The 51,069-nt window shown below is 55.7% G+C and carries 50 protein-coding genes, 1 tRNA gene, 2 pseudogenes and 1 riboswitch; of the genes and pseudogenes, 9 read left to right on the top strand and 44 right to left on the bottom strand.

Annotated features, from left to right (window positions below):
• The 9 genes and pseudogenes from ETC02_RS10565 to ETC02_RS10525 all read right to left on the bottom strand — a co-directional run.
• Positions 1–301: pseudogene (locus ETC02_RS10565) on the bottom strand (RNA-guided endonuclease TnpB family protein); the annotation flags it as partial.
• A gap of 157 nt (positions 302–458) precedes the next feature.
• Complete coding sequence (locus ETC02_RS10560; RefSeq protein ID WP_050367281.1) at positions 459–1,163, bottom strand: anthrax toxin lethal factor-related metalloendopeptidase; 705 nt, start codon at positions 1,161–1,163, stop codon at positions 459–461.
• A 91-nt stretch (positions 1,164–1,254) separates the two neighbouring features.
• Positions 1,255–1,839 (bottom strand): YpjP family protein, encoded by a 585-nt coding sequence (locus ETC02_RS10555; RefSeq protein ID WP_171698259.1) that lies wholly within the window; start codon positions 1,837–1,839, stop codon positions 1,255–1,257.
• Between the two features lie 21 nt (positions 1,840–1,860).
• Positions 1,861–3,045, bottom strand: a complete 1,185-nt coding sequence (locus tag ETC02_RS10550) for an LL-diaminopimelate aminotransferase (RefSeq protein WP_033010011.1) — start codon at positions 3,043–3,045, stop codon at positions 1,861–1,863.
• Positions 3,046–3,296: 251 nt separating this feature from the next.
• Positions 3,297–3,428 (bottom strand): YuzL family protein, encoded by a 132-nt coding sequence (locus tag ETC02_RS10545; protein WP_080729592.1) that lies wholly within the window; start codon positions 3,426–3,428, stop codon positions 3,297–3,299.
• 71 nt (positions 3,429–3,499) lie between these two features.
• Positions 3,500–3,937: a BrxA/BrxB family bacilliredoxin gene (locus ETC02_RS10540; protein WP_033010047.1), complete on the bottom strand. Its 438-nt coding sequence runs from the start codon at positions 3,935–3,937 to the stop codon at positions 3,500–3,502.
• A 298-nt stretch (positions 3,938–4,235) separates the two neighbouring features.
• Positions 4,236–5,381 (bottom strand): conserved virulence factor C family protein, encoded by a 1,146-nt coding sequence (locus ETC02_RS10535; RefSeq protein WP_033010012.1) that lies wholly within the window; start codon positions 5,379–5,381, stop codon positions 4,236–4,238.
• A 32-nt stretch (positions 5,382–5,413) separates the two neighbouring features.
• Positions 5,414–5,890 (bottom strand): glutathione peroxidase, encoded by a 477-nt coding sequence (locus ETC02_RS10530; protein ID WP_011231277.1) that lies wholly within the window; start codon positions 5,888–5,890, stop codon positions 5,414–5,416.
• Positions 5,891–5,949: 59 nt separating this feature from the next.
• Positions 5,950–6,465, bottom strand: a complete 516-nt coding sequence (locus ETC02_RS10525) for a hypothetical protein (protein ID WP_011231278.1) — start codon at positions 6,463–6,465, stop codon at positions 5,950–5,952.
• 125 nt (positions 6,466–6,590) lie between these two features.
• On the opposite strand from ETC02_RS10525, the gene metA reads away from it, so the two are divergent.
• From metA to ETC02_RS10510, 3 genes are all read left to right on the top strand, one after another.
• On the top strand, positions 6,591–7,499 hold the full coding sequence (gene metA / locus ETC02_RS10520; protein WP_033010013.1) for a homoserine O-acetyltransferase MetA: 909 nt from the start codon (positions 6,591–6,593) through the stop codon (positions 7,497–7,499).
• A gap of 172 nt (positions 7,500–7,671) precedes the next feature.
• Complete coding sequence (locus ETC02_RS10515; RefSeq protein ID WP_011231280.1) at positions 7,672–7,770, top strand: YjcZ family sporulation protein; 99 nt, start codon at positions 7,672–7,674, stop codon at positions 7,768–7,770.
• A 154-nt stretch (positions 7,771–7,924) separates the two neighbouring features.
• Positions 7,925–8,074: a hypothetical protein gene (locus ETC02_RS10510; protein ID WP_011231282.1), complete on the top strand. Its 150-nt coding sequence runs from the start codon at positions 7,925–7,927 to the stop codon at positions 8,072–8,074.
• Between the two features lie 40 nt (positions 8,075–8,114).
• Here ETC02_RS10510 and cobO read toward each other — a convergent pair whose 3' ends face one another.
• The 24 genes and pseudogenes from cobO to ETC02_RS10390 all read right to left on the bottom strand — a co-directional run bounded on the left by cobO (position 8,115) and on the right by ETC02_RS10390 (position 27,899).
• On the bottom strand, positions 8,115–8,660 hold the full coding sequence (cobO, locus tag ETC02_RS10505) for a cob(I)yrinic acid a,c-diamide adenosyltransferase (RefSeq protein WP_033010014.1): 546 nt from the start codon (positions 8,658–8,660) through the stop codon (positions 8,115–8,117).
• Positions 8,641–9,411, bottom strand: a complete 771-nt coding sequence (gene cobA / locus ETC02_RS10500) for a uroporphyrinogen-III C-methyltransferase (protein WP_044742862.1) — start codon at positions 9,409–9,411, stop codon at positions 8,641–8,643. The genes cobO and cobA overlap by 20 nt, the downstream gene beginning before the upstream one ends.
• A complete protein-coding gene (gene cobT, locus ETC02_RS10495) occupies positions 9,408–10,463 on the bottom strand; it encodes a nicotinate-nucleotide--dimethylbenzimidazole phosphoribosyltransferase (protein WP_033010016.1) in 1,056 nt (351 codons plus the stop codon). The genes cobA and cobT overlap by 4 nt, the downstream gene beginning before the upstream one ends.
• 219 nt (positions 10,464–10,682) lie before the next feature.
• The gene (locus tag ETC02_RS10490) at positions 10,683–12,185 is read right to left on the bottom strand and encodes a cobyric acid synthase (RefSeq protein ID WP_033010017.1); all 1,503 of its coding nucleotides are present in this window, start codon (positions 12,183–12,185) and stop codon (positions 10,683–10,685) included.
• The gene (locus ETC02_RS10485; RefSeq protein WP_033010019.1) at positions 12,178–13,545 is read right to left on the bottom strand and encodes a cobyrinic acid a,c-diamide synthase CobB; all 1,368 of its coding nucleotides are present in this window, start codon (positions 13,543–13,545) and stop codon (positions 12,178–12,180) included. The genes ETC02_RS10490 and ETC02_RS10485 overlap by 8 nt, the downstream gene beginning before the upstream one ends.
• A complete protein-coding gene (locus ETC02_RS10480) occupies positions 13,491–14,675 on the bottom strand; it encodes a cobalt-precorrin 5A hydrolase (protein ID WP_033010020.1) in 1,185 nt (394 codons plus the stop codon). The genes ETC02_RS10485 and ETC02_RS10480 overlap by 55 nt, the downstream gene beginning before the upstream one ends.
• A gap of 1 nt (position 14,676) precedes the next feature.
• The gene (gene cobM / locus ETC02_RS10475; protein WP_063210301.1) at positions 14,677–15,450 is read right to left on the bottom strand and encodes a precorrin-4 C(11)-methyltransferase; all 774 of its coding nucleotides are present in this window, start codon (positions 15,448–15,450) and stop codon (positions 14,677–14,679) included.
• Complete coding sequence (cobI, locus tag ETC02_RS10470; protein WP_011887473.1) at positions 15,447–16,148, bottom strand: precorrin-2 C(20)-methyltransferase; 702 nt, start codon at positions 16,146–16,148, stop codon at positions 15,447–15,449. The genes cobM and cobI overlap by 4 nt, the downstream gene beginning before the upstream one ends.
• Positions 16,145–17,350: a bifunctional cobalt-precorrin-7 (C(5))-methyltransferase/cobalt-precorrin-6B (C(15))-methyltransferase gene (locus ETC02_RS10465; protein ID WP_011231290.1), complete on the bottom strand. Its 1,206-nt coding sequence runs from the start codon at positions 17,348–17,350 to the stop codon at positions 16,145–16,147. Before ETC02_RS10465 ends, cobI begins: the two co-directional genes overlap by 4 nt.
• Positions 17,316–18,434, bottom strand: a complete 1,119-nt coding sequence (locus ETC02_RS10460) for a cobalt-precorrin-5B (C(1))-methyltransferase (RefSeq protein WP_011231291.1) — start codon at positions 18,432–18,434, stop codon at positions 17,316–17,318. Before ETC02_RS10460 ends, ETC02_RS10465 begins: the two co-directional genes overlap by 35 nt.
• 6 nt (positions 18,435–18,440) lie before the next feature.
• The gene (locus ETC02_RS10455; protein ID WP_011231292.1) at positions 18,441–19,088 is read right to left on the bottom strand and encodes a precorrin-8X methylmutase; all 648 of its coding nucleotides are present in this window, start codon (positions 19,086–19,088) and stop codon (positions 18,441–18,443) included.
• 114 nt (positions 19,089–19,202) lie between these two features.
• Positions 19,203–19,979 (bottom strand): precorrin-6A reductase, encoded by a 777-nt coding sequence (cobK, locus tag ETC02_RS10450; RefSeq protein WP_171698258.1) that lies wholly within the window; start codon positions 19,977–19,979, stop codon positions 19,203–19,205.
• A 22-nt stretch (positions 19,980–20,001) separates the two neighbouring features.
• Positions 20,002–20,826, bottom strand: a complete 825-nt coding sequence (locus ETC02_RS10445; protein ID WP_011231294.1) for a sirohydrochlorin chelatase — start codon at positions 20,824–20,826, stop codon at positions 20,002–20,004.
• A gap of 212 nt (positions 20,827–21,038) precedes the next feature.
• A complete protein-coding gene (cobJ, locus tag ETC02_RS10440) occupies positions 21,039–22,826 on the bottom strand; it encodes a precorrin-3B C(17)-methyltransferase (RefSeq protein WP_171698257.1) in 1,788 nt (595 codons plus the stop codon).
• 64 nt (positions 22,827–22,890) lie between these two features.
• Positions 22,891–23,679, bottom strand: coding sequence for an energy-coupling factor ABC transporter ATP-binding protein (locus tag ETC02_RS10435; protein WP_253264122.1), 789 nt, complete (start codon positions 23,677–23,679; stop codon positions 22,891–22,893).
• 5 nt (positions 23,680–23,684) lie between these two features.
• Positions 23,685–24,410 carry an energy-coupling factor transporter transmembrane component T family protein gene (locus tag ETC02_RS10430; RefSeq protein ID WP_044742817.1) on the bottom strand — a complete coding sequence of 242 codons (726 nt, stop codon included), beginning with the start codon at positions 24,408–24,410 and terminating at the stop codon, positions 23,685–23,687.
• Complete coding sequence (locus tag ETC02_RS10425; protein WP_011231298.1) at positions 24,394–24,687, bottom strand: energy-coupling factor ABC transporter substrate-binding protein; 294 nt, start codon at positions 24,685–24,687, stop codon at positions 24,394–24,396. Before ETC02_RS10425 ends, ETC02_RS10430 begins: the two co-directional genes overlap by 17 nt.
• 4 nt (positions 24,688–24,691) lie before the next feature.
• Complete coding sequence (locus ETC02_RS10420; RefSeq protein WP_044742818.1) at positions 24,692–25,435, bottom strand: energy-coupling factor ABC transporter permease; 744 nt, start codon at positions 25,433–25,435, stop codon at positions 24,692–24,694.
• On the bottom strand, positions 25,436–25,834 hold the full coding sequence (locus ETC02_RS10415) for a (2Fe-2S) ferredoxin domain-containing protein (RefSeq protein WP_011231300.1): 399 nt from the start codon (positions 25,832–25,834) through the stop codon (positions 25,436–25,438).
• Between the two features lie 185 nt (positions 25,835–26,019).
• Positions 26,020–26,213, bottom strand: a riboswitch (cobalamin riboswitch).
• 58 nt (positions 26,214–26,271) lie between these two features.
• Positions 26,272–26,412, bottom strand: a pseudogene (locus ETC02_RS18380) (RraA family protein); the annotation flags it as partial.
• 17 nt (positions 26,413–26,429) lie between these two features.
• Positions 26,430–26,810: a retropepsin-like aspartic protease gene (locus tag ETC02_RS10405; RefSeq protein WP_008880146.1), complete on the bottom strand. Its 381-nt coding sequence runs from the start codon at positions 26,808–26,810 to the stop codon at positions 26,430–26,432.
• On the bottom strand, positions 26,800–27,054 hold the full coding sequence (locus ETC02_RS10400) for a hypothetical protein (protein WP_008880145.1): 255 nt from the start codon (positions 27,052–27,054) through the stop codon (positions 26,800–26,802). Before ETC02_RS10400 ends, ETC02_RS10405 begins: the two co-directional genes overlap by 11 nt.
• 51 nt (positions 27,055–27,105) lie before the next feature.
• Positions 27,106–27,591 (bottom strand): ribonuclease E activity regulator RraA, encoded by a 486-nt coding sequence (gene rraA / locus ETC02_RS10395; protein ID WP_011231303.1) that lies wholly within the window; start codon positions 27,589–27,591, stop codon positions 27,106–27,108.
• Positions 27,592–27,827: 236 nt separating this feature from the next.
• Positions 27,828–27,899, bottom strand: a tRNA-Gln gene (locus ETC02_RS10390).
• A 177-nt stretch (positions 27,900–28,076) separates the two neighbouring features.
• Between ETC02_RS10390 and ETC02_RS10385 the strand changes: the two genes are divergently transcribed.
• A complete protein-coding gene (locus tag ETC02_RS10385; RefSeq protein ID WP_171698256.1) occupies positions 28,077–28,958 on the top strand; it encodes a glycerophosphodiester phosphodiesterase family protein in 882 nt (293 codons plus the stop codon).
• 183 nt (positions 28,959–29,141) lie between these two features.
• On the opposite strand, the gene ETC02_RS10380 is transcribed toward ETC02_RS10385, so the two are convergent.
• Positions 29,142–31,298, bottom strand: a complete 2,157-nt coding sequence (locus ETC02_RS10380; protein WP_171698255.1) for a DNA topoisomerase III — start codon at positions 31,296–31,298, stop codon at positions 29,142–29,144.
• Between the two features lie 12 nt (positions 31,299–31,310).
• Complete coding sequence (locus ETC02_RS10375; protein WP_050367293.1) at positions 31,311–32,201, bottom strand: aldo/keto reductase; 891 nt, start codon at positions 32,199–32,201, stop codon at positions 31,311–31,313.
• 89 nt (positions 32,202–32,290) lie between these two features.
• On the opposite strand from ETC02_RS10375, the gene pepF reads away from it, so the two are divergent.
• Positions 32,291–34,147, top strand: coding sequence for an oligoendopeptidase F (gene pepF, locus ETC02_RS10370; RefSeq protein WP_171698254.1), 1,857 nt, complete (start codon positions 32,291–32,293; stop codon positions 34,145–34,147).
• Between the two features lie 140 nt (positions 34,148–34,287).
• Here the strand turns inward: pepF and ETC02_RS10365 are convergent, their stop codons facing one another.
• From ETC02_RS10365 to ETC02_RS10335, 7 genes are all read right to left on the bottom strand, one after another.
• Positions 34,288–35,757, bottom strand: coding sequence for a nicotinate phosphoribosyltransferase (locus tag ETC02_RS10365; RefSeq protein WP_063210315.1), 1,470 nt, complete (start codon positions 35,755–35,757; stop codon positions 34,288–34,290).
• A gap of 80 nt (positions 35,758–35,837) precedes the next feature.
• Positions 35,838–36,389 carry a cysteine hydrolase family protein gene (locus tag ETC02_RS10360; protein WP_049625995.1) on the bottom strand — a complete coding sequence of 184 codons (552 nt, stop codon included), beginning with the start codon at positions 36,387–36,389 and terminating at the stop codon, positions 35,838–35,840.
• A gap of 166 nt (positions 36,390–36,555) precedes the next feature.
• The gene (gene yidC, locus ETC02_RS10355) at positions 36,556–37,305 is read right to left on the bottom strand and encodes a membrane protein insertase YidC (protein WP_015374913.1); all 750 of its coding nucleotides are present in this window, start codon (positions 37,303–37,305) and stop codon (positions 36,556–36,558) included.
• Between the two features lie 42 nt (positions 37,306–37,347).
• A complete protein-coding gene (locus ETC02_RS10350) occupies positions 37,348–37,617 on the bottom strand; it encodes a hypothetical protein (RefSeq protein WP_015374914.1) in 270 nt (89 codons plus the stop codon).
• Positions 37,618–37,698: 81 nt separating this feature from the next.
• The gene (locus ETC02_RS10345) at positions 37,699–41,859 is read right to left on the bottom strand and encodes a bacteriocin-processing peptidase family protein (protein WP_171698253.1); all 4,161 of its coding nucleotides are present in this window, start codon (positions 41,857–41,859) and stop codon (positions 37,699–37,701) included.
• Positions 41,860–42,004: 145 nt separating this feature from the next.
• The gene (locus ETC02_RS10340) at positions 42,005–42,757 is read right to left on the bottom strand and encodes an alpha/beta hydrolase (protein ID WP_014195917.1); all 753 of its coding nucleotides are present in this window, start codon (positions 42,755–42,757) and stop codon (positions 42,005–42,007) included.
• Between the two features lie 87 nt (positions 42,758–42,844).
• Positions 42,845–43,348 carry a metal-dependent hydrolase gene (locus tag ETC02_RS10335; RefSeq protein WP_020756115.1) on the bottom strand — a complete coding sequence of 168 codons (504 nt, stop codon included), beginning with the start codon at positions 43,346–43,348 and terminating at the stop codon, positions 42,845–42,847.
• Between the two features lie 171 nt (positions 43,349–43,519).
• Here ETC02_RS10335 and ETC02_RS10330 point away from each other — a divergent pair, with 171 nt between their 5' ends.
• The 4 genes from ETC02_RS10330 to narI are packed head-to-tail and all read left to right on the top strand — an operon-like array spanning position 43,520 to position 49,975.
• On the top strand, positions 43,520–47,206 hold the full coding sequence (locus tag ETC02_RS10330) for a nitrate reductase subunit alpha (RefSeq protein ID WP_063210319.1): 3,687 nt from the start codon (positions 43,520–43,522) through the stop codon (positions 47,204–47,206).
• On the top strand, positions 47,196–48,665 hold the full coding sequence (gene narH, locus ETC02_RS10325) for a nitrate reductase subunit beta (RefSeq protein WP_063210321.1): 1,470 nt from the start codon (positions 47,196–47,198) through the stop codon (positions 48,663–48,665). The genes ETC02_RS10330 and narH overlap by 11 nt, the downstream gene beginning before the upstream one ends.
• A 54-nt stretch (positions 48,666–48,719) precedes the next feature.
• On the top strand, positions 48,720–49,295 hold the full coding sequence (gene narJ, locus ETC02_RS10320; RefSeq protein ID WP_050367301.1) for a nitrate reductase molybdenum cofactor assembly chaperone: 576 nt from the start codon (positions 48,720–48,722) through the stop codon (positions 49,293–49,295).
• Positions 49,271–49,975 carry a respiratory nitrate reductase subunit gamma gene (gene narI / locus ETC02_RS10315; RefSeq protein WP_050367302.1) on the top strand — a complete coding sequence of 235 codons (705 nt, stop codon included), beginning with the start codon at positions 49,271–49,273 and terminating at the stop codon, positions 49,973–49,975. The genes narJ and narI overlap by 25 nt, the downstream gene beginning before the upstream one ends.
• A 176-nt stretch (positions 49,976–50,151) precedes the next feature.
• Here the strand turns inward: narI and ETC02_RS10310 are convergent, their stop codons facing one another.
• Both ETC02_RS10310 and ETC02_RS10305 read right to left on the bottom strand, forming a co-directional pair.
• Positions 50,152–50,682 (bottom strand): hemerythrin domain-containing protein, encoded by a 531-nt coding sequence (locus ETC02_RS10310; protein WP_063210324.1) that lies wholly within the window; start codon positions 50,680–50,682, stop codon positions 50,152–50,154.
• A 92-nt stretch (positions 50,683–50,774) separates the two neighbouring features.
• On the bottom strand, positions 50,775–51,069 hold a 295-nt coding region (locus ETC02_RS10305), incomplete at its 5' end, for a transposase (protein WP_171698252.1).

Here is a 51,069-nt window from a genome sequence, read left to right as displayed (position 1 = left end):
TGTGGTCATATTTTCCTTGTTTGGCAAGACTGATCAAACCAAAGAAAGATTTAAAGGCTTCATTGACCTTTTTTAAAATTTGCTGTGCCATGTTGCTGTTTAACAGCTTATAGTTTTCGTTAGTTTTGGCAAGATGATAGTTTTTCTCATAATTAAGAAATTCCTTGTGTTCAAAATAGTATTGTCTGACATTGTACAATCCGACGTTGTACATGTTCTTGGCAATATGGCACAGTTCTCGAAGAGTCAAGTATTCTTCTTTGGTCAAACCATTTAGCTGTTGTTTGATACAAAAATACATTTTTTCACCTCCCATTTAACTATATTATACTATATTTTACTGAATCTATCCTATTTTCAGCAAAATATAGTTAAGGCGATTCATCTCCCACTTACTCCGCTTCGCTTCGTTGAAGTGGGAGTCTTCTCGCCTAATTAAGATAAAAAAAACGAGCCTTTTACGAGGCCCGCTCCGCCAATCTACGGATGAATGCGTATGTGTTCGGCGCTGCCGCCCGCAGCGTGTGCCGCGTCTCTTCACTTGCGTAATAATAGGCAAACGACTCGGCAAAATACTCTTCTGGATAGGTCAAAAAATAAGATTCGCCAGGAAAAAGCCGCGGCGCCTCCTCCCGCCAAATCGCTTGAAATTCGTCCGTTTCATGAATGCGGTCAAATACGATGTAATCGAGCGAATGAGCAAACTCATGCAGCTCCAAATTGACCGAGCCGTGTCCTTTCCCTTTTTCGCTATGGCCGAGACGGACGAGCACCAAATGCGACCCGCCGATGCCCGGCACGTCATCCCATGTTTTGGATCCCGGCGCATAGCCGCGCGGGGTTTTCCCACGCAAGTGGCGAGCTGTCGGTTCATTCGTAATAGGGCCTGTCAACAGCTGAATGTAAATATGATGAGCAGCCGCCTGCTCTAAAATGCTGCGATCCATGCGGGCAAGCGTCTGAATGGTCTTGTTCGCCTCCGCAGCGGGAAACGCTGTCTCGGGCACGATCACAATGCGGCCGAGCACGTCACGGGACGGAATGTCCCGAAGATCAAGGCCGCTTTCTTGAAGCAGCACGCCGTGGGCGGCCGGGTACGGCGAAAGCGATAGAAGCGGAATCGCGAACAGCGCTGCCAACAAACTAGTCCACAATCGTTTCATGGTGTTCCCCCGCTTCTTTTATTCTATGAAAATGATATCATAGAACGAAGCAGGGAAAAACGCGCAAAATCAGGAAAGAACCGCAAGCGGTTTATGTGCGCCAATTCGGCGGCGTATTTTTGGACCAGTAGATTTTCCCGAGTTCATAGTGAGCTTGAAAGCCATCATCGCAAGTATGATAGTGAAATTGAAACCAGTACCCGTCCTGCGGCGGGTGTTCGCGGCGGACGTGAAAGCGGACGAGATCTTCTCCTGTGTCCATGCGATACAAATGGAAAATGCGTTCCCCTTGCCCGCCGGACGGATTTTCCGATACGGCCAAATAACGGAGCTCTTCTTCCGGACAGCGTTCAGCCAGCCCGGCAATCACCTCTTCGATGCGCGGCAAGATGACGGTGCGAAATTCATCTTCAATAACCGGGGCGATTTTGCGGCCGAACTTTTCGTACGACTGCGCCACTGCCTTTTCCATCGTCTCTTCGATAAACTGTTCACGAGTTAACGAAACAGAAACAGCTTCCGCCGCATGGTCTGCTTGGGAATGCTTCCAATCGGGAGACGGGGCGTCATCTGACGGCGGCTCTTTGGCCGCGAGCAGCGAAGCGGGCGGTGTGACGAGTCCAAACGTGCAGACGGTAATGGCGGCAACAAGCGTTTTTCGAAGCCAAGACGGCAGCTTCATCGCCTTCACCTCCCACTACCGCCGATCAGCGGCTAAAGACGCAAACAAGCCGGTCGCTTTTAATTTGGCGACCGCCCTGCGCAACACCGCCTCCGGCTGGACGAGGGCGATGCGCACATAGCCCTCGCCGCTTGGCCCAAACGCGTGCCCGGGCGTGACGACGACGCCCGCTTGGTCGATGAGCGCCTTCGCAAACGAAAGCGATGTAAAGACGTCCGGAATTTTCGCCCACACGAACATACCGGCTTGCGGACGGTCAACCGCCCAGCCGATGTCGGCCAACCCGTCAACGAGCGCATCGCGGCGCGATTGATATATCGCGCGGCTTTCGGCGCAAAAGTCGGCCCCATGACGCAGCACTTCGGCCGCCGCTTTTTGAATCGGCCAAAAGACGCCATAATCCAAATTCGACTTAAACTCGGCGAACGTGCGAATCACCTCGGCATTTCCGCACAAATAGCCGACCCGGCAGCCGGCCATGTTGTAGCTTTTGGACAACGAATTGATCTCCACGCCAACGTCCTTTGCGCCTGGAACAGAAAGAAAACTCACCGGTTTGTTTCCGTCATAATACAGCTCGCCGTAAGCAAAATCGGACACAACGAGAATATCGTACCGCTTCGCAAACTCGACCACTTCGCGATAAAACGATTCTGTCGCTATAGCTGGAACTGGATTTCCAGGGAAGTTGATAAACATGATTGTCGCCCGTTTGGCAATGTCCTCCGGGATCGCACGCAAATCCGGCAAAAAGCGGTTTTCCTCCCTCAGCGGCAGAAAATACGGCTCCGCTTCCGCCATTGCCACCCCCGCCGCATACGCCGGATACCCGGGATCCGGCAATAAAATGACATCCCCCGGGTCAGCGAACACCATCGGCAAATGCACGAGCCCGTCCTGTGATCCGATGACGTACGTTACTTCCGTCTCCGGATCGAGCACGACGCCATGCGCCGTGCGATAATAGTCGGCGACCGCTTCATGAAACTCGCGAATGCCCCTTAATGTGTAGCCGTACGCATTCGGCTCGTTGGCGTAGCGGGCGATCGCCTCACGCACAAACGGCGCCGGGGGCAAATCCGGGCTGCCGACGCTTAAATCGATCCACTCGTCATGAAGATGGCGCCGCTGTTGGCGATACGCCGCCAATTCAGCAAAAATCGATGCAGAAAATGCGTTCATTCGTTTCGCCCTTTTCATCGTCTTTCCTCTCCCTTGCCAAAACAAAAACCGCTTTTCCTTTTCACTTTTGTTGGTATATACTATGATTACATGAATAGTGTATCATATGTTCAAGGGGAAAACATAGACAGAAAGGCGGGAAAACAGCGATGACAACCATCTTTTTTGCGGCCAGCCTCATTACGTTGTTGTATTTCATTTACAGCTGCATCGCCAATGCCTGACGGCGGCAGCGAAAACGGAGCTCCGCACAGGAGCTCCGTTTTCTTTCAGTCGATTTTCGTTTTTTTGCGCGCAGAATCAAGCTCGTAGGCGCCTGTTTCCGTTTGCGTCGTGCCTTGTCCCCTCACCTCCGGGGCGCTGACGCCCGTTTTCGAACGGTCTTTTTTCCGCTTCGGCACGCCGATCACCTCCGCCCTTATCGTTCCCCGGCGCCGGCAGCGGTATGCAAGGCCTGGGAAGGCATAAGGCATCAGTTACAATATTTGTCAAACGCAGCCAAAATGTTTTCCATCACGTCCTCCATCGAGTGAAACTCGATGTCTTCGCGCGGGATAAAATGAACAACTTCCTTTCCTTTTAAGAGCGCCATCGACGGCGAGGACGGCGCATAGCCGACAAAGTACTCGCGCATTTTCGCCGTCGCCTCTTTGTCTTGGCCGGCGAATACCGTCACAAGATGATCCGGCTTTTTCTCGCTCCTAAGCACCGCCTGCGTCGCCGCGGGGCGCGCCAGTCCGGCGGCGCAGCCGCACACTGAGTTGACAAAGACAAACGTCGTTCCTTCCACTTGTTCCATAAACTGCTCGACTTCCTCACTCGTGCGCAATTCGCGGAAACCGGCGCGGACGAGCTCATCGCGCATCGGCTGCACGAGCTGACGCATATATTCTTCATATGCCATCGACATGGCCATCATCCCTCCATATGATCATCGTTGTGCTATCAGCATACTATACTTCGCACGAAAAAATCAATGAAGACGGCTGCCAGCGGCAAGTGAAAAGCCGATGGCCGGGGGAAGACGCCCCTCCAAATCAGCGCCGGCTGGGAAACATCCGCAAACCCGAAAATGAAGTGGCTGCCGTCAGTGACTGCAGCGTGGAACATTCAAATAGAATGAACGTATCTTGAGCACAACCGTGACGACTTAACAAGAATCGCTTGTTTGGCCAAAGAAAGAGACGCGCCGGCCGGCGCGCCTTTTTTTATTTCTCCGTCTTGTTCTCTTTTTTTCGACTTTCCGTCATTTGCTTCCAGACGGAGCCTTTCGCCTCTTCGCCGCCTTCAATCCGTTCGATCGCCATTTTCACTTGCAAGCTGACCTCAAATTCCGGATCGTTTTCCGCCGCTTTTAACGCCGGCAAGGCCGATTCATCGCCGACTTCGTACAAAAACATAGCCGCGCGCCAACGAACGAGCTTGCTTTCGTCCTTGAGCGCCTCGATCATCGCCGGAATGGCGTCCGGGTCGCCGATGTCGGACAAACAGTCGCCGGCAGTGCGGCGGACAGCGACAGCCGGATCTTTTAGCGCTTCGTACAAATACGGAAGCACCTTTTTCCCGCCGATCATGCCAAGGTATGCCGTCGCCAGGCGGCGAATCGCCATTTTTTCATCTTTTAACGCTTTGGCCAGCACCGGAATATCGTCTTCGGTCGGCTCAGCCATTTGTTCGAGCGCGGCATACCGTTTGCGCCAGTCCGGGTCATCGAGCATCTCGCTTGTCACTTTGATGCCCGGCCGTTTTTGCGCCGTTTTTTCCAGCTCGCCGCGACGGAACATGTTGACGATCCGCTCCAGCCGCTCGGGCGGATAGGCGGCTGACAGCTCATCGACTATTTCGCGGCCGATTTCTTCGAACGTGCCGTAACGCACCCCTTTTTCGACCCATTTGCGCTCAAGCACAACATTTCCCGCGTATTTTTGCGCCTCAATGACTGCGTCCATAAACGGTTTCGGCAGCCCGACGCGGTGTTCGCGCTCCCCATCGACAAGCTTCACTTGCATCGGCAGACCGTACAGCATTTGCACGAACACTTTCACTTCGCCAAAATGTTCGTTCACCGTCGGCTTTTCCTCTTCCGCTTCCCCCACATCTTCACCGAACACTTCGCGCACTTTCGTCAAAATGTCGCGCCAATCGTACTTCGGATGACGCTCGACGGCCAGAAAATCGGCGACATGGTAAATGCCTTTCACCCCTTCAATGCGCATGAGCGCCTGGATGATCGGCGGCGCGGCGGCGACGTTGTCCGGCTTGTAGTTATGGCTCGTGCCAAACGGCAGCTCTTCATCAAGCAGTACTTTCATCGTATTCGGGCTTGGTGTCGGTTCAATCGCTTTAATGCGCAAGCGCAACCCCCTCCTTTGACTGTCCCACTGTCTTACAGCAGTTTTTCGATGTCTTCTTTCAGCTCGCTCGGCTTTGTTTGCGGAGCGAAGCGGGCGACGACGCGTCCATGGCGGTCAACCAAAAACTTTGTGAAATTCCATTTGATCGCCTTTGTCCCCAACGCCCCCGGCGCCTCTTCTTTTAAATATTGAAACAATGGATGGGCGTGATCGCCATTCACATCCACTTTCGCAAACAGCGGGAACGTCACGCCGTAATTCAACTGACAAAACTGCTCGATCTCCGCTTCCGTCCCCGGCTCTTGGCCGCCGAACTGGTTGCACGGAAAGCCGAGCACCACAAACCCGCGATCACGATATTCGTCATACAGCTCCTGCAGTTCTTTATACTGCGGGGTAAAGCCGCAACGGCTCGCCGTGTTGACGATCAACAACACTTTTCCTCGATAGGCAGACAACGGCTGTTCTTCTCCGCGAATCGTTTTGACGCTGAATTCATACACACTCATCGTTCTCACCTCACCCCCATCATAGCCGATTTCTCCGTTTGTTTCCACTTTTTGCACCGTTACTGGCCGGCAAATGGCTGCAGCTGTTCGAGCGAGGAAATCATATACGGCACCATTTCCGGTAAATCGGCCGCGTTTTCTTCGTAAATAAGGCGGGCAAATTCGACCACGGCTTCATTTTCATACGAGCCGCGTTCATGCGGAAACGGAAAGCGGAGCGTTTGCCGAATGATTCGCTCCTTGCCCCAAATCGTCCGCAGCGTTCCTTCGATAAGCGCACAAACGGACAGGCGGCGCACCGGCAAGGCGAACGAGACCGCAAGCCGGCAGCCGGCCTGGCCGTGATGGAGCCGTTCATTCACCAGTTCGGCAAAATCGATCGCAAGCCGCACCGTGCAGACGACCGGCGGTTCAGGCGCACCGGCCTGTTGAAAGGAAATGGCGTACTCGCGCGACAGGCGGGCCAAATCGGCGAGATCGCGGCGGTCGGTGACGGCAATGCGCCCTTGCAAGTCGGCATCATAGACGGCTCCTTCCAACACCGTTTTCAAATTGTCAAACGCCGTCGGATCCATTCGTTTCCCCCCTTATTTTCTTTCGCTGTTGAATGTCCACGAACGAAAAAATGAATTGAAGAAAGTCAATAAACTTTTTATAATGGAATTATTTAAAAAACGAGAACGAAACGGAGGGGACATCGTTGCCAATCAACATTCCAAAAGATTTGCCAGCAAAAGAAATCCTCGAACAAGAAAACATTTTCGTCATGGACGAAGAACGGGCGTATTCGCAAGATATCCGCCCGCTCAATATCGTTATTTTAAACTTAATGCCGGAAAAAGAAAAAGCGGAAACGCAGCTATTGCGCCTGCTTGGCAACTCGCCGCTGCAAGTGAACATCACCTTTTTGCGCCCGGCGACCCATGAGCCGAAAACGACAAGCAAACATCATTTAGAACAATTTTACACGATTTTCCCGCACATCCGCCATCGCAAGTTCGACGGGATGATCATCACCGGAGCGCCGGTCGAGCAATTGCCGTTCGAAGAAGTTACGTATTGGGATGAGCTGACCGATATCATGGAATGGACGAAAACGAACGTCACCTCGACGTTGCACATTTGCTGGGGAGCACAGGCCGGCTTGTATTACCATTACGGCATCCCGAAACATCCGCTGCCAAAAAAATGCTTTGGCGTGTTCAACCATACGCTCGAAGTGAAAAATGCCAAACTGCTGCGCGGGTTTGATGATGTGTTCCGCATGCCGCACTCCCGCCATACGGATGTCAAACGCGAGGACATTGAAAAAGTGCCGGAGCTGACGATTTTGTCGACCGCCGACAAAGCCGGTGTTTCTCTCGTCGCTTCGAACGACGGGCGGCAAATTTTCTTGACTGGCCATCCGGAATATGACGCGACGACGTTAAAGGACGAGTATGAACGCGATTTGGCGAAAGGGCTGCCGATTCACATTCCGGAATCATACTTTCCGAACAACGACCCAAGCCAGCCGCCGCTCAATACATGGCGCTCGCATGCGAACTTGTTGTTTGTCAACTGGCTGAACTATTACGTGTATCAGGAAACGCCTTATGAATGGGAATGAAATCAATATATGCAATCATTTCACTTGAACCATCCCGAAAAAACGCCTTGCTGAAACATATGCAAGGCGTTTTTCTCATTTTGGACGATTGTTTTCGTGTTTCGACAATCGCCCTGTTCTTTTAGTTTTTTTTGACATACAATACGATAGATTCCACCAGGAGGTGAACATGATGGGCGCTTGGCATGGAAACAGCTTTGCGTTGATTGTCGTTCTGTTTATTTTGTTGATTATTGTTGGATGTGCCTGCTTGGGCGGATATGCCTACTAACCGAAATCACTGATTGCCTTCATCCGGCCGGCTTGCAGCGGGAACACGAACGCTTCCCGCTTTTTTTATGCTGGGCTGTAGACAACCATGCATAGGAATGAAGGCATCGTCCATGCTAAACGTATGACAACGGCAGCCAAAGGAGGTGGAGCTCATGACGAAACGCCCAAACAACGGCAGCCGCAATCAAAACGCGCCAACGCAAGATCCGATGGCCTTGCTTCGCGGCCCGGTTTCCGGCGATAACAGCAAAGGACGTCGGCAAAACAAAATCCAAAATGACAAAACCGATGAAAATGCCTAACCTGCAAAAAAGCGGCTAAAAAACGGCCGCTTTTTTGCTTCTAAAATTCAATCCCTTTCATCGCGGTCCTTCCTTGTTCATAATCATGCTTGACCAACTTCATTTCCGTAACGATATCGGCAGCCGCCATCAGCTCCGGGCGCGCCGCGCGCCCGGTGATGACAAGATGAAGCGCCGGCGGGCGCGTGCGGATCAGCTCGAGCACCTCGCTGACTGATACGATATCTTCAACGGGAAAGCGGTCAATGGCCAACACATTGTTCAGTTCATCGAGCACAATCATATCATACCGTCCGGAATACACATATTCTTTGGCCACCGCCCAGGCACGCTTCAATGCTTCCCGGTGGATGTCCGGCGTTTTCGTCCAAGTGAAGCCAGCGCCGAGTTGGCGCACCTCGACGCCGAGGCGGCGAAGGGCGAGCTGCTCGCCGTACGTGCGCTCTGGAGACTTGACAAATTGCAAAATGGCGACGTTCATTCCCCGCCCAACCGCGCGCAGGGCAAGCCCCAATGCGGCCGTCGTTTTTCCTTTCCCATCGCCCGTATACACGATGACACGCCCTCTACGACGAGGCGTCGGCATTGCCCACGCCTCCTTGCCCCTCTGGAAACCATTGAATCGTCTCACGCAGGCGAACGACATCGCCGATGATGATGATGGCCGGATGGGAAATGCCGGCCTTTCGCGCCTCGTCCGGCAACGTCGCCAGCGGCGCCGCCACGGTGCGCTGCCGCTCAGTCGTCCCCCATTCAATGACGGCCGCCGGTGCATCCGACGGCTTGCCCGCCGCCATCAGCCGGCCGCAAATATCCGGTAAATTGGCCGCTCCCATGTAGACAAGGATCGTATCGCATCCGCGGGAGAGCGCCTCCCAATCGACTTGCTCGCTCCGATGCCCGCTGACGATCGCCACCGAGTCAGCGTAATCCCGGTGGGTGACCGGAATGCCGGCATACGCGGGCGCAGCGATGCCGGATGTCACCCCGGGAACGATTTCAAACGGAATGCCGGCTTTCGCCAACACTTCCGCTTCTTCGCCAACGCGGCCAAACACACACGGATCGCCGCCTTTTAAGCGGACGACCGTTTTGCCTTGTTGCGCATGCCAAACGAGCAGCTCGTGAATTTGTTCTTGAACGGTGTCATGTTTTCCCGGCTCTTTGCCGCAGTAAAGAACCTCAGCGCCCGGCTTTGCGTAGCGCAGCAGCTTCCGGTTGATGAGCCGGTCGTAAATAATGACATCCGCCCGCTCTAGGCATTCGCGGCCGTAAACCGTGATGAGCTTTTCATCGCCCGGCCCGGCGCCGACTAAATACACTTTGCCGATGGTCATTTCCCGTTCTCTCCTTTCGCATCAGCGGTGGAAACGCCCGCCGAAGCGAATGTCGCCATTTCGTTCACCATCGCCGTCGCGGACACCAAGAGCGGAAACGCCACAGCAGCTCCGCTTCCTTCGCCAAGGCGCAGGCCAAGATCCAAAAGCGGCTCTTTCCCAAGCAAACGAAGGGCTATGCTGTGCCCCGGCTCTTCGGAACGATGGCCGGCAATCATATAGTCGGCGACGTTCCCGGCAAACTGGCGGGCCACAAGGGCAGCCACCGTGCAAATAAAGCCGTCAAGCAAAATCGGAATGCGCCGTTCAGCGGCTGCCAACATCGCCCCGGACATAGCCGCAATCTCCAACCCGCCGATTTTCGAAAGCCATTCAACAGGCTTTGACGGATTGGGGCGATGAAGCAAGAGCGCCCGGCGGATGACGTCCCGTTTATGGGCAAGCATCTCCTCTTGAATGCCGCTTCCTTTGCCAACGATGCGCTCAAGCGGCTCCTCGGAGAGCGTGGCCAATAAAGCGCTCGCAGCGGTTGTATTGCCGATGCCCATTTCGCCGACAATAAGCGTGCGGGCGCCTTGTTCAATGATGGATGCCGCCTGCTCGTAACCGACATAAAGCGCCTGTTCGGCCTCGGACGGCGTCATCGCTTCCGTTTTGGCGAAATTGTTCGTTCCCGGGCGCACCTTCTTCTGAATGACACGCTCATCAGCAATTGGCACGGCGACACCGACATCAATGACTTGAAGCAACGCGCCGATTTGCCGGCTGAAGGCGTTGATCGCCGCTCCGCCGTTGGCAAAGTTGTACACCATTTGCGCCGTCACTTCGGCTGGATAGGCGGACACCCCTTCTTCCGCGACGCCATGGTCGGCCGCAAACACGAGCACTCCGGGCGGAGTGACGCGTGGGAGCAGCTCTCCAGTCATACCGGCAAGCGCGGCCGCCACTTCTTCCAGACGGCCGAGGCTGCCGGGCGGTTTCGTCAGCTGATTGATGTAATCACGTGCTTGTTCCACCATTTCACGGCGGATCGGTGGGATGGAAGCATTCATCACGGTCGCACCATATCCCCATCAAGCGGGAATAGGCGCTTCCTCCTTTCTCGTCTATGATTGAGGGGCGAAAAAGCAGCTTTCCCCCGTCACGCTTTAGCGCAGTGGAAGGCCGGCCCCCCCGCTTTACAGAGGAATTCGCACCCCCAAACCGAGCCAATCGCTCGGCAAAAGCGGGCCATATCGGCCGTTCCTCCGCACCACCATTTTCCATATCGATCACAGCCGCTGAAATTGACGCATCATCTGTTCGATCCGTCCGACGTCGACATGCTCGCGGACATGGGCGGCAAGCCGGTCAAACATCGCTTCCTTACGGGTGTGAAACGATACAGCGCCGTGCAACGGAGCTCCCTTTTCGCGGCGAATAGCATTCAAAAAAGCGGTGCGGAACGCATCGTTATGAAACAAATCGTGCATGTACGTGCCCAGCACCCGCTCATCACTGTGCTTCGCCCCTTCATGACGGCCGTCCGCCTCAATAAGCGGCGCATAGCCAGAAAGCGGCGCCGAGCGGCCCATATGAATTTCGTATCCTTGCACGGCAAATCGCTCTCCGCCCCATGTAAGCACTCCTTCGGAACGGATCGTGATTTTCGTCCGCTCAAGCGTTGTTTCCATTGGCAGCAACCCAAGCCCTTTGACTTCCAAAAGCGGCGTCTCGACTCCATACGGATCGCGGATGACGGCGCCAAGCATTTGGTAGCCGCCGCATAAGCCGACGACCCTCGCTTTTCCTTCATTGACAAGCGACACAATGCGGGAAGCGAGTCCTCTTTTCTTCATATAAATCAAGTCTTCGATCGTGTTTTTGCTTCCCGGCAGCACGATCACATCCGGCTCGCCGAGTTCACCCACGTGCGTCACCAACCGGACGCGGCAGTCCGGTTCGGCCAAAAGCGGGTCGATATCGGTGAAATTGGCGATTTTCGGATAGCGGATGACGGCGATGTCAATCGCTTCCTCTCCCCCGACAGATGAAGCAAACCGCTCAAGCGACAGCGAATCTTCCGCATCGATCGTCAAATCCGGCAAATAGGGGACAACGCCGAGCACCGGCACGCCGGTGTGCTGCTCAAACCAATCAAGCCCCGGTTTAAGCAGTGACACATCGCCGCGAAACTTGTTAATGATGACGCCGATGACCCGCTTTCGGTCCTCAGGCTCAAGCAGCGACAGCGTTCCGACGAGGCTCGCGAACACCCCGCCCCGCTCAATATCGCCGATCAACACGACCGGAGCGTTGGCGAGGCGGGCGATGCGCATGTTGACGAGCTCACGGTCGTTTAAATTTACTTCGGCCGGGCTTCCCGCTCCTTCGATGACAAGCCGATCGTATTCGTTCATCAGCGTTTCAAGCGACTGGCGAATGACGGCCAGTCCTTGGTCGAAAAACTCGTTTCGGTAGGCGAACGCCTGCATATTGGCATACGGTTTGCCAAGCACGACGATTTGCGACTCGTGATCGCGGCTTGGCTTAATCAAAATCGGATTCATCTCGACGCGCGCCGCCACTCCGGCCGCTTCCGCCTGAATGCCTTGCGCCCGGCCGATTTCTTTCCCGTCCGGCGTTACATATGAGTTTAACGACATGTTTTGCGACTTAAACGGCGCCGTCTTCCAGCCGTCTTGGGCAAACATGCGGCAAAAGGCGGTTGCGATGACGCTTTTGCCGGCATCGGAATGGGTGCCTTGAAACATGACTGGCAGCGCTCTAGCCATCGCGTTTCACCCGCTCGCATGCGGCGAGCCATCGTTCAGCCATCGCCGGGGCGGACGCGAAATGGAAATGGACGTAGCCGGCGACAAGCCGGTGCATTAGACAACCGTCCGGCTTTGTTCCTTTCCGGCCGCTCGTGTCATAAGCAAACGGCATCTCGCTCCGCGGTTCGTACACCGAATAATGGAATTCATGTCCGCGCGCTGTTTCTCCTTCCGGCAATAGAAAATTCCCTTTCCGCCCGCGCACTTCGCGATACCCAAGCGCCGCCAGCGTCCGCTGCATGACGACCCGCCCCGGAATGACGCCGACCATGTCGTACGCCTCCCCGCTCGTCGTCACAAGCTGTTCGGTGAGAAACATAAATCCGCCGCACTCAGCCAGCGTCGGCAAACCGGATTCAATCGCCGCCCGGATCGACTGTTTCGCCGCCGTCTGCCGCGCCAGCTCAGCGGCAAATTCCTCCGGGAAGCCGCCGCCGATATACAGCCCGTCGGCGCCTTCCGGAAGCGGCTCGCCGGCGAGCGGGGAGAAATAAACAAGTTCCGCGCCATAGGCAGCCAATATCTCCAAGTTTTCTGGATAGTAAAAGTGGAAGGCGGCATCCTTCGCCACCGCGATGCGAACCGGATACGTCCGGCTTGGCTGGACAAGCGGCGCAGGCGCCTCCAGAGGCGGAGCGGACTCGGCGATTTGAAGCAGCGCCTCCCAATCGACTGTTTCCGCTACTTTTTCCCCAAGGGCGGCAAAAAAAGCATCCAATTCGCCGCGCTCCACCGACGGTACGAGCCCTAAATGCCGCTCGGGCAACGTCAGAGCCTCGTCTTTTGGCAAATAACCGACCGCCGGGATGCCGCACATTTGCTCGATGGCCGCCTGAATCAGCCGGAAATGCCCTTCGCCGCCGACGCGGTTCGCAAACACGCCGGCAATGCGGACGTTGGGGTGAAACGTTTGAAACCCGCGGACGATGGCAGCAGCGCTGCGGGCCATGCCGGCGGCGTCAATGACAAGCAGCACCGGGCTTTCCGTCAATGCCGCAATATCGGCTGTCGATCCTTCATCAGACAGCGGCTGCTTGCCGTCAAACAGCCCCATCACCCCCTCGATGATGGCGAGATCCGCCCCTTGGCAGCCGTTCGCCAACATTTGGCGCACGTTCGCACGGCCGGCCATCCAGCTGTCCAAGTTGCGCGCCGGCCGGCCGGTGACCGCCGTATGGTACGTCGGATCAATGTAGTCTGGTCCGCATTTAAACCCTTGCACCGTATATCCTTGCTGCCTCATGGCCGCCATCAAGCCGAGCGTTACAGTCGTTTTGCCGGCACCGCTTCCTGGCGCAGCGATGACAAGCCGTCGCATGGCTCGCTCTCCTTTCTGCGTCTGTGATCGATCAGTGCCACCGAAATCGTCACGTTACCCGATTTCTTTTTCACGAGCGCCATTCGATCGGCCCCGCTGTACAATTTCGCCGCCGGCTCGCTCACCCCGTAGGCGCCGGTGTAGCGAAACACGGTCTCCGACGGCGCTTCGATCGGCACCGTGTTCAGCTCTTCTGGCGTATATGCAACCAATTCCCATCGATATTTGTTGACTACCTCCAAAAGGCCTTGTTCATCCTTTTTTAAGTCAATGGTGCACACCGCTTTGACGCTTTTCATCGAAAAGCGCAGCTCATTGAGCGTCTCATGGATGACCGCTTCGATTTCGTCAGCCGATGTGCCGCGGTTGCAGCCGATGCCAAGGGCGATCACTTTCGGGCGATACAAGACGCCGTTTTGCAAAATCGCTTCTTCTTCCGGCGCAAGCAGCCGGTGAGTGACCACAAGCGCCGCCGTCGGGCGGGCGGCCAGCGCCTCCGCGATCGAGCCGTACACGGTGATGTTTTTCGGCAGCGGGCGGCCCGCCGGCCACCAATTTGGTTCTCCTGACTCTTGCACAATGGCGACCGGTTCTTCATTGACAACAGCCGCGCTCACCGGCGTCAAGTTGTCATCCGACTCCCATTCCCAGCCGAATTCGCGGCCGAATAGATCAACAGCGATCGTCTGCTGCACATCGGAAGCGGTCGTAATGACCGGGCGGGCGCCCAATATGGCGGCCACACGCCGCGTCAGTTCGTTGGCGCCTCCTAAATGGCCGGATAATACGCTGATGACATGTTCTCCTTTATCATCAATGACGACAACCGCCGGATCGGTCTTTTTATCTTTCAGCAATGGAGCGATCATCCGGACGACCGCGCCGAGCGAAATGATGCAAATGAGTCCGTCGTAGCGGGCGAACAGCTCCGGCAGCAACGTCTTCACGTTGCCGGAAAACAAGCGGATCCCGTGCTCCGCTTCATCGCCGCGGGCGAATTTCTCCGTATAATACACGTCCGCTCCAACTAGCGCGCCGCCGAGCCGGCGGGCGATCTCGACCCCGTGTTTCGTAATGGCCACGACCGCATAGGCGCCGTTCCTTTCGTTGTTTATGGCAACAGCCCCCACCTTACGCCTCCCCCTTTCGATATCCGTGCGTAAACGTCCGGTCATACAGCTTCGACCGATAGCCTTGTCCATGAATATGCGGATCGAGCGCCCAGCCGGCTAAGATGATGGCGTGCTTCGTCACGCCATAGCGCCGCATATCGTCAGCCATTGTGGCAACGGTGGAACGAATCACGACTTCATCCGGCCATGTCGCCTTATAGACGACCGCCACCGGCGTATCACCGCTCCAGCCCGCGTCAAGGAGCGCCGCGCTTACTTTTTTGGCAAGCGTCGCGCTTAAAAAGAGGACAAGGGTGCAATGATGCTGGGCGAGCTCCTGCAATTTCTCACGCGGCGGCACCGGCGTCCGCCCCTCGGCGCGGGTGAAAATGACCGTCTGCGTCAATTCGGGGACGGTGAGCTCCGCCTGCACCGCGGCCGCGGCCGCAAACGCCGAACTGACACCGGGGACGATTTCGACTTCAATTCCTTCTCCTTTCAATAAGGCGATTTGCTCAAGCGTCGCCCCGTAAATCGATGGATCACCTGTATGCACGCGGACAACGAGCCGGCCTTGCCTCACCTTGTCGGCCATCATCGCCACCATTTGTTCCAAATGCATGCCAGCCGTATGAAACACCTCTGCCTCCGCCTTCCGGTAACGCTCAATCAGTTCTTCGCTCACTAACGAGTCGGTGTAAAAAATGGCGTCCGCCGCGGCCAACAGCTCCGCTCCTCGAACGGTGATCAAATCCGGCGCCCCCGGCCCTGCTCCGATGATATACAGCTTCACTTTCTCACCACCAGCAATGTCAAATATTCGAGTTCTGCCCCTTCGAGCCGCTCAACGTCCCAAATGACTTCTTCCCTTGACGTCACTTTCGTCACCACTGCCGCCCGATGAAGCAAATCGAGCTCGCGCAGGAGGCGGATCATCAAGTCGATCACTTTCGCTACTTTAAAAAAGATGACACAATCATGTGCAAGAATCGCGGCTTTCATCGCTTCATAGTCGTCACGCGCCGGCACGATCGCCACTTGCTCATCGCCGTCCGCAAGCGGCAGGCGAAGCCGGGCGGCGGCGGCGTTCGCCGAGCTGACGCCGGGGACGACTTCGATCGGCGCGTCTGGATAGCGTCGCTCCATCACATGCATCAAATGGATGAACGTGCTGTACAACAGCGGATCGCCTTCGGTGACAAACGCCACATCGCGCCCAGCCGACAGTTCCGCCCAAATGGCGTCGGCTGCTTCGTTCCATTTTGGTTCAAGCACGGCCACGTCTTTTGTCATCGGAAAATGCAGGCCGAGCCGCCGTTTTTCCTCCGGCGCAAAATACGCGTCAATAATTTGTTCGGCATAGCTTTTGCTTTGCCGCCCTTTTTTTGGATAGGCGATCACCTCCGCCTCTTTTAGGCGGCGGTATGCCTTGACGGTCATCAGCTCCGGATCGCCTGGGCCCACGCCGATGCCATATAATGTTCCCGTCATTCCTCTCCCTCCCGCTTCGCGGCTATGATGTACACCGGATTGAGCGCCTCAAAGCGCGTCAAGTTCAAAATCGGCTTGCTTCGCGACACTTGCGCGAGCGTGATGTCGACATGAAACCCGCGTTCGCCGAGCTCGCGGCTCGCTTCGGCCAGCGTCTCGATCGTCGCCGCATTGATGACGATGCGCCCGTTTCGTTTCAAGCGGCGGCAGCACACATCCAGCAATGGCGCCATCGCCCCTGACGTGCCGCCGATAAAGATGGCGTCCGGGTCGGCAAATTCGTCGAGCCGATCGGGCGCCCTGCCGTGCACAAGTGTGATATCGACGCGGAATTTGCGCAAGTTTTGCCGGCAAAGTTCGATATCTTGTTCATTTTTTTCAATCGCAAACACGGCGCCGTCGCGGGCGATTTTCGCCGCTTCAATCGCCACCGAACCGGTGCACGTTCCAATATCCCAGACGACGCTGTCCGGGCGCAAGCGCAAGGCGCTTAGACTTAAAACTCGGATTTCTTTTTTCGTAATCAATCCTTTGTCCGGCTTGCGCTGAAAAAACTCGTCATCCTCAATGCCGAACGGCCAAACCGGGCTTGGCGCTGTCTGCCGCAAAATGACTATATTTAATGGAAGAAACTCGGCTTCCGCCATCTCTTCCAACGAAAACAAGCGGCAGCGCTCGTTCGGGCCGCCGAGCTCCTCGCCGACAAACGCCTCATATTCCGTCATGCCGTACTCGAGCAAATAGCGGGCGATGACGTCCGGCGAGTTCGTCTCATCGGTTAAGATGGCGACTTTGCGCCGCCCGTCGATCCGTTGCACGAGGCCGGTGAGCGGGCGGCCATGGGCGCTGACAAATGCGGCATCTTGCCAAGACTCCCCCATTTTCGCAAACGCCCATTGCACCGAGCTGACCGCCGGATACACCTCGATCGGCAATTTGCCGGCCAAATAGCTGCCGATGCCGTAAAAGAGCGGATCGCCAGACGCCAGCACGACAGTACGGCGCGTCTCGTGCCGAAGCCGCTCCACCAGCTCCGCCAGTCCGCGGCGGATGACGATCGTTTCTCCTTTGTAATCGGGAAACATCGCCAGCTGCCGCTCGCCGCCGACAAGCAGTTCGCTTTCATCAATCCAGCGCCGATACAGCTCAGGAAGACTTGCCTTCCCGTCAGCTCCCACGCCGATCAGTTTCATCGTCCCCATCAATTTGCACCGCCTTTCCTAATCGTTGTCCGTTCATGGTGTAAATGGACGTCGCCACCGTCAAGCCGCCTCCGACTTCGTTGAGCGCTGCCCGGCAACACGCCTCACACAACAGTTCGAAAAACTTCGTGCAGCCGGCTTCTTGCATCATGTCGCCGACTTGCGCCGCCGTGTTCGCGCCGCGCACCGCGGCCACCAACGCGGAAGAGGCGCCGGCTTGCTCAGCGAGCGCCGCCAAAAAACCGAAGTCAACCGGAGCGCTTTTCGAGTGCACCATCATCACCCCTTGGGCGACTTTCGAAAATTTCCCCATCATCCCGACCATCGACACCATCTTGATGCCAAGCCGTTTGCATTGCTTCAGCGTAAACCCGACAAAATCACCCATTTCAATAAATGCTTCTTCCGGCAAATGCGGATACTCTTGCATGGCATATTTCTCGCTCCGCCCCCCGGTCGTGATTACGACATGGCGGCAGCCGTTCGCTTTCGCCACTTGAAGCGCCTGTACGATGCTCGCCCGGTAGGCGGCGGTCGAGAACGGAACGACGATGCCCCGCGTTCCTAAAATCGAAATGCCGCCCATAATGCCAAGCCTCGGATTCAACGTTTTTTTGGCGATTTCCTCGCCGCCGGGCACAGAAATGACGACCTTCACCCCGCGATGTAGACCGTATTGCGCCAATACTTCGTTGACTGCTTCGCGGATCATTTGCCGCGGCACTGGATTGATCGCGGCTTCCCCGACCGGCACCGGCAAGCCGGGTTTCGTGACGCGTCCGACCCCTTCCCCGCCGTCAATATGAACGCCCGGCGACGAGGCCCATGAGACAGTGGAAACGATGAGCGCACCGTGCGTCGCATCCGGATCATCGCCGCCGTCTTTCACCACAGCTGCAGTCGCCGTTTCGCCTTCGAACGAACAAGAGGCAAGTGAAAAGGTGACGACCCGCCCGATCGGAAGGCGAATCGTCGCGTCTGTCTGCACTTGGCCAGTGATGAGGGCTGTGAGCGCGGCTTTCGTGGCCGCTGCCGCGCACGATCCGGTCGTATATCCTTCACGCAGCGTTTTTTTTGTTTCCATCGTTCGTCACGCTCGCTCGGCAAGCAGCGATAACGCATTCAAAGCGGCGACCGTCACGGTGCTTCCTCCTTTGCGGCCGCGATTGGTGATGAACGGCACATCGAGCTTCGCCAATTCTTCTTTCGATTCCGCCGCCGAGACGAATCCGACCGGCAAGCCGATCACAAGCCCCGGCCGCGCTTCTCCTTCTTTGATGAGACGAATGAGCTCCAACAGCGCAGTCGGTGCGTTGCCAATGGCGAAAATGCCGCCTTCCGCTTCTTTCACCGCTTTGCGCATCGCCACGATCGCCCTCGTCGTATTCAGCCGTTTCGCTTCCGCGATCACGTCTTCATCAGAAATATAGACACGCACCGCGCTGCCGAACTTCGCCAACCGCGCTTGATTGACGCCGGCTTGCACCATTTGCACATCGGCGACGACAAGCTTGCCGCTGCGGATGGCATCAATGCCTGAGCGAATCGCATCCGGGTGGAAAAGAAGACTTTTGCCAAGCTCAAAATCAGCCGATGCATGGATGACGCGCTGAACGATTCGATATTGTTCTTCCGTAAACGAATGCTCGCCGATCTCTTCATCAATGATTTGAAAACTTCGCGCTTCAATTTGTTCCGGCTGGACGGTGGCCGGACGAAACGTGGTATGAAACTCCATCTTTCACTCGCTCCTTTTTTCGCTTGATGTTCAGGGAACTCCCGCTAGCCAAATCTATTTTGTTTGACACTACGTGTGCGCTTTACCCAGCGGCATGGAGGAATGTCCATCCGTTTACGCCGTCGGAAGCGGGGCATGCTGCTTCAACGACTCAAGCACGCCGGCAAAATCGTGGTGCACGATGCCGTATGACAGCCGCGGGCGGCGGATGACGATGACCTCGATGCCGAGCTCCTCGGCGGCGGCGATTTTCTCATCCACAAATCCGACTTTGCCACTTTCTTTCGTGACGACGACCGTGACGCCGAAATGACGGTACAGCGCCCGGTCGAGCTCTTGGGTAAACGGCCCCTGCATCATGACGATCTGCTCTTGCGAAAACCCAAGACGCTCGCATTTGTCCAAATTGTCTTTTCTCGGGAGCATCCGGGCGATCACCTTCACGTTTGGGCGATTGAGCAGTTTGGCGGCGAAAATGTCGAGCGTTTTGCTGCCGGTCGTCAGCATCACGACGCCGCCTTTTTCCGCCGCCAAGTCAGCCGCTTCTTCATAGCTGTCGACAAATGTCACCTTCTCGGATGAAAGCGAAGACGCCTGCCGCTCATAGCGGATGTACGGCAATTCGGCAACGGCCGACGCTTGCATGGCGTTTTTCGACGCCTCCTCCGCAAATGGATGGCTCGCATCGACAATCGCTTTGGCTCCCTCGGCTTTGGCCAGCTCGGCAAGCTGGGACGCATCCAAGCGGCCGACGTAGGCGCGAATGCCGGATGACCGAAGCTGTTCGGCCGCGTGATCGGTGACGACCGTCGCCGTGACCGAATAGCCAGCTTGTTGGATCATCACCGCCAATTCGCGGGCATCGCTCGTCCCTGCCAACATCAAAATCATCAGCGCTCCCCCTTTTTGTTTTTTAGTGATGATGGTGATGATGATGGTGAGAAACGTGCAGCCGGTATTGACAGACATCGCAGTTCATCGCCACCGTTTGATCGAGCACTTCTTGCAGGCGGTCAAGCACGATATCGATCAGTTTCGGATGAAAGCCGACATAATCGGCCAGCGCAAATGAGACGTGCGGGTGATCGAGGCGGTATTGCGCCACTTGCCGTTCAAGCCGCTTGATGAGCACACCGGTGAACAAAAAATACGGCAAAACGACGATCCGCTTCGCCCCAAGCATGAGACAGCGGCGGACGGCGTCATCAAGCGACGGCGTCGTCACCCCCATAAACGCCGGCTCGATGAGCGCATAGCCCGTTTGTTCCCAAAACAAGCGGGCGATTTTATACAAGTCGCTGTTCGCGTCCGGGTCGCTCCCGCCGCGGCCGAGCAAAATGACCGCTGTGCCGTCGTCTGGCTCTTCCGGCCGCTCGCCGATTTCTTGCAGACGCTCGCGCAAAATCGCGAACGTCTGCTCATGAACGCCGATCGGCCGTCCATATCGAAACATGATGTGCGGATAGCGCGCTTTCGCCTCATCGATTTCCGCCGGGATGTGCAGCTTCGAATGCCCAGCCGGCAATAAAATGAGCGGAATGACCGCCACTTCCGCCGCTCCGGCCTCAACGCACCGCGCGATTCCTTCGCTGATCGACGGACGGCCAAACTCTAGAAAACTCGTTTCAACATGGAAAGAAGCAGAAAGACGCGGCCGCAGGCGGTCGACAAACTGCTGTACTTGCTCATTTCCTTCCGGGTCGCGGCTTCCATGGCCGACAAATAAAATGGCTCTCATCCTTGTTTTCCCCCTTTTGTTAGCGGACGTCTTCCGCCGTTCCCTATAAGCGCAATGACTCGATGGGCGCTTCATCCAAATGCGAGGCGCCCATCTATGCTCTTTTATGGAACCAGCCGGTTATTCGATCGACTGTCGGAAAAAGATGCGTCGCTTCGACACCAACGACATCTGCAGACGTTCAAGCTGCACTTATATAACGCATGCTTCCGTCACTCACCGCAAGCCAGCATTTCGATGGACGCGGCCGGTTTTGCCTCTTCGTGTGAAAAACGTCCGACTTGCTTCACGCGGCGGAAAAACTTATGAAACCGTTCATTTGGATGTGCTTGTTCTTGATACTGTTCGATGATTTCTGCCATAACCGCCACAATTTCTTCCGGCGGAATGCCTTCCGCGACGAGCTGGCCGGGATGGGCGTTGCGGCCGACCGTTTTCCCGCCTAAAAACAAGTCAAATTTCCCTTTCCGGTACACAAGCCCGATGTCTTCGTGCACCGCGCCGTAGCACGCCATCCCGCAGCCGTTGATGCCAAGCTTCAACTCTTTCGGCAGCGCCATGCCCCCAAATCGCCGCGCCAATTCCTCGGCGTATGGAATCGCGTCTTTTTTCTCTCCATCGCAAAAGTCGCATGCCTTCACCGTCAGCACATCACCAACCGGCATCACCATCAGTCCGACAGCAGCGAGCCGATCGACAAGCCCTTTTGGATCCTCTGTCACCCGCTCGATTTTGATATAATGATCCGGCGTGTACGTCATTTTCCCGTCCGGTCCGACCGCTTCGGCAAGCGCGATGAGCTGCTCCGGAGTAAACTGCTTGTTGGCCACCCCTGGGCTCACTGCCGCTTCCAACAACACGACCGCCGTCTTTCTTGTTTTCCGTCTCTCTAAAGCGGCGAGCGCGTCTTCGGCTGTTTCTTTCACCCGTTTTGGCGCGGCGGTCGGCTGCCGTTTGGCTGTTTTTGCCAGCGGTGCAGCAAGCGGCGGCAAAACGGCAGCCAGCGGCGTTGGCTCGGCCTCCTTCGTGGCCGCGGCAACAGACGACGGTCGAACCGCGGTGGCCAAGGCGGTGAAAGCACGATCCTTCTGGTTGTCCCCGGCGAGGACAGCCGCTTCGGACGGTCCTGATGCCCCCGTGCTTCCTTCGTCCTCATCTTCCAGCGGTTTCGTCTGGTCAAGCGCCCACGGCTCCGCTTCTTTGCGCAGCCGTTCATGCGGTTTGAGCGGCTGGACGGCGGCTGCTAGTTGATACTTGCGCTGGTAGCCGCGCGGCGTGATCATCACGCCGTCATGGACGAATGTCGTTGAGTTGCCGATAATCACCGTCGTCAACATGCCGATTTCATGGTCCAGCATATGCGCCAAGTCGGTGAGGACGATATGCTGACGCTCGCGATACGCGCTTTTTACCAGACCGACCGGGGTCTCCGGAGACCGGTGGCGAAGCAGGATGCGCTGCGCCTCCACAATCTGCCGAGTGCGCCGCCCGCTTTTCGGGTTGTACAGCGCGATGACAAAATCGGCCGCCGCCGCGGCGTCAATCCGCTTTTCAATCAGCTCCCACGGCGTCAAATGATCGCTCAAACTGATCGTACAGGCATCGTGCATAATCGGGGCGCCAAGCAGCGCCGCGCACGAATGAATCGCGGAAATGCCGGGGATGACTTCGACTTCAATCGGACTCGCTTTCGTCCACCCTTTTTCGATCAACACTTCATACACGAGCCCCGCCATGCCGTACAACCCGGCGTCACCGCTTGAAATGACGGCGACCGTTTTGCCGCGCTCGGCCCACTTCACCGCCGCTTGGGCGCGGCTCACTTCTTCGGTCATGCCTGTGCTGATGATCTCTTTTCCAGCAATGAGATCGCGCACAAGTTCGATGTACGTTTTGTAGCCAATGATGACGTCGCTTTCTTCAATTGCTTCCCGAGCCCGTTTCGTCATATGGTCGACGCTTCCCGGGCCGAAGCCGACAATGAGCAATTTGCCGCTCATCATGATCCCTCCTTTTGCCGACTAGCACCCATTTTTCACACTCCATTCGCCGCTCATGTCCCTTTCACGGCGCAACACATCGGGGGACGATCTTTTCCTCTGGCCGCCATGCTTGCCAAAGCCGCACGAACAGCGGAACATCCAAGCGAATGTCCAACAGCCGCTGGCGGTCGGCGAATACGTCTTCGGGCGCCCCTTGCATCACGATCCGTCCTTCGTGCATGACCGCGACGACATCCGCCCACTGCCAGACGAAATCCATGTCATGGGTGGCGATCAACACGGTCGTCCCCGCCTGGTGAATGGCGTCAATTTGTTTGAGAAACTGCTTTGTCTGATGCTGATCCAAATAGGCGGTCGGTTCGTCCAATACGAGCAAGTCCGGCTTGGCCGCCATCGTACAGCAGAGCGTCAGCCATTTTTTCTGTCCGAGACTGAATTGATGGGTCGGGCGGTCCAGCCAAGATTGAAGGTGGTATTCCGCCGTAATCGCGGCAAGCGCCTCCCCCATTTTTTCTCGATCGATTCCGGCATGGACTAAGCTGATCGCCAATTCATCACGCACGAGCGGGGCGAGGATTTGATGCTCCGGGTTTTGAAAGACGATGCCGACTTCACGCCGCCATTGCGTCCAATCAGCGCCGCGTTCATACATGTTGCGCCCTTTCCAATACACCGCTCCTTCCTGCGCCCGCAGCAGCCCGTTCAAATGAAGAAACAACGTCGTTTTGCCGCAGCCGTTTGGCCCGATCAAGGCGCATTTTTTTCGCTCTGGAATTTCCCAATCAACCCCATTCAGCACATACCGTTCTGCTTGATAAGCGTATTTCACTCGTTCCATTCGCAGCAGCAACGTTTTCACCCCTTCCGCCATGCCCACCCAAGCAGCAAGGCCATGATGATGCCGGCCGCAACATCGACAAGAGGCACATGCGCTTTTTCCCGCTGATGCGTATGCCCAGCCGACGCGACGCCTCCACGCGCCACAAGCGAACGGCTGAACGCTTCATACGAATGCCACGTTTTCATCCATAGTTGGTACATCAGCATCCCGCCATGCCGCCAATGCGTTCCCCCGCTGCGGGCTCGCAGCGCCAGCATTAGCTCTGCGGCCGCCTGCTCGAGCAAAAAGATAAAGCGATACATAAGAAAGCAAAGTTCCACGAGCGCCGCCGGCAGCCGCATTCGCCTCAGCACCGCAATCAAGTCCGGCGCCGGCGTCGTAATGAGAAGGAAAAACAAGCACGACCAGGCGGCAAGGGAGCGGACGGCGAGCTTTGCAGCCGGCTGCAGCTGGCTGTCGATGAAAGTTATTTGAAAAGGAACCGACACGGACACAACGAGCGTCAGCAGGCTGAGCCCTAAAAAAACGGAGGCGGCGAGCATCGCTTTTCCATACACGGAAAACGGCACTCGTGCACGAGCGACAATCCAATACGCCATTCCGATGAGCACAAGCCATTGTTCGCGCCAGCCGCCCATCATGACAACGGCAAGCATAACAAACGCCACGATCAGCTTCCACTCCGCCCGCCATGCCCGCAGCCGGTTGTCATACGCCCAACGGTCAAACTCGCGAATCATGGCTGTTTTTCCGCTCCGAACGCCCTTTGTACAACCCGACGACGTAGCCGATCACGCCGGCGCCAAGCGCGGCTTGCAGCGAGAACAGAAGCGTTTCGACTTCGCCGCCTGGAGGGGTGAAGATCGACTCAAACCACGGCCGGTAATGCGGGTTGAGCGTTTGAATGGCTTTTTCCGCCTGATCGTCCGTTCCACCGAATTCCGATCCGCGCGCCCACCAAAGCGGAATGATGACAAGCAAAGCAGCCAGCAACACGAGCAAGCCATTTTTCTTCATCGCATTACGCCCCCTTTTCCTTTTGGAACAGCGGAGAAGCTTGATAGGAGGAAAGCCAGTTCCAGACGATTACCGTTATGATGCCTTCCGTCACCGCCAACGGCACTTGAGTAATGGCAAAAATGCCGGCGAATTTCAAAAACGAGGCGGTGACTCCCCCATCAGGAGACGGAAACGCCAGGGCAAGCTGCAGGGACGTCATGACATATGTAGCCAAATCAGACAAACAAGCGGCAAGAAACAAAGCCGCTCGATTGGATACCGCCCCTTTTCGGCACAGTTGATACACTCCGTACGCGACGAACGGGCCGACGATCGCCATTGACATCGCATTGGCCCCAAGCGTCGTCACTCCTCCGTGGGCAAGAAGCAGCGCTTGAAAGAGAAGAACGACTGTGCCGATCACCACCATCACCCATGGTCCAAACAAAACCGAGCCGAAGCCGATCCCGGTCGGATGCGAGCTGCTGCCGGTGACGGATGGAATTTTCAACGCCGACAATACAAATGTAAACGCGCCAGCTAACGCCATCAGAAGCTTATGTTCGGGGTGCTGCTTCAGCGTATGCACAAGCCGCCGCAATCCGAACACAAAGAACGGCAAAAACAACAGCCACCAAAACAGCGCCCATTTGACAGGCAAAAATCCTTCCATAATATGCATGGCATACGCTTCATTTTCATTCGTCAACAAAAAATAGGAAACGAACAAAGCCACCATTCCGCTCCATCGAACCGCTCTCTTCATTTATCCCTTCACTCCTTTCGCAGCATGTTCCGTTTTCCGTTTTCCGCTTGGCGCCTCCCGTTCGCCGGCTGGCGTCAACACCAATTCGCCTTCGTATTCATACGTCGCCCACTCCCGCATCGGAACCCCCTCACCCAAATGGGCGCGCACAACCTCCTTCGCCCGCTCCGGCGTCATCTGTCGATACCAGATGCCTTGCGGATAGACGATCATCACACACGCATCTTGACAGCGTCCGTTGCAGCGCGTCCTTGTTGTATGGACAGCGTCGTCAAGCCCGAGACGGGCGATCTCCTCGCGCACCGCGGTTGTCACGTCATCTCCGCCATGGCGGAGGCACGTCCCTCCGTTGCAAATGAGCACATGATGCTTCATTCCCCGCAAATCCCACGTCGCCACCGAATCCCCCCTTTTTGGCTAGAATGATAGAATTTAGACGCAGACAGACGGGCAGGTTTTCGGCAAAAGAAAAAGCACCTCTACAGCAGAGGTGCAGAAAAATGTATACGAAAGCCGTAAACGGCCCAAACAGGGCCCCTAAAGCCGTCATTCTCCCGCACGTCTGCCTATAGTCCCGTAGGCATCCGTCCGATCCAAACAAGGCAGGTCTCCTGACTTAGGATCATCGCTTGGCGGCGTCTTCCCGAAGCATCCTTCAGTGACTTGTTGCCGCAAAGCTCCCCATCACAGTGGCGGGCACCGTGCCGGATTTTCACCGGGCTTCCCTTTTCACCCAAACCCTAGAGCAGGCTTAGGCACCTTGTCTGTTTCTCGCCTATTGATCTTGTCATGGAACAAGCATCCGTTCTCATCGTAGTACAACTTGATGGCAGGCGTCAACCGTTTTTTGCCGACAAATCTTCGCGGGCGACGACAACGCCGTCGGCATCGGCGTACACGTATGCGCCCGGCTCCCAGCGGACGCCGCCGAACTCGAGCACAACGTCGCGGGCGCCTTTTCCTTCTTTTTGGCATTTCGAGCGGGCGTTCCATTTCAACCAGAACGATACATCTCCAACTTGTCCAGGTCTAAGACAAATCCAGCGCCCAGCAATATATCCAATCCTAACAAACCGTTAATCCCCTCATAGTCCATCCCGCTAAAATCAATTTCATACTCTCTTAGCTGGAAAGAATCTAGCTGAATACAGTCTAATTTTTTTGTAAACGCGTACTCTTTCCCACCGATTCCGTAATAAGCCACAATACGATCGCCCGGCTCTACCCGCAAATGAATATCTTCTACTGCATTTTGAGAAATCACTGTTTTCGCCGCACCAGTATCAATCACCATATTATGAATCAACTTAGACCTTCCTTGATAAACGATTTCGATCGATGCAAACAGCAAGCCTTCACGATATTCAATCTGCATAATGAAATTTCCCTCTCAGGCCAATCGCTCCCCGAACTTTTAAAACAATCTCCTTGTGGCTAGTATGATAAACAAGCTGATTCCCTTTCGATTGCAGCAACTCACGAGTTGCATCCTTGTCCGAAACCGTTCCGATAACAGCCACCTCTTCAATGATTTCTTGATCTCCCTCTAAATGGGACTTTAATACTTGTAATTTCACAAATTGATTTGGATACAATGAACGCACTTCCTGCCATTCCATCTCCATCGCCTCAACCTGTTCGTTGTATTGAACGAGACTCGACCGCAGCCGTCAACCATTTTTCGCCAACAAATCTTTGTTGGCGACGACAACGCCGTCCGCATCAGCGTACACGTACGCCCCTGGCTCCCAGCGGACGCCGCCGAACTCGAGCACAACGTCGCGGGCGCCTTTTCCTTCTTTTTTGCTTTTCACTGGGCATGTGCCGATCGCCATCACGCCAATCGGCATGGCGCCAATTTCCGCTGAATCGCGGATGCAGCCGTGGATGATGACGCCAGCAAGCCCCCTCTCGCAAGCGATTTGCGCCAGCCGGTCGCCTAATAGCGCGACGCGGCGCGAGCCTTTTCCATCGACCACGAGCACCGTCCCCGGCGGCACCGTCTCCAGCGCTTCGCGGACAAGGACGTTGTCCTCAAACACGTCGACCGTCGCGATCGGCCCGGAAAACATCCGTTTTCCGCCGTACGATTGGAACGGCAACTCGCATACTTGCAACTCGTCTAAAAATTGATCGCATAAATCAGCTGTTTTCATGACCCTCTCCCCTTTCGCTTTTTTCATTCGCCGCCATTCGTCAAAATCCTGCCGACTCCACATTTTTTGCGGCGCTGTTTCTGCTCGGGAATCGGATGCGTATCCTTGCAGGACCGCTGAAAACGATAAAAAGATGTTCTCGTCCCCGCTTTCCGGCGAACGAAAAAACGGCCCCACACAACATGGCGGAAACCGTTTTGGCCGCCGGGGCGAGCGGACCCCGTCCGGCGATTCAGCTGGGCTAGCTGGATTCGAACCAGCGCATCACGGAGTCAAAGTCCGTTGCCTTACCGCTTGGCTATAGCCCAACGTTTTGTTGTCGTTTACAGTATGCGGCATGATAACGCACTTTATGCATCAAACTGAATATCCCTTTGCTTGATGTGCGAAACTATCGGTACAAGCATCCTTTTCCCACTATATCACCTCGTTTTTCCCTCGCACTTGTTTTCCCGATATGATATACTGAAAGGGGAGAGATGTATATGCGCCGGATCACGGTTTTTCGCTCCTATCTTTGCGCATTGTTTTTGTTATCGTTGCCGATCGTCTTAGCGGCCGCGGCTGCCTGGCAGCCACCCAGCCAGCCGAAAACCGCCGTCATCGCCCACCGCGGCGCGTCCGGACACGCGCCGGAGCATACGCTCTCATCCTACCGCCTCGCCGCCCTCATGAATGCCGATTATATCGAAGTCGATGTGCGCGCAACGAAAGACGGGAAGCTCGTTGCCCTGCATGATGCGACGCTCGCCCGGACGACAAATGCCGAAACGGTTTACCCGCACCGGTCGCCATGGCGGGTCAGCGATTTTTCATTGCGTGAGCTCAAAAAATTGGATGCCGGGTCGTGGTTTCATCCACGCTTTGCCGGCGAGCGCATCCCGACGCTTGATGAGGTGATTCAGATGCTGAAAGCGGAGCGTGTGGAAGCCCCGTTGTACATCGAAACGAAACAGCCCGGCATCGAAGAGGCGGTCGTCCATCTATTGAAAAAACACGGTTTCCTGCAACAGCGCCGCGTCATGTTTCAATCGTTCCACCCGGAAAGCTTGCAAGCGCTCCGGCCGCTCATCCCGTACGGCATTCGGCTCATTCAATTGGTCGACGAGAAGGAAGCGCACAGCGGCCGCGACGAGCTGCTGCAACAAATCGCCGTCTATGCCGATGGCATCGGCTTGCCGCTTTCGGCCGTCACCGAAGAGTGGGTGCGCGCCGCCCATGGCCGCGGGCTCATTGTTCACGTCTATACCGTCAATGAACCACACGATCTCGCTCGCCTATGCGCCATGGGCGTGGACGGTGTGTTCACCGATTATCCAGACCGCCCTGGCCGCATTGCCGCCTGCCGTCGTCTGCCCCGCCATTGACCGGCCTTCAGGGAGCCAGGGGGAGCTTATTGTTTGCATAATGTTATTATGGTTAATAAAAACGAAAATCGTTCCCATTTGACCCGATTCAGTGTATCATTTGAGAAAAAGGAGGTCAGATCGGCGGTCCGCCATCGGTCCGCCTTTTTGCCAAGCGCTCCATCCTTTCCTCCCCCGCCCTTGTCACCGCTTCGGAAACTGAAACGATAATTTCTTCTCGTTTTCATCCCAAACGAGTATGGCGTCAAACGTTTTCCCGCCTTTTTTAAACCCTTTTATGACATTTGTTTTCCCTTGCGCCAGCAGTTTTTTCACATTGGCCGCCGAAATCGATTTGCCGAGAATGCGTTTGGAAATCGTAAACGGGCATTTTGTTTTCGCGTACTGGTCGCAACCGTACAACGTTCCTTTGTCGATGACGGTCCCGCCGCAAAGCGGGCACGGCCCAAGCTTCTCACCCATCGTTTTTTTCTTCCTTGTCCGCTGGATCGAGGCGGTGTCAACCCCTCTGAAATTCCAATTCGGCGCGGCGGCGATGGCGTCAGCGACCACTTTTTGCGCCAACTTTTTCACCTGTTCCATAAAGGCGGCGGGCGAGGCGCTCCCTTCGCCGATTTCGCTTAAGCGCTGCTCCCATTTCGCCGTCATTTCCGGCGAGGCGAGAATCGTGCCGCCGAGCGCCTCGATCAATACTTTCGCCTTGTCGGTCGCATATACGAGGTTGTTTTTCACTTCAATATACTTCCGCTCTTTCAGCATGGTAATGATCGCCGCCCTTGTTGCTTCCGTGCCAAGCCCTTCCGTTTTGGCGAGCACTTTTTCCAGTTCCTCATCGTCCAAAAATTTTCCCGCCGTTTTCATCAAGGTGATGAGTTCGCCTTCGGTATACCGTTTCGGCGGCTCGGTCTTCCCTTCTTTCACCTTGACAGCGGCCGCTTCCCCCGCCTCCCCTCGCTCAAGGAGAGGCAGCGCAGCATCTTTCTCCTCCTCATGCGGGCGGATGACCGCGCGCCATCCTTCCTCGACGACTTGTCTTCCTTTCGAAACAAAGCGGGCCCGGCCGTCAACGAGCGTCGTGACGGTCGTATAATCGATGACCGCCGCCTGATGGTGGGCGGCAATTAGGCGGCGGACGACCAAATCGTACACCTTCCGTTCGTCGGCTGACAGCTTCTCGGGATCCACCACTTGCTCGGTCGGGATAATGGCGTAATGGTCCGTCACCTTTTTCTCGTTTACATAACGTTTATTCTGTAAAATCGACGGCTGCGGCAACGGAAAATACGAAGCGTACGCCGGAAACGAGGACAGCTTTTGCAAAATGGCAGGGAACGTTTCCGCTTCCCCTTTCGTCACATGCATCGAATCGGAACGAGGATACGAAACGATCCCTTTTTGGTAGAGTGACTGCAGCACATCAAGCGTCTTTTTCGGCGAGAAGCGATACAACTTGTTCGCTGTCGCTTGCAGCGTCGATAAGTTGAACAACAGCGGCGGCTGATACGTTTTCCGCTCCGTGCGGACGTCGGCGACTTCCGCTCCTTTTCCTTGGCAAAAGGCAGCGATCTTTTTCGCCATCTCCTCGTCCTTGAGGCGCGTTTGGCCGTTTTCATCCGTCCATTTTCCTTCATAGCGCTTATCGCCGATGACAAACGAAGCGACGACTTCCCAAAACGGTTCAGGGCGGAACTGCTCAATTTCCCGCTCACGCCGGACGATCAGCGCCAATGTCGGCGTCTGCACGCGCCCGACGGAAAACACATCGTTCATCCCGCGCTCCTTCAGCAAGAGGCTGTACACGCGCGAGGCGTTCATGCCGACGAGCCAATCCGCGCAGGCGCGAGCGTACGCTTCCTCATAGAGCGGGCGCGTCGTCCGTTCATCAAGCAGGCGGCGGAACCCTTCCTCGATCGCCTTCGGGGTCAAGGACGACAGCCAAAGCCGCTTGATCGGCTTGTTGACGCCGCTTAGGCGGATGAGGTTGCGCACAATGAGCTCCCCTTCGCGCCCCGCGTCGCCGGCATGGATGATTTCCGTCACTTCCGGCTTTCGCAGCAATTCTTTCACAACCTTGAACTGTTTCGCCTTCGCTTTTTCGATCTCATACTCAAACCGTTCCGGGATGATCGGCAACGTGCCGAGCGTCCACCGCTTCCACTCCGGCCGATACCGCTCCGGCGGGGCGAGCTGGAACAAATGCCCGATCGCCCATGTCATATACGCCCCGTCGGGAAACAAGTCATTCGGCAAAATTTCGATATAGCCTTGCCGTTTTTTCGTCCGAAAAATCGAGGCGAGCGTCGCCCCTTGGTCCGGCTTTTCCGCGATAATGACTTTCATCGTCCTTTCCCCTTACGGCACATCATGCCCCATGGAGCTTTGCAAAATGGCGAACCATTGCTCGCGGGAAAGCGACAAAGACAGCGCCCGCACCGCCCGCTCGATGCGTTCTTGTTTCCCCGAGCCGACAATCGGCATCATCCGCGCTGGATGAACGAGGAGCCACGCGTACAGCACTTCGTCGATCGTCTCAGCGCCCACCTCACCCCGCACTTGTTCAAGCGTCCCGCGCAGCCGCACCGCCCGGTCATCGTCAGCGGAAAAAATCGCTCCACCGGCGAGCGACGACCATACCATTGGCGGAACGCGCTTCTCAAGGCAAAGGTCAACGGTGCCGTCTTCAAGATTTTCCAACCGATACGCCGATACTTCGATTTGGTTGGTCACGAGCGGAAACGGCAAATACAACTGAAGCATTTCCCACTGCGAACGTTTAAAGTTGGAAACGCCAAAATAGCGCACTTTTCCATCCTGCTTGAGTTGGAGAAACGCCTCGGCCACCTCTTCCGGGTTCATAAACGGATCCGGGCGGTGGATAAGCAATACATCAATATAATCGGTATGGAAGTGTCGAAGGGATTGCTCAACCGAAGCGATGATATGATTTTTGCTTGTATCGTATAATTTCATCCCGTACTTCGATGGCAGCTTGATGCCGCATTTCGTCACGATCTCGATCTGACCGCGCAAGCTTGGCTTTAACGCCAGTGCTTCGCCAAAGCGCGATTCACACGTATAGTCGCCGTAAATATCAGCATGGTCAAACGTCGTAATGCCGCGCTCAAGACAAAATTCAATGAGCCCGAGCAGCTGCTCGCGCGAATAGCCCCAGTCCGCAAGCCGCCAACAGCCGTGAATGAGGCGGGAAAACGTCAAATCGTCCGCCAACCGAATTCGTTCCATTGATTGTCTCCCTTTCTTTATTTTTGGCTAAAATCGTTCCGCTTGCGCATACTACCAACAAGAGGAAAAAACGGAAAGGACGTGATGATATGAAGCGCTGGCTTCTTGGGCTCGCCGCTGTGCTTCTTTTCGCCTCCCCATGGCCGGCATCAGCCGCCGAAACCGCATACGAATGGAACCTAGCCGACATTTATCCATCCGAAGCCGAGTGGATGCACGACTACAAGGCGGTGCAAAACGCCTTGCCGAAACTGGCGGCGTTTGAAGGAAAACTCGATGATGAAAAGACGATCGCCAAACTGTTCGCCCTCAACGAACAAACGGCCCGCAAGCTCGAAAAACTGTCGCTTTACACCCATTTAAAACGCGATCTGAACATTGAAGACGAGGCAGCGGCCCGGCTTGGGGCAAAAGTGGAAGCGCTCGCCGCCCAATATGCGGCGAAAACAGCGTTTATCGAGCCGGAACTGCTCGCCCTACCCGAGCGGACGCTCAAGAAGCTCCAAACGAGCAAAGAACTGAAAGCGTACCGCTATTACTTCCATGAGTTGCGCGAGCAAAAGCCGCATACGCTTACGAAACGCGAAGAACGGCTGCTCGCGAAACTATCGCCGGCGCTCGGCGAAGCGGAGAACATTTATGACCACGCCGCCCGCGGCGATTACGAGCCGCCGTCTGTCACGATGCCGAATGGAAAAACAGTGACATTGACCGACGACCAATACGCCGCCATGCTCGAGCACCCGGACCGCCGCTATCGAAAGGCGGCGTTTGAAGCGAAAGCCAAAAGTTATGAAGCCATGGAACAAACCGCAGCCGCGACGCTGTATGCCTCGGTCAAAGCGGACGAATTGTATGCGAACGTGCGCCGCTATCCATCCGGCCTTGCCGCGGCTCTCGCCGCCGACGATGTCCCGAAGGAAGTGTTCGACAACTTAATCGCCGCCACCCGCCGCCACTTGCCGGCGCTTCACCGCTATATCGAATTGCGGCAGCGCGCGCTCGGGCTTGACCGCGTTCACAGCTATGATTTGTACGTGCCGCTTGTCGGCGAAACAGCGAAATCGATCCCAGTTGAAACAGCGAAAACGTTCATTGTCGAAGGGCTCAAGCCGCTCGGCGCCGACTATATCAAACAGGTGCACCGAGCGTTTCAAGAGCGATGGCTTGATGTCTTCCCGCGCCCGAAAAAATATACCGGCGGCTACAACACGGGAGCGTATGACACCCATCCGTTCATCTTGCTCAATTACAACGGTTCGCTTGATGGCGTATTGACGATGGCTCACGAGCTTGGGCACGCCATGCATTCCGTCTACACGAACCGCGCGCAGCCGTACCATTATGCCGGTCATTCGATTTTCACCGCCGAAGTCGCCTCGACCGCGAACGAATGGCTCATGCTCGATTATTTGTACAAACAGGCGAAAACAAAAGAAGAAAAACTCCGCCTGCTCGTCGAACAAATCGAGCAAATCCGCGGCACGTTGTACACGCAAGTGATGTATTCCGAATTTGAACAGATGATTCATGACAAAGTGCGCCAAAGCGGCAGTCTGACAGCGGACGAACTGAACCATCTTTGGCTTGGCTTGCTGAAAACGTATTACGGCCCGGCGTACGCCGCCGATCCCGGCGCCGCGCGCGGCTGGCTGCGCATCCCGCATTTTTATGACGCCTTTTATGTATACAAATATGCCACTTCGCTCGCGGCGTCGTACACCATTGTGAGCGGCATCCAAACCGATGCAAGCGGCAAGGCGGTGAAGCGGTACAAACAATTTTTGCGCTCCGGCGCATCCGATGATCCGATCCGTCTGCTCAAACGTGCCGGAGTGGATATGACAAACCCCGAACCGATCGAGCGGGTCTTAGGTCATTTCGCCGAACTCGTTGACGAACTCGATCGACAGCTGTCAAGCCAAAACCGTCAGCGGTCTACATGAAAGAGGTGTCCCGCGCCGTTCGGGACACCTTTGTTGTTGCGGCGGAAAGAAGAATATCGCTTTGCGCTGCAACGCGCCGAGCTTCAATCGGACGCCAGCGCGCAAAGCGGAACCGTTCGCTTGCCCCGCAGCCAAGACGGTTATTCACTTAAAGATGCGCCGGCAATTTTTTCTTTCACCTTGCGGATGTTTTCCATCTTATTGTCCCAACACGCTTGACTCAAATCGACGGGATATTGCTCGGGATTGAGCGTCCGTTTGTACTCCTCCCAAAACAAGCGCAAGCTTTCTTTTGCGTACGCTTGAATGTCCGGAAGCGGCGGCGACGTATACACCAGCCGGCCGTTGTCGAAGATCGTCACATGCAAGTCACGCGCTTCGAAATTGGTGACGAATTTGCTGATGAACGTGTACACCGGATGGAACATTTTCAGCCGCTCTTCTTGCTGCGGGTTTTCGCTCTCTAAGGCGATGTAGTCGCCTTCCGCTTTATGGTTGATTTTGTTGACGATGCGGTACACCCGCTTCAGCCCCGGTGTCGTCACTTTTTCCGGATTGCCGCTGATTTTGATCGTATCGACCATCTCACCGCGTTCGTTTTCGATCGCCACCATTTTGTACACGGCGCCGAGCGCCGGCTGATCGTACGCCGTAATGAGTTTGGTGCCGATCCCCCACACATCGATTTTCGCCCCTTGCGACTTCAAGTTTAAAATCGTATCTTCGTCCAAATCGTTTGAGGCGAAAATTTTCGCGTTCGGAAATCCGGCTTCATCGAGCATTTTCCGCGCTTCTTTCGACAAATAGGCCAAATCGCCGCTGTCGATGCGGATGCCGATAAAGTTGATTTGGTCGCCCAGCTCCTTCGCGACGCGAATGGCGTTTGGCACCCCCGACTTCAACGTATCGTACGTATCGACAAGAAAGACACAGTCTTTATGGCGGCGTGCATACTTCAAAAAGGCCGTGTATTCATCCTGATACGCTTGAATCATTGAATGGGCGTGCGTTCCGGCGACCGGAATGCCAAACAGCTTCCCGGCACGCACGTTTGATGTCGCATCAATCCCGCCGATATACGCTGCGCGCGCGCCCCAAAGCGCCGCATCCATCTCCTGCGCCCGCCGGCTGCCGAACTCCAAGGCCGGCTCATCCCCGAGAATATGCTTAATGCGCGACGCTTTCGTGGCGATGAGCGTCTGGAAATTGATAATGTTTAAAATAGCCGTTTCGATGAGCTGCGCCTCGGCGAGCGGCGCCTCGATGCGCATAATCGGTTCATTGGCAAACACCACTTCCCCTTCGCGCATCGAACGGACCGTGCCGGTGAAGCGAAGCGTCCGCAAATAGTCTAAAAAGTCATCACGGTAGCCAAGTTCTTGGCGCAAATAGTCGATGTCGCTGTCAGAAAATCGGAACTGCTGCAAAAACTGAATGACGCGCTCCAACCCAGCGAACACCGCATAGCCGTTGCCAAACGGCAGCTTGCGGAAAAACACTTCAAACACAGCGCGGCGCTCATGCATACGATCTTCCCAATACGTCTCGACCATATTGATTTGATATAAGTCCGTATGAAGCATCAAACTGTCATCAGCATATGTCTTCATGAATTGTTGCCTCCAACACACGAATGACGGCGCCGCCGAATAAAACAATGTTCATCGTCTATTCTATCACGTTTTCTCCATTATTCCACTATTTTCGCGCCTAGCGTATGGCGAAAATGGCGGAGCGCCCATTCGTGTCCCGCCGCGTCGAAGCTCGCCACCGCCCGCCGGTGGACGACGATGCGAAATCCTTTGTTGTACGCATCGACCGCCGTATGAAGAACGCAAATATCGGTGCAGCAGCCGACCAAATGCACTTCCGTGATGCCTCTTTCGCGCAATTTCAGCTCCAAATCCGTTCCGGCGAACGCGCTGTAGCGCGTTTTGTCCATCCAATACACATTGTTTTTATGCTTGTTCCCCTGATACACCGCCTCGAGCTCCCCGTACAGCTTTCGCCCCTCCGTCCCTTCAATGTTATGCGGCGGAAACAACTTCGTTTCCGGATGATAGTCGTCTCCCGCCACATGCTTGTCAATGGCAAAGACGACAAAATCACCGTTGTCAATAAACTGTTTCGTCACCCGCACGAGCTCTTTTTCAATCGCCTGCCCCGGTTTCCCGCATGTAAGCGCGCCATGATCGGCGATGAAATCGACAGTGTAGTCGATGTTAATAAGCGCTTTGTTCATTCCCGTTCACTCCTTTTCCTCTTCCTGCATGGTCGGGTTGCTGTTTTTTCATCCCGCCTACATCTTGTTGGGCTTTTCTACCATTATACCATAGCAATATGGACAGCAGACAAGACAACAAATCCCCTGCCTGCTTTGAAGCAGACAGGGGATTGTCGAAGTCGTTTTAGCTGTTTTCCGCCGCTTTGGCCGCTTTCATTTGAGCACGCAAAATGAGCGACTGGATGATCGAGAAGCAGCCGCCGACGACCCAATAGAGCGACAGCGCCGATGGAACGGAGCTGGCGCCGATAAAAATCATGACCGGCATGATGTACGACATCATCGCCATTTGCGGCATTTGTTCTTCAGCCATCGACGGCGACAGGCGGAGCGAGATGAACGTCGTCAACGCCGCTAAAACGGGCAAAATGAAATACGGATCGCGATGGCCGAGCTCGACCCATAAGAACGAATGCGTTTTAATTTCTTGCGTCCGCGAAATCGCGTAATACAGCGCCATAAAAATCGGCATTTGAATGAGCACCGGCAGGCAGCCGCTCGCCGGGTTGACGCCGTGCTTTTGATACAGCTGCATCATTTCTTGCTGGAGCTTGCGCTGCGTTTCCGGGTCTTTGCTTTTATATTTTTCTTGCAGCTTCATAAGCTCCGGGCGCAGTTTTTGCATGGCGATCGATGCGCGGAACTGCTTCAAAATGAGCGGCAGCAAGCAAAAGCGGACGATGAGCGTCAGCACGATAATGGCGATGCCGTAATTGTCGCCAAACCAGTGCCCAAGCGTCAAAAGAAGCTTCGACATTGGATAGACAAAATAATGGTTCCAAATGCCTTGGCTATGTTCGTCGATCGGTTCGTTGCGGTTGCAGCCGGCAAGAAGCAAAACGGCGCCAAGCAGCACCAATACCCATTTTTTCATGAAAAGCCCTCCTTCAATATCATGTTGCAAAATCATGCCGTTTCAACATAAAGGAAAGGGCCTTCCATCCTCATCCGTTCGGCTTGTCCGTTCCCGAACGGGAATTTTCCGCCGCTGCGGCAAAAACAGCGGGCGCCATGGAAGCGCCGCCCGTTCGGCGCCTCCCTCTGCTTCATGCTCGCGAACCGCGGCCAACGCCGGTTCATAAAACAGCGAACCTGCCATCCGGCGCGCGCTCGTATGTCCTTTCATGATGATCCATAGCGCGCCGACAAGCGACATATACACAAGCAAATCAATAGGCGCTTCCATGCGTCCACCTCCCTTTCGCCTGTCGATTGTTCTCTTTCCATACAATAGCAAACTTTCAACCGAAAGAAAAGCAACAATTGATCACATCCGCTCCAAGCGGTGAAATGCCGGCTCGTCGGCTGCCAAGACGGCCAGCTCCCCGCTTTCATCGGCCGCCAGCGCCGCCCGAAGCTCTTCTTTCGCCTCATCGAAGCGTCCAAGCAGCGCGAGATAGCGGGCTCGTTCGTAGCGAAGCCGGGCATCGTTGGCCATATGGACGCACCGCTCGATGGCCGCGAGCGCCTGATCGATGCGCCCCGCTTCTTCATAAACAGCCGCAAGCTGCATATGGAACTCTTCATCCTCAGGATACCAATCAGCATAGCGCTCCCAAAGCGCCGCCGCTTCTTGATAGCGGCCCGTTTCCATATAATGCTCGCCAAGCAACATGAGCGCCTCACGGGCGAGCGGTTCTTCCGCCACAATCTCCTCGAGCTGCCGCTTGGCTTTCTCGCGCTGTCCTTCTTGAAGCCAAACGACCGCCTGCAACACGCGCAGGTCGACATCATCCGGGTCATCAGCCAGCAGCCGCTCCAGCCAGCGCTTCGCTTCCTCGCGTTTTCTTTCCTCATCGGCGGCCAATAAATATTCCACAAATTCTTGCGCCAAAGACGGATCCCAAACGCGGGCGAGCGCTTTGCGCCACGTTTTCACGGCATCGCTGTCCAATTCGAGCGCGGCATATAAGCGGGCGAGCCGCCTGTAGGCTTCCGCATCGCTGCGGTTGAGGCGAATCGCTTCGTCGTAGAAATCGGTCACAATCGAAAACAAGACAACGGTGCCGACCCATTCTTTCGCTTTTGTCCACCATCGCACCGGTTCGTCATGCCCCCCCTGCTCCTCGCCAAAATACGGGAAAAGAGCCGAGGCGGTGTTCCGATACATCACGCTTTTTGCCTCGCGGCTTGCCTTCAGCCGCTCGAGTCGATGGCGCAGCTTCCCTAAGCCGCGCATCGTTTTCGGAAAGAGAGCCACATACAACGGGTACAACGATTCATCGTCCGGATGGCGCACCATCAACTGTTCGAGCAGTTTCGCCGCCTCTTTTTGGCTTCCTTCCGCGATCAGCACCATCGCCCAATGGCGGAGCACTTCAGGATGGTCCGGGTCAAGAGCAAGCGCCTTCTCGACGGCCGCCTTTTCTTGATCGCGGCGCTCAAGCGCTCCATAAACATATCCAAGGCTGTCGTAATACCACACCTCCCCTGCATGCGGACGGGCGTCAGCCAACGCGCGAAGAAGCGCGGAAGGCTCCGCGATCGCGGCAAGCTGCTCCATATCGATGCGCTTCGGGGCCAAGCGCACCGCCTGAAGCAAATGCGCGTGCTGCTGCTCTTCGTTTTCTTCCGCCTCATAGAGTGAAGCTAAGCGAAAATGGCAAAGGACAAACGATGGATCGGCTTTGAGACAAGCCTCATACTGTTGTTTCGCCTCTTCGTGGCGTCCAAGCGAGGCGCACAGCTCCGCGAGCCGGAAGAGGGAAAGCGCATGGCCCATGGCGGCAGCTTCTCGGTAAAACGCCATGGCCTTCGACGGCCGGCCTTGCCGTTCATAAAGGGCGCCGAGAGCGGAATGGGCCGAAGCGAGTGTCGGGCGAGCCGAGACAAGCTGCTCTAAAAACGCCCGGCCGCGTTCCTCTAAAGACGGCGTTGCCAGCTGATCAAGGTAAAACTCGTACGCTTCTTCCGCCTCAAACTCAGCCAGACGCAACCCTTCTTCCAACCACGACAGCGCCGTTTCGCGTCCTTCCTCCTCGTCGGCGAACCCATGGGCGACAAGCCATCTTCCCGCGTTCAGCCAATATTCGCTGTTGTTGGCAAAACGGGTGCGCTGCTTGATTACATACCGGCGCGCCGCTTCCACATCCCCGCGCTCCGCAAGGGCGGCCGCCAAGCCGAGATGGGCGAACACGTCATCGCTGTCATGACGGACCGCCTCTTTGTAGCACGAAAACGCTTGTTCCGCCTCCCCTTCCTCCATATAGAGATCGCCAAGACGGACGTAAAGCGGCGCCAACCGCCAGGCGGCGGCCAATCCCTCTTCCAACACCGCTTTCGCTTTTTCCCGATCACCGGCATCGTCATACAAGTCAGCCAACATCAAATACGGATGCGGTTCCTGCGGGTCGAGCGCTTTGGCGACGCCAAAGCCGCGTTCCGCCTTGCGCCTTCGGCCGAGCTCCATGTCGCAGCGGGCCCGCTCATACCAAAGCTGGGCATCCCGCCGCTCGCGGCGCACAAGACGATCAAACCAGTCGCGCGCTTCGGCGAACCGCTTCGCATGGAACAACAGCACACCGTGATTCGTTTCGATAAACAAATCGCCCGGATACAGGCTGACTGCCACGCGCGAAGAGATGAGCCCTTTTTCGATATGACCGGCGTACGCCGAGGTGAGCCCGAAATAGCTCCACACTTCCGGCTGGTCTGGGTCCAACTGGAGCGAGGTGCGAAAATAGCGGGCCGCCTCTTCATAGCGGCTGGCAAAAAAGGCAATGCGCCCGCGCAAATAATGGTAGAGCGGGCTTTGCGCCTTTCCTTTCACCCGTTTGAGCACGTCTTCAGCCTTCTCCATTTCTTGCGTGTAGACATACGCTTTCGCCGCCATCAGCAGCAAGTCGTTATGTTCGGGATACTCGCTCAAGACGCGCCTGGTGTAATCCAACACAAGCGGCTTCGCCTCGTCGCTGCCGAAATGCTTCATGACATACAGCCATGTGTACGGGATGTGCTCATGCTGGCGCAAAAAGGCGACAAAGGCGGCGAAATGCGCCTGCTCGTCCTCATCCATCTTTTCGGCCAACGCATGCAATTCGCGGAAATAGCGGTCTTCCTCTTCGGGGAGCTCGGCGGCGAGCGCCGCTTTTTCCCGGGGAAGCGCCACAATCGACAAATAATGCGTCCCTGCATACCATTTGGCAAGCTCGTCCTCGGAAACGACAAACGGATCAAACAGATTCGGGTCTTGCACGTACAACGCCCCAAGCCGTTCGTCATAGCCAAACAGCACTTGGACGTGTGATGACTGTTCGTAATCGACGCTCAACAGCACCGGAACGCCCTCATCAATGAGCCGCTTCCAACGAAGCGGCGAGCCGACGAAAAAGCGGCAAACAAAGCCAAGCTCTTCCAAATAATGAACCGTCGTCGACAATTTCGATCCGCGCACATCAAAAATATGTTGGGCCACTTCATCCTGCGTACGGGGGGAGCCAAGCAATCGAAGCATCATTTCCAAACTTGCCGGCACGCAATAGTTATGCTTTTGCACGACCGGCACAAGCGGCAGCACCACCGACCGTTCCCTTTGCCGCCCAAGCGCTCGGGCGTACGGCGTTTTTTCAAGCTGCGGCTCCGCTTTCACAAGCGATTCAAGCTTCTCCCATTCGTCAAGCTGGTAATACAGTTCGGCGCGCAAATGGGCGAAATAACGGCGATGCATATGAAGCGGATTCAGGCGGTCAAGTTCATCCATCGCCGCGAGCGCCTCACGGTAGGCGCGCACATCGCGCAAGCGGCGCACGCGCTCAGCGTAAAACGCTAACACTTGCGGAAAACGCTGCTTTCCTTCTTCCAAAACGGCAAGCGCCTCGCGGTGGCGGCCATCGAGCGCATACAAATCGGCAAGAAGCAAATAGCACATATCGCCGCGCTCCGGGTCATCGAGACCGGCGCGAATCACCTGTTCGGCGCGCTTCCGGTCGCCGGTCTCGATATAAAAGTAGCCCCATTTGTCATGCATCGGCGCCGTCTCATAGCGGGCGACCACATCCATCCATTCGTGCGCCTCCTCGACCCGCTGCATATCCAATAAAGCGCGCACCAACGCAAACGCCGCCCGGGCGATCGCTTCCCTCGGCTCCTCCACCCGGCCTTCGAGCGCGGCGGTCAGGCGCGGAGTGAGCGCCTCTTCCACATCGAGCGGCCGGCGTTGATCGAGCCATTCGTCGCACAACCACGCGAGCGTCTGCAGCGTGTTGAACTTCCGGTGGGCGTACCGGGCGACAAGCCCGCTATGCCGGTACATAAGCGCGTAGTCGAACAGGCGGACAAGCGTCCGAAACGGTTCGATCTCGTCCCACGAAGCCATGAGCGGCCGCCATTGAAACAATCCCATGTTTTCTAAATGCGGCCGCACCTGGGCAAGGGCATCCACGATTCGTTTTTCTTCAACGAGCAATGCGATCGGTTTGATATGATTCATACAAAGAAAACTCCCTTATTCTTTTTCCAGCTATTTATAAGTGTAGAACAAGCCCGGCAAAACAGCCACATATTTTTTCACAAAAATACCGACAAACAAAAAATGGCCTCTCCTTTGAACAGGATCAGCCATATACCGATTCGTTTTATCCGGCGTGCTTGGCGAAAAATTCGAGAGACCGTTCAATAATCATCGGTTGGTCGTAATCGAGCGTCGCCACATGGTAGCTGTTTCGGAGGCGGACGATCTCTTTCTCCGTCGATGAAATGCCTTGAAAGATGATGTCGGCGTTTCCCGGCGGCACGACGTGATCTTCGTCGGAGACAAAAATCAACGCCGGACAGACGATGCGATCGAGTTTCGCTTTTGTCTGTGCCATCAGCCTAGCCAGCTGAAGAAGCGAAGCGGTCGGCGTTTTCTCGTATGCCAGCTCTTTCACATCCGGATTTTTCAAGTCCGAACCGATCGAATCCAGATACCTCGGCAGCTCGCCCCCGCCCGTCATCCCGGCGGCGATGGCCGGGATGTCGACAGCGGCGTTAATCGGCACGATGCCGCAGATGTCTGGGTGATGTTCCGCCAAATAAAGCGTGAGCGTCCCGCCCATCGACAGCCCGGTGACAAAAATGGTTTGGCATCGTTGTTTCAGCCATCCATATCCTTCTTCGACCGAGGCGACCCAATCGTGGAACGTCGTCCGTTCCATGTCTTCGTAATGCGTTCCGTGCCCTTTTAAGCGCGGCAGGCAAACGGTATAGCCGGCTTTCGCATACGCTTCAGCGAGCGGGCGCATGCTGTGGGGCGTGCCGGTGAATCCGTGCACGAGCAGCACCCCGACCGGCCCGTTTTCGGCGTAAAACGGCTCGGCGCCCGAGAGCACCGGATATTGTTCGCTCATCTTCCTCTCCCCCTTATCTAGTCAAATCCGTTCCTCTCACTATATTCGCCGCCGCACCTCTTTTTTCCTTTTTTTGATCGGACGCCGTTACCACATCGACAACCATGACCGCCACCATTCGTGAAACAAGCCGTTGACGCCAAAATAGACGAATGCGATCCAAGCGATGCCAACCAATGCTTTCTCCATCCCTTTTCCCGTCCGATAGAGCGGCACTTTCCACCGCTTGGACGAAAACGGCCAAAACAGCGGCACCCCTTGAACAGAAAAAAAGTCTTCCACAATATGAAACAAGTAGCCGAGCACGAGCCCAGCGGTAAACGGCGACGCCGAGTCTCGCCAGACGAGGGCAGCAAGCACCCCCCAGACAATGAGCGAATGCGTCATGCCGCGATGGCCGAACGCTTCTTTTACTTTCCCCGCGACGCCGAACGAACGGCGGCCGACGTATGACGACGGCTCGTCAATGTCAGGAAGAAGGCTGCCGATGACAAGCCCCGCCGTATAGGCGGCGGTAAACGGCAGCGTTGTATGCGCGGCCGCCGCCGCGCCGAGGCATAATGTGGCAATGACATGGCTGGAGTATCGCAACGAAATCCCCTCAAACTTTTATCGTTTTCCCCATTATACCACAGAAAAGAATATTCATTCGTTTCTTTGACGGATTTGTGACAATGATGCCAAGTGTGACAAAGTTAACATCGCGTTATTGACATCATGGCTATAGTTAAAAGTACACAACGCTAATAAGGAGTGAAGCAAATGAAACGAAAACGATCTCCGCTCACCAACCGTTTCAAATATATTCGGCCGATCGAGCGCCAAGCCGACGGCCATAGCGAAACAACCTACGGCGACCGCGCCTGGGAAGATGCGTACCGTCGCCGCTGGCAGCACGACAAAGTCGTCCGCTCGACCCATGGCGTCAACTGCACGGGGTCGTGCAGCTGGAACATTTACGTCAAAAACGGCATCGTCACCTGGGAAGGACAGCAGCTCAACTATCCGTCGACCGGGCCGGATATGCCGGACTTTGAACCGCGCGGCTGCCCGCGCGGCGCGAGCTTCTCATGGTATATGTACAGCCCGCTGCGCGTCAAATACCCGTATGTCCGCGGCATCTTGCTTGACATGTGGCGCGAGGCGCTCTCCCATCATCCAAACAACCCGCTTGAGGCGTGGAAAAGCATCGTTGAAGACCGCGAAAAAGCGAAGCGCTACAAACAGGCGCGCGGGAAGGGCGGATTCGTGCGCGTCAGCTGGGATGAAGCATTGACGCTTGTCGCCGCTTCTTTATTGTATACGGTCGTCAAATACGGCCCGGACCGCAACGTCGGCTTCTCCCCGATTCCAGCCATGTCGATGGTCAGCCATGCCGCCGGATCGCGCTTCATGCAGCTGATGGGCGGGCCGATGTTAAGCTTCTATGATTGGTACGCCGACTTGCCGCCGGCGTCGCCGCAAATTTGGGGCGACCAAACGGACGTGCCGGAGTCAAGCGACTGGTACAACGCCGGCTACATCATCACCTGGGGCTCGAACGTCCCGCTCACCCGGACTCCGGACGCTCACTTTTTAGCCGAAGTGCGCTACCGCGGCACGAAAGTCGTCTCCGTCAGCCCAGATTACGCCGAGTCGACAAAATTCGCCGACGACTGGCTGTCGGTGAAGCAAGGGACGGACGGCGCCTTGGCGATGGCGATGGGACATGTTATTTTAAACGAATATTACGTCAAACGGACCGTTCCATATTTTGAACGATATGCCAAAACGTACACCGATTTTCCGTTTGTCGTCACCTTAAAACAAAACGGCGGCACATGGACGGCCGGCCGCTTCTTGTTGGCGAAAGACCTTGGCAAACAAACGAACAATGCCGAATGGAAGCCGGTCATCTATGATGAAAACACCGACTCGTTTGTCGTGCCGAATGGAACGATCGGCGCTCGCTGGGAAGACAAAGGAAAATGGAACTTGCGTCTTGTTGATGAGGAAACAGAACAGCCGCTTGAGCCACGCCTGTCATTTTTAGGGAGCGAAGATGAAGTCATCTCGATCCAGCTTCCATATTTCACCGCTGAGGGCGGAAAAACGATCGAACGCGCGGTTCCAGTGAAAAAAGTGCAAACCGTAACAGGAGACGTTTACGTCACGACCGTCTATGATTTGATTTTGGCCAACTACGGCATTGACCGCGGCATCGGCGGCACAGTCGCCCGCTCGTACGATGACGAGGTGCCATTCACGCCAGCATGGCAAGAAGCGATCACCGGCGTCAACCGCGAACTCGTCGTGAAAATCGCCCGTGAGTTTGCCGACAACGCGATCGACACAAACGGCCGGTCGATGATCATCGTCGGCGCCGGGATCAACCATTGGTTCAACTCCGATACGATTTACCGCGCCGTCTTGAACCTTGTCTTGTTCGTCGGCGCCCAAGGGGTGAATGGCGGCGGTTGGGCCCATTACGTCGGGCAGGAAAAGCTGCGGCCGGTGGAAGGATGGCAGACAATCGCCACCGCCCGCGACTGGGTCGGACCAGCGAAATTGCAAAACGGCACGTCATTCTTTTACTTTGCGACCGACCAATGGCGCTATGAAGAGCGGCCGGTCGATGAGCTCATCTCACCGCTGGCCAAAAAAGCGCGCTATTCACACCCTGGCGATTACAACGTCTTGGCCGCGCGGCTTGGCTGGCTGCCGTCGTACCCGACGTTTAACAAAAACGGCATCGAGCTGTATAACGAAGCAGTAAGCCATGGAGCCCGCACGCCGGAAGAGATCGGCGCCTACGTCGCGAAACAGCTGAAAAAGAAAGAATTGCAGTTTGCGATCGAAGATCCGGACAACGAGGCGAATTTTCCGCGCAACTTGATCGTCTGGCGCGCCAACTTAATCTCAAGCTCCGGCAAAGGGCACGAATACTTCTTAAAACATTTGCTTGGCACGACGAACGGCTTGTTAAACGATGACCGCGACAGCCTGCGCCCGGAAGAAATCCGCTGGCGCGATGAAGCGCCGGAAGGCAAGCTCGATCTGCTTGTCAACTTGGACTTCCGCATGGCCGGCACAGCGCTCTACTCCGATGTCGTCCTGCCGGCAGCGACATGGTATGAAAAACATGACTTAAGCAGCACGGATATGCATCCGTTCGTCCATCCATTCAATCCAGCCGTGCCTCCGCTCTGGGAAGCGCGCTCGGACTGGGATATTTTCAAATCACTCGCGAAAGCCGTATCTGATGTCGCCAAACAAGCCGGCTTAAAGCCAATGAAAGAAGTCGTCGCCACTCCGCTGTTGCACGATACGGCGCAAGAGCTGGCGCAGCCGTTCGGTGAAGTGAAAGACTGGAGCAAAGGCGAAACTGAACCGATTCCGGGCAAAACGATGCCGAACATTCACGTCATTGAACGCGACTATACCCTTCTTTACGACCAAATGACCGCCTTAGGTCCAAATGTCGCCCGCCAGCCGATCGGCACAAAAGGGATTGCCTGGTCAGCGAAAGACGAGTATGAACAGTTGAAACGCCGGCTCGGCACTGTCCGGCGCGCTTCCATCGCCGACGGCTGCCCGGATATCAGCGAAGCGAAAAAAGCGGCTGAAGCGATTTTGACGCTGTCATCAACTACAAACGGCAAAATGGCGGTGAAAGCGTGGGAGGCGCTTGAGAAAAAGACGGATTTGAAATTGGCCGATTTAGCGAAAGAACGCGAGGAAGAATGCTTTACGTTTGAACAAATCACCGCCCAGCCGAAAACGGTTATCACCTCGCCGGCGTTCAGCGGCTCGGAAAAAGGCGGGAGGCGCTACTCGCCGTTTACGACGAACATCGAACGGCTCATCCCGTGGCGGACGTTGACCGGCCGGCAGTCGTTTTACATCGATCATGAACTGATGCACGAGTTTGGCGAAACGATGGCGACGTTCAAGCCGGTGTTGCCGCACCGTCCGTTTTCAAACAAACGCCCGAAAGAAAACGGAAAGGAAGTCATCTTGAACTATTTGACGCCGCATAACAAATGGTCGATCCACAGCATGTATTTCGACTCCTTGCCGATGTTGACGCTTTTCCGCGGCGGGCCGACCGTGTGGATGAACAAAGATGATGCGGCCGAAGCCGGCATCAACGACAACGACTGGATCGAATGTTTCAACGAAAACGGCGTCGTCGTCGCCCGCGCCGTCGTCTCGCACCGGCTGCCGCGCGGCATGGCGTTTATGCACCACGCGCAAGACCGCCATATTAACGTGCCGGGCACGAAGCTGACGAACAACCGCGGCGGCACGCACAACAGCCCGACACGCATCCATGTGAAACCGACGCATATGATCGGCGGATACGCGCAATTAAGCTACGGATTCAACTATTACGGACCGACGGGCAACCAACGCGACCTGTACGTCGTCATCCGCAAACTCGAGGAGGTTGATTGGCTTGAAGATTAAAGCGCAAGTCGGCATGGTGATGAATTTGGACAAATGCATCGGCTGCCATACGTGCAGCGTCACGTGCAAAAACACATGGACGAACCGCCCCGGCGCTGAATACATGTACTTTAACAACGTTGAAACGAAACCCGGAATCGGCTATCCGAAACAATGGGAAAACCAAGAGAAGTATAGAGGCGGCTGGGAGTTGAAAAACGGCGAACTGCGGCTCAAATCCGGCTCAAAAGCGATGCGGCTCGTCAACTTGTTCTACAACCCGTACCAGCCTACGATCGACGATTACTACGAACCGTGGAATTACGACTATGAAACGTTGACGAACAGCCCGCTAAAACAATACCAGCCAGTGGCGCGGCCGAAATCAAGCATCACCGGCGAATGGATGGAGCTGTCATGGGGGCCGAACTGGGAAGACGATCTGGCCGGCGTCCATATCACCGGTTTGCGTGATCCGAACGTTGTCAAAATGGAGCAGGCGATCCAAGCGGAATTTGAGAATGTCTTTATGATGTACTTGCCGCGCATTTGCGAGCATTGCCTCAATCCGTCATGCGTATCGAGCTGCCCGTCAGGCGCCATGTACAAACGCGACGAGGACGGCATCGTCCTCGTCGACCAAAACGCCTGCCGCGCTTGGCGGTATTGCGTCACAAGCTGCCCGTACAAAAAAGTGTATTTCAACTGGCAAACGAACAAAGCGGAAAAATGCACGCTCTGCTTCCCGCGCATCGAAGCCGGCATGCCGACGATTTGTTCGGAAACGTGCGTCGGCCGCATTCGCTACATCGGCGTCATGCTGTATGATGCGGATCAAGTGAAAGAAGCGGCGAGCGTCACAGATGAGAAACAGCTATATCACGCTCAACTGGACATTTTCCTTGATCCGAACGATCCGACTGTCATCGCCGAAGCGAAAGAAGCGGGCATCCCGGACGAATGGATCGCCGCGGCGCAGCGCTCGCCGATTTACAAAATGATCGTCGACTGGAAAATCGCTTTGCCGCTGCATCCGGAATACCGGACGCTGCCAATGGTATGGTACATTCCGCCGCTGAGCCCGATCATGAATACGATCGAAGGAAAAGGAAGCCAAGCGAGCGCCGATGACATCTTCCCGGCCATTGATGAAATGCGTATTCCGATCGAATATTTGGCGAATTTGCTGACGGCGGGCGATACGGCGCACATCCGCACGACATTGAAAAAAATGGCGGCCATGCGCTCATACATGCGGGCGAAACAAACGAACAAACAGCCGGACATCCGCCTCATTGAATCGCTCGGCTTAAGCCGTGAAGACATTGAAGAGATGTACCATTTGCTCGCGATTGCCAAATACGAAGACCGCTTCGTCATTCCAGCATCGCACCACGAAGAAGTCGCTGACCTCTACGCCGAACAAGGCAGCTGCGGGCTGGCGTTCGCCGGCGGTCCGGGCGCTTGCGGCACGCTGTAAAAGGAGAAAGAAGGCGAGCCCCGCCCCCTTCAATAATGAAATGGAGGATTTACGATGAACAGCGAACAACAACAAACGGTCTTTCTATGTGTATCGTATTTGTTGTCTTACCCGGACGAACAGTGGGCCGAATCGCTTCCTGACTGCCTAGACGCCATCCGCTCGCTTGACGATGAAACCGTCCGCGCGCCGCTTTTGGCAGTGGCCGAACAGCTCGCGGTCACCCCGACTCGAGAGCGGACGGAGCAATATGTCGAAACATTTGATTTCGGCAAAAAAACGAATTTGTACTTGACGTATATGACAAACGGCGAGCAGCGGGAGCGCGGAATCGAACTCGTTGCCTTAAAAGCGCGCTACGAGGCGGCCGGATTCGCCGTCTCCGATCACGAGCTGCCCGACTACTTGCCGCTCATGCTTGAATGGATGGCCTATGCAGATCAAGAGCATACGACCGCCTTGCTCGCCGATTATGCCGGCCATATCCGCGAAATCGGCGACCGGCTGGCAGCGGCAGGCAGCCCGTATGCACAGCTGTTTGACGCGCTCAATCACACATTCACTCAACTCGGCGTGACGCCGCTCCCGAAAGGAGGTGCAACGGCATGGCCAGCCAATTTCTCTGGGTGATTGTTCCGTATTTGGCGCTTGTCCTATTTGTCGCCGGCCATATTTGGCGCTACCAGCGCGACCAGTTTGGCTGGACATCCAAATCAAGCGAACTGCTTGAAAAACGGCAGTTGCGCCTTGGAAGCCTTCTCTTTCACTGGGGCATTTTGTTCGTCTTCGTCGGCCACGTGATGGGCATTCTCATTCCGGAACCGTTTTACACGGCGTTAGGCGTTACGGAGGAGATGTACCACGTCATCGCCTTGGCGGGCGGCATTCCGGCTGGTTTGGCGGCCTTCGTTGGTTTCGTGATCCTTTTTCGCCGCCGCTTGACGGTCAAGCGCGTGCGGGCGACAAGCAGCACCGGCGACTGGGTCGCGCTCGGATTTTTGCTTGTCGTGATCACCAGCGGGTTATCATCGACATTGCTGAACGTCAACTCACATGGCTTTGACTACCGAACGACGATCGGTCCATGGTTCCGCGGCCTTCTCACATTCCGCCCGGACCCGGTTTATATGGAAACGGTCCCGCTTTGGTTCAAAATCCATATTCTCGCCGCGTTTGGCTTGTTCGCCGTCTGGCCGTTCACCCGCCTCGTTCACGTATTCAGCTTTCCGCTCCGCTACTTGCAGCGCAGCTACGTCGTCTACCGAAAGCGGATGCCCAAATCCGTCGACTCGCTTGACCGCGCCCAGTAAGCGGATGTCAGGCAGCATAAAGTCCCCAACCAAGACCGTTATCACGGAAAACGGGATGCCGTTCATCCGCCTCCCGTCCCTCTCCGTCACGGACCGGCGCCAACCCGACTCATCCGCGTGCCATGAAGAAAACGGGATGCTCCATACAAAGAAGCGTCCCGTTTTCCATTCCATCGTCACTCGTTCATGCGTGCAAACAGCTCCTCTTTCTCCCCGTCCGACAACAGCCGCTCGGCCATCGGGAAGAGCACGTTTTCTTCTTTCATGAAGTGCTCATCCAAAATATGATGCGCCTCAACCACCGCGCCGGCGAGCGTTAACGCCTGTTCGCTGTCCACGGTTTCCAGCAAATGGGCGGTTTTTTCCAAAAACATCGAAAGACGCGCTTTCGCCTGTTCATGTTCGTATTCCATGACGGCGATGGGGCCGGTCGTCCGCCCGATGTACTTGGCCATCATCGGGAACAATACGCCTTCTTCCCGCTCCGAATGAGGATCTAAAACGGCGACGAACGATTCGACTTTTTCCCTCAAATCGGCGAGCGGCCCACGCCAGTTGCGGTCATCCGCCCCTTGGCCGATCGCTTCCGCTGCGGCGAGCACCTGCTCCATTTGGGCGCGCAACGGGCCGTGCTCTTGTTTTAATTGCGCCAAGCCAGCGCATAGTTTCACCCCTTCAGGGCCTCCCATATGGCAAAATGAATGCATCATCGATTCCTCCATTTTCATGATAAACGAAAAATGGTTGGAAAACTGTTACAAAAAAAAAAACAGTTTCAACCCGTGGTGCTAGTTGAGTGTCAGCGCTCAACCAGCCCTAGTGTGACCAAGGAATAAGCCAACAAGATGCCATCGAGTGCCACTTCAAACCCGACCATGGAATTCGCTCGAATGTCGGTGATCCGGTATTGGTCTACGAGAATCGAAAACACCGTCTCGATGACTTTGCGTTTTTTCCTGATCCATTCTTCCCATGCCTTGGATGGGCCGTGCTTTTGATTGTGTCGAGACGGTGTCCAGAACGCGGCTTGGTGTTCTTCGTACAGCTTTTCTCGAAGAGCGTGGCTGATGTACCCTTTGTCCCCAAAGTTGTAG

Origin of the sequence: Geobacillus sp. DSP4a, from assembly GCF_013096875.1 — a bacterium.
Classification (GTDB): domain Bacteria; phylum Bacillota; class Bacilli; order Bacillales; family Anoxybacillaceae; genus Geobacillus; species Geobacillus thermophilus.
Note: the sequence above shows the minus strand (reverse complement) of the source record. Positions and strands in the feature narration are given on the sequence as shown.

What these genes read in the sequence shown, in the direction of transcription:
- ETC02_RS10560 (WP_050367281.1), bottom strand. Translation starts at nt 1,163, where the DNA reads ATGAAACGATTGTGGACTAGTTTGTTGGCAGCGCTGTTCGCGATTCCG.
- ETC02_RS10550 (WP_033010011.1), bottom strand. Translation starts at nt 3,045, where the DNA reads ATGAAAAGGGCGAAACGAATGAACGCATTTTCTGCATCGATTTTTGCT.
- ETC02_RS10540 (WP_033010047.1), bottom strand. Translation starts at nt 3,937, where the DNA reads ATGTCGATGGCATATGAAGAATATATGCGTCAGCTCGTGCAGCCGATG.
- ETC02_RS10530 (WP_011231277.1), bottom strand. Translation starts at nt 5,890, where the DNA reads ATGAGTGTGTATGAATTCAGCGTCAAAACGATTCGCGGAGAAGAACAG.
- ETC02_RS10525 (WP_011231278.1), bottom strand. Translation starts at nt 6,465, where the DNA reads ATGGATCCGACGGCGTTTGACAATTTGAAAACGGTGTTGGAAGGAGCC.
- ETC02_RS10515 (WP_011231280.1), top strand. Translation starts at nt 7,672, where the DNA reads ATGGGCGCTTGGCATGGAAACAGCTTTGCGTTGATTGTCGTTCTGTTT.
- ETC02_RS10510 (WP_011231282.1), top strand. Translation starts at nt 7,925, where the DNA reads ATGACGAAACGCCCAAACAACGGCAGCCGCAATCAAAACGCGCCAACG.
- cobO (WP_033010014.1), bottom strand. Translation starts at nt 8,660, where the DNA reads ATGCCGACGCCTCGTCGTAGAGGGCGTGTCATCGTGTATACGGGCGAT.
- cobA (WP_044742862.1), bottom strand. Translation starts at nt 9,411, where the DNA reads ATGACCATCGGCAAAGTGTATTTAGTCGGCGCCGGGCCGGGCGATGAA.
- cobT (WP_033010016.1), bottom strand. Translation starts at nt 10,463, where the DNA reads ATGAATGCTTCCATCCCACCGATCCGCCGTGAAATGGTGGAACAAGCA.
- ETC02_RS10490 (WP_033010017.1), bottom strand. Translation starts at nt 12,185, where the DNA reads ATGGCTAGAGCGCTGCCAGTCATGTTTCAAGGCACCCATTCCGATGCC.
- ETC02_RS10485 (WP_033010019.1), bottom strand. Translation starts at nt 13,545, where the DNA reads ATGCGACGGCTTGTCATCGCTGCGCCAGGAAGCGGTGCCGGCAAAACG.
- cobI (WP_011887473.1), bottom strand. Translation starts at nt 16,148, where the DNA reads ATGACGGGAACATTATATGGCATCGGCGTGGGCCCAGGCGATCCGGAG.
- ETC02_RS10465 (WP_011231290.1), bottom strand. Translation starts at nt 17,350, where the DNA reads ATGGGGACGATGAAACTGATCGGCGTGGGAGCTGACGGGAAGGCAAGT.
- ETC02_RS10460 (WP_011231291.1), bottom strand. Translation starts at nt 18,434, where the DNA reads ATGGAAACAAAAAAAACGCTGCGTGAAGGATATACGACCGGATCGTGC.
- ETC02_RS10455 (WP_011231292.1), bottom strand. Translation starts at nt 19,088, where the DNA reads ATGGAGTTTCATACCACGTTTCGTCCGGCCACCGTCCAGCCGGAACAA.
- cobK (WP_171698258.1), bottom strand. Translation starts at nt 19,979, where the DNA reads ATGATTTTGATGTTGGCAGGGACGAGCGATGCCCGCGAATTGGCGGTG.
- ETC02_RS10445 (WP_011231294.1), bottom strand. Translation starts at nt 20,826, where the DNA reads ATGAGAGCCATTTTATTTGTCGGCCATGGAAGCCGCGACCCGGAAGGA.
- cobJ (WP_171698257.1), bottom strand. Translation starts at nt 22,826, where the DNA reads ATGAGCGGCAAATTGCTCATTGTCGGCTTCGGCCCGGGAAGCGTCGAC.
- ETC02_RS10430 (WP_044742817.1), bottom strand. Translation starts at nt 24,410, where the DNA reads ATGATTCGCGAGTTTGACCGTTGGGCGTATGACAACCGGCTGCGGGCA.
- ETC02_RS10425 (WP_011231298.1), bottom strand. Translation starts at nt 24,687, where the DNA reads ATGAAGAAAAATGGCTTGCTCGTGTTGCTGGCTGCTTTGCTTGTCATC.
- ETC02_RS10420 (WP_044742818.1), bottom strand. Translation starts at nt 25,435, where the DNA reads ATGAAGAGAGCGGTTCGATGGAGCGGAATGGTGGCTTTGTTCGTTTCC.
- ETC02_RS10405 (WP_008880146.1), bottom strand. Translation starts at nt 26,810, where the DNA reads ATGCAGATTGAATATCGTGAAGGCTTGCTGTTTGCATCGATCGAAATC.
- ETC02_RS10400 (WP_008880145.1), bottom strand. Translation starts at nt 27,054, where the DNA reads ATGGAATGGCAGGAAGTGCGTTCATTGTATCCAAATCAATTTGTGAAA.
- rraA (WP_011231303.1), bottom strand. Translation starts at nt 27,591, where the DNA reads ATGAAAACAGCTGATTTATGCGATCAATTTTTAGACGAGTTGCAAGTA.
- ETC02_RS10385 (WP_171698256.1), top strand. Translation starts at nt 28,077, where the DNA reads ATGCGCCGGATCACGGTTTTTCGCTCCTATCTTTGCGCATTGTTTTTG.
- ETC02_RS10380 (WP_171698255.1), bottom strand. Translation starts at nt 31,298, where the DNA reads ATGAAAGTCATTATCGCGGAAAAGCCGGACCAAGGGGCGACGCTCGCC.
- ETC02_RS10375 (WP_050367293.1), bottom strand. Translation starts at nt 32,201, where the DNA reads ATGGAACGAATTCGGTTGGCGGACGATTTGACGTTTTCCCGCCTCATT.
- pepF (WP_171698254.1), top strand. Translation starts at nt 32,291, where the DNA reads ATGAAGCGCTGGCTTCTTGGGCTCGCCGCTGTGCTTCTTTTCGCCTCC.
- ETC02_RS10365 (WP_063210315.1), bottom strand. Translation starts at nt 35,757, where the DNA reads ATGAAGACATATGCTGATGACAGTTTGATGCTTCATACGGACTTATAT.
- ETC02_RS10360 (WP_049625995.1), bottom strand. Translation starts at nt 36,389, where the DNA reads ATGAACAAAGCGCTTATTAACATCGACTACACTGTCGATTTCATCGCC.
- yidC (WP_015374913.1), bottom strand. Translation starts at nt 37,305, where the DNA reads ATGAAAAAATGGGTATTGGTGCTGCTTGGCGCCGTTTTGCTTCTTGCC.
- ETC02_RS10350 (WP_015374914.1), bottom strand. Translation starts at nt 37,617, where the DNA reads ATGGAAGCGCCTATTGATTTGCTTGTGTATATGTCGCTTGTCGGCGCG.
- ETC02_RS10345 (WP_171698253.1), bottom strand. Translation starts at nt 41,859, where the DNA reads ATGAATCATATCAAACCGATCGCATTGCTCGTTGAAGAAAAACGAATC.
- ETC02_RS10340 (WP_014195917.1), bottom strand. Translation starts at nt 42,757, where the DNA reads ATGAGCGAACAATATCCGGTGCTCTCGGGCGCCGAGCCGTTTTACGCC.
- ETC02_RS10330 (WP_063210319.1), top strand. Translation starts at nt 43,520, where the DNA reads ATGAAACGAAAACGATCTCCGCTCACCAACCGTTTCAAATATATTCGG.
- narJ (WP_050367301.1), top strand. Translation starts at nt 48,720, where the DNA reads ATGAACAGCGAACAACAACAAACGGTCTTTCTATGTGTATCGTATTTG.
- narI (WP_050367302.1), top strand. Translation starts at nt 49,271, where the DNA reads ATGGCCAGCCAATTTCTCTGGGTGATTGTTCCGTATTTGGCGCTTGTC.
- ETC02_RS10310 (WP_063210324.1), bottom strand. Translation starts at nt 50,682, where the DNA reads ATGCATTCATTTTGCCATATGGGAGGCCCTGAAGGGGTGAAACTATGC.